Raw genomic sequence first — 57,671 nt, forward strand, 5'->3', positions numbered from 1 at the left:
GCAGTCAGGGTGACTTCAATGTCGATCAGCACTTGACCAGCGAAGGCATAGTGCACCTGCGCATTCAAGGAATCGGCCAAGCCTCGCTCACGTAAGTGCGCCCCCAGTGCGCCGGGGCGGGCGTTGTTGATCCAGGTGCAAAGAAATTCCGCGGCCCGCTCGTGACCTTTTGGCAATCGGTCGGCCGCTAACATCACATGCAGCCGGCGTCGCTCGACGTGCGTGAGGCAGTCTGCGAGACCTGACGCTATCAACACGGGGGCTTCACTCGGCTCAACCTTTGCGCCCCTGGCGAAATATTCGCCACAACCCGTCGCCAGTGCCTGCAGGTCGTCCAGCGGCTGCGGCCCGCTAAGGCTCAAGGTCATCTGGCCCGCCTGATAGTACGTCCGGAAAAACCCTTGCAAAGCCTGCTGAAAGCCCTGGCGCAAAACGGGCAGGCTGAACCGGTTGCCGGCGTGAAAGCCACGCAGTGGGTGGGCCGCTGACAATGACTGGAGGCGTTTGATCAGGCTGCGGGAGGCCTCGTCACGCGACCAGGCGATGAATTCGGCATGCAGCACCTCGCGCTCTCGAAGCTGATCGTCCAGCGACAGGCGTGGGTTTGCGAGCATCTCGCACAAGCGTTCGAGCCCTCCCGCAAATGCAGGGGGTGGGAGTTCGAAGAAGAAATCGGTCGTGCGCTCGCGCGTGCTGGCATTCACCTGGCCGCCATGCCGTTGGACGTAGGCCATCAGATGTTCGCCTGCAGGAAAACGCTCGGTTCCTAGAAAGAAAAGGTGTTCAAGGAAGTGGGCAAGCCCTGGCCATTGTGAAGGCACATCGTGGCTGCCCGCTGCCACGCGCAATGCTGCAGCGCAGCGTTTCAAACGCGGCGCCGAACACAGCACGACGCGCAGCCCGTTGGGCAAAGTCAATGTGCGAAGACGGGATGAAGCTGACGCAGACATGACGGGTTTCCGCAGCGACACAAGCAAGTGACTGCTCATGCTAGCGGATTAGCTCCTACGACGCGTAGCGCCTTGTGAGGTCAGCCGTTGTGCTCTTCCGCCAAAGGCAATCAGGGCTCGCCCAGCCCCGAATAGAATGCCGGGCGACGATCCTTGAAATAGGTATTGATCGCCTGTGACTCACTCATCGACGCCCGATCCAGCTCCGCGATCAGCAGCACGTCGTCCCTTCCGGCCAGACCGATTTGCTGGCCATCCGGCGCGCAAATGCTGCTCTGTCCGCAGTAGTGAATGCTGCCTTCGCTGCCGCAGTAGTTGGCGTACACCAGATAGCACTGGTTTTCGAAGGCGCGTGCGCGGACGGTGACCTGCGCTACAAAATCATAAGGCGCCATGTTGGCCGTCGGAACCAGCATGAGGTCGACGCCCGCCAGGCCCAGCCGGCGGGCGTTTTCGGGAAACTCCACGTCATAACAGATGAGAAATCCCAGTTTCCAGCCATCCATCTCCACCACTGGGAAATGCGCATCACCTGCGCTGAACATCGATTTGTCTAGCTCGCCATACAGATGGGTCTTGCGGTAATTGCAACGTCGCGCGCCTTGCGCATCGATCATCTGCACCGCGTTGTACACCTGACCGTCATCGCTCAGCTCAGGGTATCCATACACGATGGCAATGCCGCTGCTCCGAGCGATGTCACGGATCGTCTGTGCCGCCGGACCATCGCTGGGTTGCGCCAGTTCACGCGCGGCCCGAGCCCCGATGTTGTATCCACTCAGAAACATTTCGGGAAAGACCACCAGCGCCGCGCCTTGGCTGGCCGCTTCTGCTGCCTGAACGCGCAGACGCTCCAAGTTGTCGGCAACCTCCAATGGGTGAGGCGAGCATTGGTACAGGGCTACGCGCATGGAGTTCTCCTCATTCCGGCAGCTTGATCGGGCCGATTGCCTCGAACACATCACCCGGTCCGGGGTTTTCCGCGTGGGTCTTGCCGCCGAAGTGGTTCATGATCCCCCACACCGCATTGAGCGACGTTTGCACGGCGCCTTCCACCCAGGCCGGTGTCCAGGACACGTCGTCCCCAGCGATGAAAATGCCCCGTTGTTCTGCAGGCATGTCCTTCTGCATGAAGTGGGCGTACATCCGCTGGTTGTACCGGTAGTGCCCTGGCAGGGCACCTTTGAAGGCGCCCAGGAAATGCGGGTCCGCTTCCCACGACACAGTGATCGGATCTCCGATGATGCGCGCAGCGATGTCCACTTTCGGATAGATCTTCTTCAGTGCACCAAGGGCCAGACTCACGCGCTTTTCCACCGGGTGCGGCAGCATTTTCAGCGCATCGCTCATCCATGAGTACGACAGGCAGATCACCCCCGGTTTTTCTGTGCCATCCGCGTAGGTGCCGTTATCGAACAGGTAGGTCCCACGCGTCAGTCGGTCGGTGAGGGTCATGCTCATCAGGTCACGACCGGTCTCAGGATCTTTGTCTTTCCAGAACGGCCGATCGACCATGACAAAGGTCTTGGACGACTGCATGTAGCGGGTGCGATCCAACGCCATCCACATCTTTTGCGAAAATAGCGACTCTTCGCATTCGATCTGGGTGGTCAGCAGCCAGCTTTGGCAGGTCGCGAGGACGGCGTCGTAATAGCGGGTATCGCCCCAGTTATCGGTCAACGCGAACTTGCCATCTTCGGCACGGGCGATGCGTTTGACGCCCGCGCGCGGCGCGCCATGATGCAAGGTGGACAGACTGGTGCCTTCCGGCCAATGTGCGCAGCGTTCGGGAACGTGGCGCCAGATGCCCAACGGCACCTGCTCGACACCGCCGACGATCAGGTGCTGATGATCGTCGCAGTTGGTCATGACCACTCGGAAGATTTCCAGCATCGAGTTAGGGAAGTCCGAGTCCCAGCCTCCGGTGCCGAACCCGACCTGGCCAAACACTTCGCGGTGGTAAAACGACAGCTTTGCAAACGCCTTGGAAGTGGCGACGAAGTCGTAAAAGGTACGGTCATCCCACAGGGGAACGAGGGTGTTCCACAGTGCTTTCAAACGCGTCACGTCACGGTCGCGAATGGCCTGTTGGATGTCGGCGAACTGAGCACCGTCTTCCAGTGCATCCGCCCAGGCGTCAGCCACTTCCTGAAACAGGGCAGGCAGATCCGACAGCTTCTGTGCGTAGTAGGTCGTGCCTTCCAGATCGATGACCGTGCTGCTCGACGCGGCGGTCAGAGGGTTCGGAAAGGGTTTCGACTCCAGGCCCAGCTTGTCAACGTAGTGATAGAACGCGGTGGAGGAAACCGGGAAACGCATCCCGCCGAGTTCGGCAATGATGCCCTCAGCGCCTTCGAACTGCTGCGAGCGCAACCGGCCACCCATCTTGGACGCCTCATAGACGACGGGTTTGAGGCCAAGCTTCATCAATTCATAGGCCGCCACCAGCCCGGCGATGCCAGCCCCGACAATCGCCACTTCCTTGCCCAGGTTTTCGCTCGGAATGCTGCCCAGGCCCGCAGGGTGCTCGATCCATTCATCGAACGCGAACGGGAAGTCCGGGCCGAACATCGTGATGGGTTTCTTGCCGTCGGCGGGGTGGCGGTTGTTTTTCATGACTGACCTTGTTCGGCGTTAGCGCGGGAAGAGGAAAGTCTAGATAACAGTTCAAACATTAATAAGACGCAGAATGTCGTCGTTATGCAGAGAGTCTGAGCAATATGACGAGTCCACTATGCATTCTGCCGGTTCGCATTCACTTGTGAGCACACAGGTGGGCAAGACAGAGCTTGTGACTTAAACGGGCTGACCCCGATCGATCTTGCTGCTGAGAATGATCGACGTGGTGGTTTTTTCGACGCCATCGACGCTGCCGATCAGATCGAGCAACTGGTCCAATTGTTCGGGCGAATCTGTCCGTAGCCAAGCCACGTAATCGAACTCGCCGCTTACCGCGCACAGCTGTTGCACTTGCGCCAACGCACTCAGTCGCCGGAGCACTTCCTTGCCAGAGCGGGGCTGAACGGTGATTCCCACATAGGCCTGCAGGCCGCCATCGACCACTCGCTGACTCAACCGCACACCGTAACCCGTGATGATTTTGCTCTTTTCCAAGCGCGCCAAGCGCGAGGTCACCGTTGTACGGGCGATCCCCAACTGTCGAGCGAGGTTGGCCACGGGTTCACGTGCGTTGATCTGCAGAGCTGCGATCAATTGGCGATCGAGTTCATCGAGGACAGTGGGACGGGGTTCAGACAAGGGCGGCTCTCCTTCTTAAAGCGGTGATGGTAACCGTTACCCTCGAAGCGGTCAGGACTCTCCACTTGTCTGATTGAAATGATCATTTATTTGCTCGAATTGCGCATAACTATCCTGTGCGTTAGGCTGATGTGAGTGGTTTGATCATTTGCGTGATCATTTCGCGCAAGACTTCTCAGCGTTTGTCGCGTCACCCATCTGCCGTACCTATAAAAACAAGGAGAGCTCTCATGGCCCAGATTCCAATTAAACGCAGTATCGAACGCGTACCCGGCGGCATGATGATCGTGCCGCTGCTGATCGGTTCGCTCGTCGCGACCTTCCTGCCCGACATGCCGAAATTTTTCGGCTCGTTCACCAACGCGCTGTTCACCGGGTCGCTGCCGATCCTGGCGGTGTTCTATGTGTGCATGGGCGCCAGCATCGATATCAAGGCCACACCTTACCTGTTGAAGAAAGGTGGCGTGCTCTTCGGAACCAAGGTTGGGACTGCGATCGTCATCGGCGTCATCATGGGGCAATTCCTGGGCGAGCAACCGATCACGTCGGGTATCTTTGCCGGGCTTTCGACCCTGGCTGTCGTGGCGGCCATGAACGACACCAACGGCGGTCTTTACATGGCGCTGATGGGCCAATACGGGCGGTCCGAGGATGTTGGCGCCTACTCGGTGATGTCGCTGGAGTCCGGGCCATTCCTGACCATGGTGACACTGGGCGTCGCTGGATTGGCGGCTTTTCCATGGCCGACGCTGGTGGGCGCGATCCTGCCGCTGCTGCTGGGCATGTTGCTGGGCAATCTGGATCGCGAAATGCGCGAATTCCTGGCCAAGGCGGTGCCGGTGATGATTCCTTTCTTCGCCTTGGCGTTGGGGGCCAGTCTGGACCTGCATAAGGTCTGGCAGGCAGGTTTGCTCGGTATCGGTCTGGGCCTGGCCGTGGTGGTGTTGACCGGCATTCCGCTGTATTTCGCCGATCGCGTATCGGGCGGTACCGGCGTGGCGGGCGTCGCAGCAGCCAACACGGCAGGCAACGCAGCGGCCGTGCCTGCGCTAGTCGCTGCAGCGAATCCGGTGTACGCCGAAGCGGCCAGCTCCGCGACGTTGCTGGTCGCCGCGTGCGTAGTTGTCACCGCCGTGCTGTCACCGATTCTCACCGCGTCTGTCGCCAAGCGCTACAAAGAGCGTCATGCCGAGAAGAGCGCCGAGGTAGGCGTGGAGCGGGAGGTCGCTCGATGACATTGCTGATCATCGCCGACGACCTGTCGGGCGCGGCAGATTGCGCAATCGCCTTCGCAGGCGCCGGTCTGGATACCGTCGTTACTCTGGACGCCGCCCATGACACCGGCGATGCCAGTGTCATTGCCGTCGACACCGACACCCGTCGCTTGCCAGGGGCCGACGCGGGCAAGCGCACGCTGACGGCTTATCAGGCCCTCATCAAGCCAGGACGGCGCTTGTACAAGAAAATCGACTCGACCCTGCGCGGCAATTGGGCGGCGGAAGTCGCCGCGCTTCAACCCCATGCCGGGCTGGCGATCATCGCCCCGGCGTTTCCGGCTACAGGGCGCACCACGCTGTACGGTCAGGTCTGGGTCAACGGTCAGCCGCTGGACAGTACCGACACTTGGCAGCTCGAACACGCAGGTCGCTCTGCCGACATCGCTTCCATGCTGGACGAAGCCGGTTTGCATTCTGCTCGTTTGCCTTTGGCGGAATTGAGAGGGGATCGCGCTGCGCTGGCGGGGCATCTTGCCGAAATCGGTCGCAGTGGAGCGCACGCCTTGATCGTCGACGCCGAAACCACAGAGGACCTGCAAACCCTCGCCGAGGTGACGGCTGCGCTGTCCGAGCCCATGTTCTGGGTCGGGTCCGGCGGCCTGGCGCGTGAAATGGCACGGTTACCCGGCCTTGCCCAGACCGCTGCTGCGCGTCGTGTGGCCAAGCCCGAAAAGTTTGCGCCGACGCTGGTGCTGGTCGGCAGCCTGTCCAGCGTGTCGGAACGGCAGTGCGCAATGCTCAAGGAGCGTGCCGCCATCAGTGAGCTGGTCGTGCCCCCTGCCGTCTTGCGCGAAGGGATGGCCCACCCCGATTGGGCGGGGTGGGGGATTCGTATCGGGCAATGCTTGCGTCGCGGCGAAGATCTGCTGCTGCGTATCGGCCGTGACGAGGCGTTCGATCCTGCCGAAGGGGCGCGTTTATCGACGCTGCTCGCGGCACTGGTCCGCCCGCATTTCGCCCATGTCGGTGGCCTGATCGCCACCGGAGGGGAGACCGCCCGCGCCATGCTGGCCGCGGTGGGCATCGGCAGCTTGCAACTGCAGTGCGAAATCGAAGCGGGCGTCGCGTTCGGGCGCCCGGTCTCCAGCCAGGAAGGCCATCGGCCCGGCGTGGTCACCAAAGCCGGTGCCTTCGGCACAGACCACGCGCTTTACGCAGCCTGGCTGCACATGAACAACGTTGTAGAGTCCGCGCAATCCGTTGCGGACACTGTCTCGAATCCCGCGATCCAAGGTAATCAATCATGAGCACTTATCTGCCCGTCATCGGCATCACCATGGGCGACGCTACTGGCGTGGGCCCGGAAATCATCGTCAAGAGCCTTACTCACGACGTGGTGTATCAGCAATGCCGTCCGCTGGTCATCGGCGATGCGGCGCGCCTGGAACTGGCCAATAGCATCGTCAAAGGCAGCTTGAAAGTGCGTCGCATCAACGAGGCATCCGAAGCCCGGTATGAGCCCGGGACCATCGACTGCATCGACCTCAACCTGATCCCTCACGACCTGCCGTTCGGCAAGCTGTCACCGATTGCCGGTGATGGTGCGTATCAGTACATCGCACGGGCCGTGCAGCTGGCAGAAGCGGGCCAGATCGACGCCATTTGCACCGCGCCGCTCAATAAAGAGGCCCTGCACGCAGGGGGGCACAAGTACCCTGGCCATACGGAAATGCTCGCGCACCTGACCCACGTCGAAGAGGTGTCGATGATGCTGGTCGCGCCGCAACTGCGCGTCATCCATGTCACGACCCACATCGGCATCATCGACGCGATTCGCAAGATCGAACCGGGGCTGGTTCAACGCACCATCGAGCGTGGTCATGCAACGCTGGTTAAGGCGGGTATCGCCCGGCCGCGCATCGGCGTGTGTGGCATCAACCCGCACGCAGGTGAAAACGGCCTGTTCGGGTATGGCGAGGAAGAGGAGAAGATCATCCCAGCCGTGAAAGTGCTGCAAGAGCAGGGGTTGGACGTGACGGGCCCGCTGCCCGCCGACACCCTGTTTTTCCGCGCCGGGCGTGGGGACTTCGATCTGGTGGTGGCGATGTATCACGATCAGGGCCATGGCCCCGTGAAGGTGCTGGGCCTGGAGGCGGGCGTGAACGTCACGGTGGGTCTTGAGGTGATCCGTACCTCGGTCGACCACGGCACCGCGTTCGACATCGCGGGCAAGGGCATCGCCGACGAGCGCAGCCTGCTGGAGGCATTGCGTCAGGGGGCCGAGCTGGCTACACGTCGAGGGTGAGGGCGTGCACCCTGGTCGTGTAAGATCATCGACCTTTCGCCAACGAGGCCGTACATGAAAGCCACCGACCGTCATCGCGCCATTCTCGAACTGGTGCGCGCGCGCGACACCAACGTCGAGCAACTGAGCGCCGCACTCGGTGTGTCGGAAGCCACGGTGCGCCGGGATTTGACGGCGCTCGCCAAGCAGCGTCATCTGGTGCGCACCCACGGCGGCGCGACGGCGCTGATCGGCGTCCATGAGCCTGAGGCATCCCTCGAGGAGCGCAAGGCCACTCAACGGGACCAAAAAGAAGCCATCGCCAAGGCCGCTGCCCTCCACGTGCAAGAGGGTGACACGGTGCTGCTGGACGGCGGCACCACCTGCGCGGCGCTGGCGCTGCATCTGTGCTCGCGGCAGAACCTGCACGTCGTCACCAACAACCTCATGGCCGTCATGACGCTGGCGAACGCACCGGGTGTACGCCTGACGCTCATTGGTGGAGACCTTCGCGGCTCGAGCATGAGTACGCTAGGGCCGCTGGCGGAGCTGACCCTCAGCCGTTTGAGCGTCGACAAGGCGTTTCTCGGCGCTGACGGCGTGGTGGCGGAGTTCGGTCTCTGTGAGGCCAGCGACCAGCAGGCTTACCTCAAGGAATGCATCATCAAACGCGCCGCTCAGGTCTTCGTGCTGGCGGACACCGACAAATTGGGGCGCGCCCGGCAACAGCATTGGACGCCCATCGAGCGTGAGTGGACTTTGATCACCTCTTCCGAGGCAGACGAAAGCCTCCTGACACCCTTCAAAGCGGTGACGCAAATCGTGGTCGAGACGGTAGGCCCCTGAGTGGTTGCGCCAGCGCTTTGAAGGGTTGACCTGTAGGACTTTTCTGCGCGACTGGCTTTTTGTCATTCATCTGTCACCCCCGGCGTGCCTAAATTCCGGCCTGATCCTCTGAAGCCAGCCCGGGAGCCTGTCATGACACTGGACCTTTCCGAAACCGCCCGCTACATCCAGGCCGATCTACTCGACAGCTTCGACGAAGAGTTGGAGATGGAATACGACGACGCTCGCCTCGACGGCTTGCTTTCCGATCTGGGGGAGGACGTCCCAAAGGGCATGGACCGACGGCTGTACTTCCGCGAGCTGCTGCGCCTGCAAGGGGAGTTGGTCAAGCTGCAGGACTGGGTCGTCAGCCAGAAGCTCAAAGTGGTCGTGCTCTTTGAAGGGCGCGACGCAGCAGGCAAGGGCGGCGCCATCAAACGCATCACTCAGCGCCTCAACCCGCGGGTCTGTCGGGTGGCTGCGCTGACTGCGCCTAGCGAGCGCGAACGAACGCAGTGGTACTTTCAGCGCTACGTCGCGCATCTACCGGCCGCCGGGGAAATGGTGCTGTTCGACCGCAGCTGGTACAACCGCGCGGGCGTCGAGCGTGTGATGGGCTTCTGTGATGAGGGCGAGTACGAAGAGTTCTTTCGCACGGTCCCAGAGTTCGAAAAGATGTTGGTCCGTTCCGGCATCATCCTCATCAAGTACTGGTTTTCCATCACGGATGACGAACAGTACCGTCGCTTCCTGATGCGCATCCATGATCCGCTGAAACAGTGGAAACTGTCGCCAATGGACCTGGAATCCCGCCGCCGTTGGGAAGACTACACACGGGCCAAAGAGGAAATGCTCACCCGGTCTCACACCGATGTGGCGCCGTGGTGGATAGTGGAAGCCGATGACAAGAAACGCGCACGGCTCAACTGCATCCATCATCTGCTGCAACAGATCCCTCGCGGGGACGTTGAGGCGCCGCATGTGATCCTTCCGGAGCGCGAATACAACGCCAATTACCTGCGGGCGCCTGTGCCTCGGGAAATGGTGGTTCCTGCGGTTTACTGACCGAGGGTGAAGAAGAAGGAGGAGACGTTCAGATCTTCCACTTTGTGGCGGTCTTCGCCAGCCGCTGCTGCAGCCCTTCAAGGTTCAGCGCCAATTGGCGGTTCATCAATTGATAACCGAGCACTTCCGCCGAAACGGCAGGTGCCTCCGGCCCAACCGCCAAGGATTCGCTGGGCTTCTCCAGGCGCTCGGTCGCACCACTTTGCAGCGCCCGCGCCATGCCTACGAATAGCCGCCGGATTCTGCGCTGCTCGGCATTCATCCCGGCGCTGCCCAAGTCGGCAGGACGCAGGTTCGACAGGATCTCGAGGGTGCTGAGGCACATTCGAAAATGCCCCTGAATCGCGTCCAGTTCGACCAGCGAAATCTTCACCTCCTTCGACACCGACGGCATCAGCGAGCGCAGTTGCAACATCGTCGCGTTCAATTTGCCGGTCAGCTTCAGATGTTCGTCGGCGCTGATCGATTGCCCGCTGCTGATCCGCTCGTACACCTTCGCGCAGTCGCGCAACCCACTCGCCAGGTTATAGCGCCAGGAGTACACCGCATACAGTGGTAACGCGAAGGAAAACGCCAGGGCCAGCGCGATACCAATCAAGATGTCCACCGTGCGCCACAGCCCATCGGTGATCGGGTTGTCGCCGTGACCCGCCACGATAAACAGCGTAATCGCCGACAACAGCGCGGTGTAACCGCCTTTACCGATGGCGTGATAGGCGAAGAAACCGCAAATCAGCGACATGATCACGTACGTCAGCAGCGGCAGCCCGAGGTAACTCTGCTGCGCCACTACCGCCAGCCCCAACGCCGCGCCAATCAGCGTCCCGTAGGCCCGCTCCACCGACTTCTTGCCGATGTTGCCGTGGTGCTGCAAACCGCCGATCACGATCAACATCGTCACCGACGCCCATTCCCCATGGGGAAGGTGCATTCCTGTGGTCAACAGGATAGAAACCAGCAACCCCACAACAATCCGCCCCGCATGGATGTAGCGGGCATGGCGATAGCGACGGTAAGGGTCAAGAAGCGGCCGCAGAACGCGGCGCAGGAGCAGGGGGAGCGGAAATGTATTCATGGGCTTACTGACAACGGCTGACGACAAAGTATCCCACGGGGCAGTCGGTGGATTCACCTATGTCAGCGTTACGGTCTGCCGAGGAGATGTGTCGAAATGGCGCTGATGAAATCTCAGAGCCAGCGGAGCATTTTTCAGCACGCGGATCGGGGTTTTCGGACGCGAAAAAGCCGCGCATTGCGCGGCTTTGAAGGTGGTGGGCCCACACGGACTCGAACCGTGGACCAAAGGATTATGAGTCCTCTGCTCTAACCAACTGAGCTATAGGCCCTCAGTCTGGCCGCGGATTATAACGACGGTTTCCCTGCTGTGCTATCCGAAAAGTCTGAAACGGTGATACGAAGGAACGTCGCGCAGAATTCGTCCGGCCGCAGGGGTAGGCTGACGATGTAGCCCTGGATCTGTTCGCAGCCTTCATCGGCGAGGAATTGCTGTTGTTCGAGGTTCTCCACACCTTCTGCGATGACGGTCAGTTGCATGCTGCGGCCCAGGGCGATGATGGCGCGTACGATGGCGGCGTCGTGGGGGTCGTCGGGGAGCCCGCGGACGAAGGACTGGTCGATTTTGAGGATGTCCAACGGCAGCCGCTTGAGGTAGCTGAGCGATGAGTAGCCGGTGCCGAAGTCGTCGATGGCCAGTTGCACGCCCAGTTTTTTCAGGCGGTGCAGCACTGACAGCGCTTCTTCGGTCTGGGACATGATGAAGTTTTCGGTGATTTCCAGTTGCAGGCAGCCGGGTTGTAGCGCGTAGCGCTTGAGCAGTTGTTCGATGCGGTTGACCAGATTGGGCTGGCGCAGTTGGGCACCGGCCAGGTTGACCGAGAGCGGTCCGAAGACGTCGTAGGCCTGATTCCACTCGTGGAGTTGTTGGCATGCCTGATCGAGCACCCATTCACCGATTTGCAGGATCATGCCGTTTTCTTCGGCCAGCGGAATGAACCGCTCGGGTGGGACTTCGCCGAACGTGGGGTGGGTCCAGCGAATCAATGCCTCGGCGCCGACCAGGCGCTGTGTCAGCAGGCTGACCTTGGGCTGGTAGGAGAGGGTGAATTCGTTGCGTTCGATGGCCCGTCGCAGCTCGTGCTCCAGCGCGATGCGTTCACTGGCTTGGGCCGTGAGGTCGCGGGTGTAGCTCTCCACCCGGTTACGCCCTTTGGCTTTGGAGCGGTACATCGCGGCGTCGGCATTTTTGATGAGCGTGGCCACGTCTGCGCCGTCGGTGGGAAACAATGCGGAGCCGATGCTGGTGCTGATGAAAAACTCGTGCTCTCCCGCTTGGAAGGGCGCGGAGAAGCTGTTCAGCAGTTTGGTGGCGATGACTTCGGCATCGTGACCGGTTTGTAAGCCGGGCAGCAGGATGATGAATTCGTCTCCGCCCAGTCGCGCGACGGTGTCGATGTCACGCAGGTTTTCTTTCAGGCGTTGGGCGATGCCTTTGAGCAGCAAGTCGCCTACGGGATGGCCGAGGCTGTCATTGATGTGTTTGAAGCGATCGAGGTCGAGAAACAAGACGGCGCCCAGGCTCTGCGCTTCTTTGCTGTGCACCAGCGCGGCGTGCAGGCGACTCTCGAAAAGCGTCCGGTTGGGCAGGCCCGTGAGCGGGTCGTGATGGGCCTGATAGTCAAGCCGGGCCTGGGCCTGTTTGAGGCTGGAGATATCAGCAAACACGGCAACGAAATGGGTGATGAATTTGTCACGGTTGCGCACTGCGCTGATGGTCAGCCAACTGGGATACACCTCGCCATTCTTGCGCCGGTTGCTGATTTCCCCCTGCCAGTGACCTTCAGCGGTCAACTGGTACCACATCGCGGCATAGAACGCGCTGTCGTGAAGGCCGGACGCCAACAGGCGAGGCGTTTCTCCGATCGCCTCGCCTTCGCTGTACCCCGTGATCTCACTGAACGCCCGGTTCACCGCGTTGATGCGTTGACGTGTGTCGGTGATCAGGACGCCCTCAGCGGTGCTTTCGAAAACGGTGGCCGCCAACTGCAGCTTTTCCTGCATTTGGTAGCGCTCTGTGATGTCTCGAGCGATGGTCAGCATGCAGTCCTCGCCACCAATGGGCAGCGGTCGCGATGAGATTTCACACAGGCGGACCTGACCATCCCTACGTCGAATGTGGCTGGTGAAGTCTTTGACGAAGCCGTCGCGGCTCAACTGTTCCAGAAGCTGCTGCCGTTCGTTGAGGTCCACCCAGATGCCCAGGTCAAGCGTGGTGCGTTCCAGCGACAGCGCGCTGTGATAACCGGTGATGCGGCTGAAGCCGTCGTTGATCTCCACAAGCATGCCGTCGCTTTGCCGGGTGATGAGCATGCCGTCGGGCGAGGAGTGGAAGGCTTTGGCGAATTTCTCTTCGGACAGTTGCAGTTGTTGCTGCGCTTCTTTGAGGGGGGTGATGTCCCGCACGACCACGACGACGGCAGGTGTGGAATCCAGATCGAACGGCTCGGCGGAGAGCAGGCCGGTGAATGTCTGGCCGTTGCTGCGTCGAAAAGGCATTTCAAGGTTGCGAATGCTGCCCTTTTGCAAGCGCTGCAGCAGGCTCGGGCCGATGTCCGGGATGCCCCATATGTTGAGTTCGCTCGGCGTTCGGCCAACGACGCTGTCGGCATCGAGGCCAATTTGCTCGACAAATGCCCTGTTCGCCTCGAGGAAGCAGCCATCGGAGAGTCTCGCGATCACCAGGATGTCGGGGCATTGAGCGAAGACCGACGCGAATTTGCCTTCTGAGCGACGCAGGGCCTCTTCGGTCTGCTTGGCTTCGCTGATGTCGATCATCAGCCCGCGCATGATCGGCTGATGGCCGTAGCTGATCAAGGTGACGAGGTCGCGCACCCACAGGACTTTGCCCTCGGCATCGATGACGCGGTAATCGAGACTGTGGTCGTTGCCTTGGGCCGTCTGCTCGTCGCAGTACGTCTGAGCCCATTTAAGGTCTTCGGGATGAACGATGCTGCGCCAGAAGCCTGGTTTGCGCCATTGATGAAGGGGGTAACCCAGCAGGTCTTCGGCGTGGGGAGAAACATAGCTGTAGGAATAATCCTGGACGTCAGCTTCCCAGGCGATGGCCGACAGGCTCTCGATCATGCCGCGATAATGGTACTCGCTGCTGCGCAGTTCCTGCTCCAGCGCGACCCGGCGTGAAATTTCAGAACTGAGCCGGCGGTTGATGCGCACGACGACGGCCAGGATCGACGACAGCAGGAGAAGGCCGGGCAGCCCATAGAGCACGAAGTCTTTCCAGAACCTCGTCGAATCGGCAGGGCGTTGTGGCGCGGCAGAGGTATCGGCTGGACGCTGCTCGACCGCTTCGGTGGGAGTGATGGCCCCCTGCGTGGGGCTGCCGACGTCTGTAGGACGGGCGCTCTCGGCTACGGGGAGCGATGCTGTCTTGCTGATGCTCATGGTTTCAGGCGACGCAGCGTCCTGACTCTGCATTGAATCCCGTTGTGGACTTTGCCAAGTCAGCGCTCCCTGCGCAGGCGCCGATGTTCCAGCGTACGCTGACCCCGTCAAACACAGGAAAACAATGGCCGGCATCCAAAACATGGCAGCCCCAATCGCTTCGGTGGTGAGATGGAGTCGAGTGTAGCCGGGCTGAGGCTCGGTGGCACAGTGCGAAAATCTTATTCCTGAAAATGCAAAACCCCCGGTGCGGCCGGGGGTTTTGTTTTAACGTGGATCGCTTACTCGTCCAGGAACGAACGCAGGTGTTCGCTTCGGGTCGGGTGGCGCAGTTTGCGCAGGGCCTTGGCTTCGATCTGCCGAATACGTTCACGGGTTACATCGAACTGCTTACCGACTTCCTCAAGGGTGTGGTCAGTATTCATGTCGATGCCAAAACGCATGCGCAGCACCTTGGCTTCTCTGGCAGTCAGGCCCGACAGCACTTCGCGCGTCGCTTCTTTCAGGCTTTCCACAGTGGCGACATCGATAGGCGACTGCATGGTCGAGTCTTCGATGAAGTCACCCAGATGCGAATCTTCGTCATCGCCGATCGGGGTTTCCATGGAGATCGGTTCTTTGGCGATCTTCAATACCTTGCGGATCTTGTCCTCTGGCATTTCCATGCGCTCACCCAGCTCTTCCGGGGTCGGTTCGCGGCCCATCTCCTGCAGCATCTGGCGGGAGATACGGTTGAGCTTGTTGATCGTCTCGATCATGTGCACCGGGATACGGATGGTGCGGGCCTGGTCGGCGATCGAGCGCGTGATGGCCTGACGGATCCACCAGGTGGCATAGGTCGAGAACTTGTAACCACGACGGTATTCGAACTTGTCCACCGCCTTCATCAGGCCGATATTGCCTTCCTGAATCAGGTCGAGGAACTGCAGGCCGCGGTTGGTGTACTTCTTGGCGATCGAGATCACCAGACGCAGGTTCGCTTCAACCATCTCTTTCTTCGCACGGCGGGCCTTGGCCTCACCGATCGACATGCGACGGTTGATGTCCTTGATTTCCACGACGCTCAAGCCGGTTTCTTCTTCCAGAGCGCTCAGCTTCTGCTGGCAACGCTGGATGTCTTCCTGCAAGCGGCTGATGGCCTCGGCATATTTGGTCTTGCCCTTCGCCAGTGCTTCGGTCCAGCCTTGATCGACTTCGTTGCCCGGGAACTGGCGCAGGAAATCGGCGCGAGGCATACGGGCATCACGGACGCACAATTGCATGATCGCGCGTTCCTGGGCACGCAGGCGCTCCAGCGCACCGCGAACGGTCTCGACCAGGTTCTCGAACTGCTTCGGAACCAGTTTGATCGGCATGAACAGCTCGGCCAGGGCCAACAGTTCGTCGTTGGCCGGCTTGCTGCCACGGCCATGCTTTTTCAACGCCTTGACGGTGACAGCCAACTGGTCGGAGACGGCACCGAAACGTTGCGCAGCGACGACCGGATCCGGACCGCTTTCGGTCTCTTCCTCGTCATCGCTGTCGCTTTCTTCTTCCTCGTCGTCGTCCGCGTCATCGGCCTTGCCGGCTTTCTGATCCATCGGCAACGGCGCTTCGGCAGGTGGCGCAATGCCGTCGTCCGGGTCGATGTAACCGCTCAGAACGTCGGACAGCCGACCGCCCTCGGTGGTCACGCGATCGTATTCGGACAGAATGTGCTCGACGGTACCCGGGAAGTGAGCGATGGCGCTCATCACCTCGCGGATACCTTCCTCGATGCGTTTGGCGATTTCGATTTCGCCTTCACGAGTCAGCAGCTCAACCGTACCCATTTCACGCATGTACATGCGCACGGGGTCGGTGGTGCGACCGATGTCGGTCTCTACCGCTGCCAACGCGGCGGCTGCTTCTTCCGCAGCGGCCTCGTCGGTATCGGCGTCGGCCAGCATAAGGGCGTCCGCATCCGGAGCACTCTCGTGTACGGGGATCCCCATGTCGTTAATCATGCGGATGATGTCTTCCACCTGCTCAGGATCTGAAATATCCTCAGGCAGGTGGTCGTTGACCTCGGCGTAAGTCAGATACTTCTGCTCACGGCCCAGTTTGATCAACTCAATAATACGAGACTGCTGTTGCGCTTTTCCGGACATAACACCCTATCCACTGAAGGTCTTGGCGGGCAAAAAACAAGCCGGGGATTATACCCGAGCTAGGACCTCACGCGCCAGTTGAGGTCGGGGTTTGTGCAGGAAGATTGCGATTCAACAGGTTGAGCAGCCGAACTTTTTCCTCGGCGCTCAGCCCTGTCTGCCTTTCCTTCCTGATCAATTCATCCAGGTGGCGCTCGCGTTGGCGAGCGGACAACCTAGTTATAGTGTCGAAAAACTGTTGTTCAAGGTTATCGGCCGCGATCAGCCATTCCTTTTCCGCCAGTTGTCTTAATAATTTCCCTTGTTCTGTCCCATGCCATCGCGCGATGAGTTGCATGGATTTGAGCTTCGGGTTTTTCTGCATGGCTTCGATCAAAGCGACTAAAAGCTGCGAAGTGCTGTGCTCTTCATCGGCGAACGTGCTGGCATTGGCTACCTTCGCCGACAGGTCGGGGTGATGCAGCAATGTTCTCAATGCGGTCAGGATCGGCGCTTCCACGCCAATCGGAACCCGACGTGGTTCGAAGTCGGGCCGCTTGCCGTTCTTGTCCCACTTCTTGCCCTTGTCCCAGGGTTTGTTTTCCCATTTCTTTTTCTGGCCGCTGCCCGAACTCTGAGTTGTCCATTCCTTGGCCGACTCATACGGGTCCTGCGGCTGATAATCGCCATAATCCGGTATCGAATCGTAGTCGAGGCCCGGGTCAAACGGTGGCGGCGCTTCGGTCGGGGCCGACTGCGCCAGTTGGTTCACCGTGGCCGCATCCAGGCCGGTGATTTCCTTGAGTCGTCGGCGCATCAGTTCGCGCAGGTTCGCACCGGGTACTTTTTCGATCAGCGGTGCGGCCAGCGTGACCATGTGCGCCTTGCCTTCCAGGGAGCGTGGGTCCGCCTCCTTGGTCAGTTGCTCGAAAAAGTAGTCCGCCAAAGGCTGCGCATGCTGGTTGATCCTGGCTCTGAACGCGTCAGTGCCCTCGGCGCGAATCAGGGTGTCCGGGTCTTCGCCCTCCGGCAGGAAAAGAAACCGTGCCCGGCGCCCGTCCTGCAAGCTGGAAAGCGTTGCTTCCAATGCCCGCCATGCTGCGTTTCGCCCCGCCTGGTCGCCATCGAAACAGAACAGCACGTTCGGGACGACACGAAACAGTCGCTTCAAATGCTCTTCGCTAGTGGCGGTGCCCAGCGTGGCGACGGCATTGCGCAGGCCTTGTTGAGCCAGCGCAATGACGTCCATGTAGCCTTCGACCACAATGATTTCATCGAGGTTGCGATTATGTTTGCGTGCCTCGAACAGGCCATACAATTCCTGGCCTTTATGAAATACCGGTGTCTCCGGAGAGTTCAGGTATTTCGGTTTGTCGTCGCCCAGTACCCGCCCACCAAAGGCGATGACCCGGCCGCGTGTGTCGCGGATTGGGAACATCACGCGGTCGCGGAAGCGGTCGTAGCGCTTGCCGGTCTCGGCGTTTTCGATCAGCAGGCCAGCATCAATCATGGCTTTCTGCTGAAGGGTATCGCTGCTCAGGTGCTTGTAGAGGTTATCCCAGCCGGGCGGGGCAAACCCCAGCCCGAAATCCCGAGCGATCTCGCCTGACAGGCCGCGGCCTTTCAGGTAATCCACGGCTGCTTTGCGCGTGGGATGGTTTTTCAGTGCGGCGCGGTAAAACTCGGCGGCAGCGGCCAGCAGTGGATAGAGCGGCGAATCCGTGGGTTGCCGGGCCTTTTGGCCTCTGACGCCCTGCTCCCGCGGTACTTCCATACCTGCGGCCTTGGCCAGTTCCTCGACAGCCTGGGGGAAGTCCAGGTTGTCGTGGTCCATGATGAACCCGAGGGCGTTGCCGCCTGCGCCGCAACCGAAGCAGTAATAGAACTGTTTGTCAGGGCTGACGCTGAACGATGGCGTCTTTTCCTTGTGAAAAGGACAGCATGCGCTGAAATTCTTCCCGGTTTTCTTGAGTTGTACGCGTGAACTGACAACATCGACGATGTCGGTGCGGTTCAGAAGGTCGTCAATAAAACCTTGGGGAATCAATCCGGCCATGGCGTTCTCATCATCAGGCGCCGCGCCAGCAAGATCGTGGCGAATCCAAAGCGTAACGACGGTTGCTTGGTCAGTGTAGACGGGTCAACGTAGCCTGGCTCAGGCTGGAAGAATATGACGAGGCTTGTCGTGAAGGCGTTGATAACGCTGAAAGCCACGTCGGTGCAGCGTGGAGCAAGATCTGTAACTGCCGACAGCCCGGCTTTAGGGCCGGGCGGGGCAGAAACTTGCGACGAACGTCTGTATTAGTACAGACGAACGGCGCGGCGCTGTTCGCGCTGAACTTTCTTGGCGTGACGCTTAACAGCAGCAGCTGCCTTGCGCTTACGCTCGGAAGTTGGTTTCTCGTAAAATTCGCGGCTACGAACTTCGGCCAGAGTGCCGGCTTTCTCGCAGGAGCGCTTGAAACGACGCAGAGCTACGTCGAAGGGTTCATTCTCTTTAACTTTGACGGCTGGCATCCAGAGCTACCTTCATTCATTACCGGGGTCGACGCCTCGCACAACGCTTGTACAGAGTACGCCGGTTTTAAGGGTTGCGGATGTTAACTCCTCGGCGCGAGGAATGCAAAGCCTCTGATCGAAAAGCACTGGTCGCAGGCATGAGTGGCGACTATCATGCGCGCCTTCGAAATCAGCCTCCACAAGGCGTACCCCATGCTAGTACTGGGTTTGGAAACTTCCTGCGACGAAACAGGCGTTGCGCTGTATGACAGCGAACGCGGTTTGCTCGCCGATGCATTGTTCAGCCAGATCGACCTGCACCGGGTCTACGGTGGCGTGGTGCCGGAGCTGGCCTCCCGCGATCACGTCAAGCGCATGCTGCCCCTGATCCGACAGGTGCTGGCCGAAGCGGACTGTGCCGTGACCGAGATCGACGGCATTGCCTACACCGCCGGCCCCGGCCTGGTGGGCGCTTTGCTGGTCGGTGCCTCCTGCGCTCAGGCGTTGGCCTTTGCCTGGGATATCCCGGCGCTCGGGGTTCACCACATGGAAGGCCATCTTCTGGCGCCGATGCTGGAGGCGCAACCCCCCGAGTTTCCGTTCGTCGCTTTGCTGGTGTCCGGTGGCCACACCCAACTGGTCAGGGTCGACGGTATCGGCCTTTATGAGCTGCTGGGCGAAACGCTGGATGATGCCGCCGGCGAGGCGTTCGACAAAACCGCGAAGATGATGGGGCTCAATTACCCAGGTGGCCCGGAAATTTCGCGTCTGGCGCTCAACGGTAAGCCGGGGCGTTTCGCGTTCCCGCGGCCCATGACCGACCGTCCGGGCCTGACCTTCAGTTTCAGCGGTCTGAAAACCTCCGCCCTGAACACCTGGCAGCAGTGCCAGAACGCTGGGGACGACGGCGAGCAAACCCGTTGCGACATCGCGCTGGCCTTCCAGGACGCGGTAGTGGAGACTCTGACCATCAAGTGCCAACGCGCGCTCAGGCAGACTCAGCTACAGCGGCTGGTCATCGCCGGCGGCGTGAGCGCAAACAAGGCGCTGCGACGTTCGCTGGAGCAGATGCTGCACGGCTTGGGTGGCAGCGTCTACTACGCGCGCCCCGAGTTTTGCACCGACAACGGAGCAATGATCGCGTTTGCAGGATGCCAGCGGTTGCTGGCCGGCCAGAAGGACGACCTGAGCATCAGCGTCCAGGCCCGTTGGCCGATGGAGCAGTTGCCCGGGTTATGACGTCTGGGCAGGCAGAGAAAAGGCTCGTATGAGCCTTTTTTCTATTATGGATTCAGAAATGTCGTTCGCGCCCGGCGTAGAGGTCGCGTAGATTGCCGCGGTGGCGCCAGACGATCAACAGTGTCAGGACGGTCATCGGTAGCAGGGCCTGGGGCAACTGCCAGGCGAGCAGCGGCAGGGTCAGCGGCGTAGCGATCAATGAAGCGAGCGAGCTGGTGCGGGTCAGGTAAAACGTCAGCAACCAGGCGCCGACCGCGAGAAGCGCGGCGGGTGCGTACAGCCCCAGTAACATACCGGCTGCCGTGGCGACGCCCTTGCCGCCACGAAAGCGGAAGTACAACGGAAACAGGTGACCGAGCACTGCGCAGAGTCCGATCCAGGCTTGATCCCTGGCGTTGAGCCCGGCCCAGCCTGCGATCAGCACCGGGATCGACCCTTTGCAGACGTCGCCGATCAGGGTCAGGATAGCGAGCTTCTTGCCCGCCAGGCGCAACATATTGGTGGCGCCCGCATTGCCCGAACCGCTGTCGCGCGGGTCCGGGCTGCCATTGAGGCGGCTGAGCAGGATGGCGAAGGACAGCGAGCCGAGCAGGTAGGCGAGGATCGCCAGTGACCAAAACATGCTAACCATTCCGGGCGGGGATGGCCTGATTCTAACGGCGCATCGCGCCCTTGTCGTGCAGCGGAGTAAAAGGCTTGGACAGAGTTTTCATTGAGGGTCTGGAGGTCGACACGGTGATTGGCGCCTACGACTGGGAGCGTGGCATTCGCCAGGTTCTGCGTCTGGACCTGAGTTTTGCCTGGGACAACCGTCCGGCCGCTGCGGGCGATGATTTGAGCAAGGCCTTGGATTACGCCAGCGTGAGCGCACGCATCCAGGCGTTCGCCGACGCTTCGCAATTCCAGCTGGTGGAAACCTTCGCCGAGCGACTGGCCGAGGTGTTGATGAGCGAGTTCAACATACCCTGGCTGCATCTGAAATTGACCAAGCCGGGCGCCGTTGCGGCTGCCAAGGGCGTGGGTGTGGAGATCGAGCGCGGATGCCGCTGACACGCGTTTTCCTCGGGCTGGGCAGTAACATTGACCGGCACCGTCACCTGAATGCCGGGCTTGATGCGCTTTCAGGGTTTCTGCAAGACATGTCCTGCTCGCCGGTGTTCGAGAGTCATCCGGTGGGAATCAAGAGCGGGCCGTTCTTCAATCTGGTGGTTTCAGCGCTGACCGATCTGCCGTTGATGGCGCTGGATCGTCGGCTGAAATTCATCGAAGCCGACAATGGCCGCTATGCCCCGGATCGCAAAGGTTTGCCGCTGGACATCGACGTGCTGCTGTACGACGAGCACGTGGGCAACTTCGATGGGCTGGTCTTGCCGCGAGCCGAAATCTTGAAAAATGCCTTTGTCTTGTGGCCGCTCTCGCTGATTGCGCCGGAGAAGGTTCATCCCGAAGTCGGGCAGACGTTCGCGCAACTGTGGGAAAACGCCCGAATTGACCAACAATTGTGGCCGGTGGCGTTCGACTGGCGAGGCCAGGCGCTGACACCGGACACGCTTCTTTCTGCAAGCTAGCGGGCACGACTGCTACGGGGGAGGGCATGCCTGTCGTCGGCATGCTCGCCGAGATCGAAGGTTCGTCCGTCAGCCAGCGTCAGGCCTGGTATGACGCTTTGTAAAACGTCAATGTGTCCAGCCGCTCCCGCTTGAGCGCTTCCCCCAGCGCCTGCCCCTGATACCCCTTGTCCAGCAATGGTTGAACCGCTACCTGCCGCGCCGCTTGAGCCGCGCCTCGCAGGTATTGGGCCTGCGGATAGCTGCGTTCTTCGAAGCCCTTGCGCCCGCGAGCATCCATTTCGCAGGCGACGATGAACTCCTCGAAGCGCTGCGGCCTGCGATAGACGTCGAAGCTTTGCAGCAAATCGAGGAGGGTGGAGGGCTTGAGCTCCAGCGCGCGATGGCCATGGGTATGGTACTGGCCGACCAGCAGCGCCAGTTCCTGACAGTCCTTCGGCACCTTGAAGCGCGTGTTCACGGCGTTGATCGCCTTCAGTCCCTTTTGCTCATGAGCGATGTGGCGAGGCCATTCTTCTTCCGGCGTCAGCCCTTTGCCCAGATCGTGAAGCAGGCATGCCCAACGGACGCTGAGTGGCTGGCGATGTTGCGCCGATTGATGCAGGACGCTCAAGACGTGCACGCCCGTGTCGATTTCCGGGTGATGGGCCTCAGGCTGGGGAATGCCGAACAGTTTATCGACTTCGGGCATGAGCACGCTGAGCGCGCCACAATCCCTTAATACCTGAATGAAGACTTGGGGCTCTGGCTCCATCAGGGCGCGGGAAATTTCCTTCCAGCTGCGTTCGGGCGTCAGGGCTTCCAATTCGCCCGATGCGCTGATTTCACGCATCAAATCCATGGTTTCGGGTGCAACGGTGAAACCGTCGGCTGCGTAGCGAGCCGCAAACCTCGCCACACGCAATACGCGCAATGGGTCTTCTGCGAAGGCCGGGGAAACGTGACGTAGCAGGCGTGCTTCCAGATCGCGCTGGCCGTGATAGGGATCGGTCAGGTGACCTTCTCTGTCTTCGGCCATTGCGTTGATGGTCAGGTCACGACGAATCAAGTCTTCCTCGAGCGTGACGTCGGGATCGGTGTGAAAAACGAAGCCGCCGTAGCCACGCCCGCTCTTGCGTTCCGTGCGCGCCAGCGCGTACTCCTCGCCCGTGAGCGGATGGAGAAAAACCGGGAAGTCCGTACCCACTGGGCGGTAGCCCTTGATGAGCATGTCGTCGGCCGTCGCGCCCACCACCACCCAGTCGGTGTCCGACACGGGTTTGCCAAGCAGGCGATCGCGAACGGCACCGCCAACTTTATAGATCTGCATAAAAAACCTCCGTGAGCGCGACAGGATAAACCTAACGTCGCGCTTGCGGAGGTGCAAACCGCTTTATCTTCGTTCGCTGGTCAACTCACTGGCCAGCGACCCTCAGGTCAAATCGCCCTCAAAGGTGAACGATGGCCAGGTCGAGCCGGGGATATTCACTGTCTGCGTGCTCGCCTCTCGGCGGGACATGGTGGGTCTTCATGACCTGATCGCCTTGCAGTGTTTCCAGGTGAATGTCGAACCCCCACAGCCGATGCAGGTGCTTGAGCACCTCCTCGGTCGAGTCGCCCAGGGGCTTGCGGTCATGTTGTTGATGGCGCAGGGTCAGCGAACGGTCACCACGGCGGTCAATGCTGTAGATCTGCACATTAGGTTCGCGGTTGCCGAGGTTGTATTGAGCGGCAAGCGTCTCTCTGATGGTTCGGTAGCCTGCCTCGTCGTGAATGGCTGGCACCAGAAGTTCGTCCTTCTGGTCATCATCCAGAATGCTGAACAGTTTCAGGTCACGAATCACCTTGGGCGACAGGTACTGCAGGATGAAGCTTTCGTCCTTGAAGCTGCTCATCGCGAATTTCACGGCGGTCAGCCAGTCGGTCCCGGCGAGCTCGGGGAACCAGCGGCGGTCCTCGTCGGTGGGGTGCTCGCACATCCGCCGAATGTCCTGAAACATAGCGAACCCCAAGGTGTAGGGGTTGATGCCACTGTAGTAAGGGCTGTCGAAGCCGGGTTGAAAAACCACGCTGGTATGGGACTGCAGGAACTCCATCATGAAGCCATCCGTGACCAGGCCTTCGTCGTACAGATCGTTCATGAGGGTGTAGTGCCAGAAGGTCGCCCACCCTTCGTTCATGACCTGGGTCTGACGCTGTGGGTAGAAATACTGCGCAATCTTGCGCACGATGCGCACCACTTCACGCTGCCAGGGCTCCAGCAACGGGGCGTGCTTCTCGATGAAATAAAGGATGTTTTCCTGAGGCTCGGCGGGGAAGCGCGCGTTGTCTTCCTTATCGTTCTTGCTGGCGCTTTTCGGGATGGTGCGCCACAGATCGTTGATCTGTTTCTGCAAGTGCTCCTCACGGTCTTTCTGGCGGCGTCGCTCTTCCTCGGCGGAGATAGGGTAAGGCCGCTTGTAGCGGTCGACGCCGTAATTCATCAGCGCGTGACAGGAATCGAGCAGGTCTTCGACGGCGTCGATGCCGTGGCGCTCCTCGCATTGCATGATGTACTGCTTGGCAAACACCAGGTAATCGATGATCGAGCTGGCGTCCGTCCAGGTGCGGAACAGGTAGTTGCCTTTGAAGAAGCTGTTGTGACCGTAACAGGCGTGGGCGACAACCAGCGCCTGCATGCAGATGGTGTTTTCTTCCATCAAATAGGCAATGCACGGATCGGAGTTGATGACGATCTCGTACGCCAAGCCCATCTGACCACGGGAGTAGGATTTTTCAGTGCTGAGGAAGTGCTTGCCGTAGGACCAGTGGTGATAACCCAGCGGCATGCCGACCGATGCATAGGCATCCATCATCTGCTCGGCAGTGATCACTTCGATCTGGTTAGGGTAGGTGTCCAGAGCGTAACGTTCGGCGATGCGGCTGATCTCCCGGTCATAGGCCTGGATCAGTTCGAACGTCCACTCGGAGCCCGTGGAAAGCGGTTGGCGTTTCTGTTCTCTACCGGTCATGTCACTAACCTGCGCTGGAAGAGTTCACGGAATACCGGGTAGATATCACCGGCGGATACCAACTGTTGCTGGGCGAACGTGTCAGCGAAAGCCTCCCCGATGCGCTCATATTCGAACCACAGCGCCTGATGTTCGCGCGGGGTGATTTCGACGTAAGTGTAGTACTGCACGAAGGGCATGATTTGCTTGATCAGGATGTCGCGGCAGATTGGCGAATCGTCGTTCCAATTGTCCCCGTCCGAGGCTTGGGCGGCGTAGATGTTCCATTCGTTGGTGGGATAGCGCTCGGCCATGATTTCCTGCATGAGCTTCAACGCGCTGGATACGATGGTGCCCCCGGTTTCGCGAGAGTAGAAAAACTCCTCTTCGTCGACTTCTCGCGCGCTGGTGTGGTGGCGAATGAACACCACTTCGATCTTGTCGTAATTACGCTTCAGGAACAGGTACAGGAGGATGAAAAAGCGCTTCGCGATGTCTTTGGTCGCTTGAGTCATCGAGCCCGATACGTCCATCAGGCAGAACATGACCGCTTTGGAGCTGGGGTTGGGTTGCTTGACCAGCAGGTTATATTTGAGGTCGAAGGTGTCCAGGTAAGGGACGCGCTTGATGCGCGCGCGAAGCCGGTCTGCCTCGGTTTCCAGTTCCTGGATGTCGCCAAAATTGTCGGGCTCTTCGCGTTTCAGGCGCTCCAGTTCGGCCTGGACTTCCTTGAGTTTGGCGCGGCTGCTGCCGGAAAGCGCTATGCGTCGGGCATGGGCCGAGCGCAGCGTGCGAATGATGTTGATGCGCGAAGGGTTACCTTCGTTGCTGATCCCCGCACGAACGGTCTTGAAGGTATCGGTCCCGGTCAGGTTGCGTTTGACGAGGTTGGGCAGTTCGAGGTCTTCGAACATGAACTCCAGAAATTCTTCCTGGGTGATCTGGAACACGAACTCATCCATGCCTTCGCCGGAGTTGCTCGCCTTGCCAGCCCCCTTGCCACCGCCCCCGCCTTGAGGTCGGGCAATGCGTTCGCCAGTGGTGAATTCTTTATTCCCGGGGTGGACCACGGTTTGTTTGCCACCCCGCCCATGGTGGAGCACCGGCTCGTCGATATCGCGGCCGGGGATGCTGATCTGTTCGCCATGTTCCATGTCGGTGATGGAGCGGCGGCTGACCGCTTCCTCCACCGCTTTCTTGATGTGGTCACGGTAACGCCGGAGAAAGCGCTGACGGTTCACCGTGCTCTTGTTCTTGCCGTTGAGACGTCGGTCGATCACATAACTCATACGAGGGCCCCTTGGGGGAGCTGCAAGCCATAAGCCGCAAGCTGCAAGTTTTGACCGCAAACACCACCTCAAGCTACAAGCCTCAAGCCAGACGGTGGGCTATCAAACCTACCGAATGGCTTTGAGCTTGCCGCTAGAAGCTCACAACTTGTCGCTGCGTTACTGGGATTTGCGGACGCGCAGGTACCACTCGGAGAGCAGACGCACCTGTTTGTCGGTATAGCCCCGCTCGACCATCCGGGTCACGAAGTCGTTGTGTTTCTGTTGATCCTCTTTACTGGCTTTTGCGTTGAAACTGATGACCGGCAACAGGTCTTCGGTGTTGGAGAACATTTTCTTCTCGATCACCACCCGCAGCTTCTCGTAGCCGAGCCAGGTCGGGTTTTTGCCGTTATTGTTCGCGCGGGCACGCAGCACGAAGTTGACGATCTCGTTACGGAAGTCCTTTGGATTGCTGATGCCAGCGGGTTTCTCGATTTTCTCCAGTTCTTCGTTGAGCGCTACACGATTGAGGATCTCGCCGGTTTCCGGGTCGCGGTATTCCTGATCCTGAATCCAGAAATCCGCGTAGAGCACGTAGCGGTCGAAGATGTTCTGGCCGTACTCGCTGTAGGATTCCAGATAGGCCGTCTGGATTTCCTTGCCGATGAATTCGATGTAGCGCGGCGCGAGGTACTCTTTGATGAAGCGCAGGTAGCGTTCTCGGGTTTCGGCCTGGAACTGCTCCTGTTCGATCTGCTGCTCGAGCACATACAGCAGATGCACAGGGTTGGCCGCGACTTCATGCGGATCGAAGTTGAAGACCTTCGACAGAATCTTGAACGCGAAGCGGGTGGATAGGCCGTTCATCCCTTCGTCGACACCGGCCGAATCACGGTATTCCTGAATCGACTTGGCCTTCGGATCGGTGTCCTTGAGGTTCTCGCCGTCGTACACGCGCATCTTGGAATAGATGTTCGAGTTTTCCGGTTCTTTCAAACGCGACAACACGGTGAATTGCGCCAGCATTTTCAAGGTGTCCGGTGCGCAATGCGCTCTGGCCAGCGAGCTGTTGACCAGCAACTTGTCGTAGATCTTGATCTCATCGCTGACGCGCAAGCAGTACGGCACCTTCACGATGTAGATACGGTCGATGAAGGCTTCGTTGTTCTTGTTGTTGCGGAAGCTGTGCCATTCCGATTCGTTGGAGTGCGCCAGCAAAATACCAGTAAAGGGGATCGCGCCCAGGCCTTCGGTACTGTTGTAGTTGCCTTCCTGAGTCGCGGTGAGCAGTGGGTGCAGCACCTTGATCGGTGCCTTGAACATCTCCACAAATTCCATCAGGCCCTGGTTGGCCCGGCACAGCGCGCCCGAATAGCTGTAGGCGTCGGCGTCGTTCTGTGGGTATTCCTCAAGCTTGCGAATGTCGACCTTGCCGACCAGCGCCGAGATGTCCTGGTTGTTTTCGTCGCCCGGTTCGGTCTTGGCCACGGCGATCTGATTGAGGATCGACGGGTACAGTTTCACCACTTTGAACTGGCTGATGTCGCCCCCGAACTCGGCCAGGCGTTTGGTCGCCCATGGCGACATGATCGTGTTCAGGTAGCGCCGCGGGATGCCGTAATCCTCTTCGAGGATCGCGCCGTCTTCGGAAGGTTTGAACAGGCCCAGCGGCGACTCGAAAACCGGGGAGCCCTTGATGGCGTAGAAGGGGATTTTTTCAACGAGCTGTTTGAGCTTTTCAGCCAGAGACGACTTGCCACCGCCTACCGGGCCGAGCAGGTAAAGGATCTGTTTCTTCTCTTCCAGGCCTTGGGCGGCGTGGCGGAAGTACGAGACGATTTGCTCGATGCAGTCCTCCATGCCATGGAAGTCCTCGAACGCCGGATAGCGCCTGATGACCTTGTTGGAGAAGATTCTGGACAGCCTGGAATTGGTCGACGTATCGAACAGTTCAGGCTCGCCGATGGCCATCAGAAGGCGTTCTGCGGCTGAGGCGTATGCGCTGCGGTCGGTTTTGCAGAGCTCCAAGTACTCCTGTAGCGAGAGCTCTTCCTGGCGTGTCGATTCAAAGCGTTGTTGGAAGTGGCTAAAAATACTCATGACGTCACCTCGCTCGATACGTGGAGCCGGCGGCGGATCGTCAGTCGATGCTGGATGACGGCCGATCACTCAGCTGTCATTTACCCCCCAAACACCATAAAAGTAGCTACCGATGACCCACGCGCCGGTGTACCGGCTCTCCCCTGATTCGGATGGCCTGAGCACAAGGATAGTTCGGATTCGCACACAGAAAGAAGGAAGGCGTGTGAATGTGAGGCAACCGTTCGTCAGTTAGACGCGCGAAGCCGCGTAGGACGCGGGCTTGCGCGCAGAAAAATATTTTTCGATCAGGCTTGCGTGGTTTCGCTTGGAAAAGTGTTTTTCCACAGCTCGAATCCGCCGTCCATGCTGTAGACCTCGGAGAAGCCCTGCCCTACAAGATAGGCCGCTGCGCTCTGGCTTGAATTGCCGTGATAGCAGAGGACGACGAGCGGCTTGTCCAGGTCGGCATCGCGGATGAAGTCGGCGATGGAATGGTTGTCCAGATGGTGCGAGTCAGGAATGTGGTTGTTGGCGAAAGTCTGTGCATCGCGTACGTCGACGAGTACGGCGCCTTGCTCGCGCAGCGCCTGGGCCTGCTCCGGCGGGATGCGTTTGAAGTCGGTCATCGCATGGGCTCCTTGGCCTGGGTTCTCGAACGGCCGAGAACGAAAAAAGGATTTTAACGCCGGTCCGATGCCTGGGGCACGGCTACCGAATCAGGTTTTTTCAACGTTGCGGGATGCCCCTGCTCATCGCAGTCGCAACGGAGCATCTCCCGGGTGTCGACATTGAGCATGGACATCGCACCACCCCAGACGCAACCCGTGTCGAGCGCATAGACCCCCGGCTCGTTGCAGCGTCCCTCCAGGGCAGCCCAGTGGCCGAAGATGATATTCAGGCCTTTGGTCTTGCGGTCCTTGTGGCTGAACCAGGGGGCGTAGCCGGCGGGGGCGCTGTCCAACCCTTCCTTGCTTTTGAGGTCGAGCTTGCCATCGCCGGTGCAGAAACGCATGCGGGTGAAATAGTTGGTGATGACGCGCAGCCGCGTGACGCCCTGCAGGTCCTTGTCCCATTTCGCCGGCTCATTGCCGTACATGCCGTCAAGGAAAAGCTCGAACAGGTTATCGTCGCGCAGGGCTTCCTCGACCTCCTCTGCGCAGCGCAACGCTTTTTTCAGGCTCCACTGTGGAGGGATGCCAGCATGGACCATCGCAATATCCCGCTCGGCATCGTAGTGCATGAGCTTCTGCTGGCGCAGCCAGTCGAGCAGGTCGTTGGCGTCTGGCGCTTCAAGGATTTCTCGAAGGGTATCGCCTTTTTTGAGCCGCTCGATGTTGCGCCCCGCTGCAAGCAGATGCAGGTCATGGTTGCCGAGAACGCAGACGATGGCGTTGCGCATGCCATAGAGAAAGCGCAGGGTTTCCAGCGATTGAGGCCCCCTGTTGACCAGGTCCCCCACCAGCCACAGCTTGTCGCGGTTGGGGTCGAAGGAGACGCGGTCGAGCAGGCATTTCAATGGCTCAAGGCAACCTTGCAGATCACCGACTGCGTAAACCGTCATCAGTGAAGCGCTCCTGGGACGGCCAGACGAAACGGCGCGATGATGGCATCGAACCGTGTCCCGTCTTCAGCGAGCATCTGATAACTGCCTTGCATGTTGCCGACCTGAGTGGTCATGACGGTCCCGCTGCTGTACGTGTAACTCTGCCCTGCCTGAATCAACGGCTGCTGGCCGACGACACCCTCGCCGCGAACTTCCTCGACGTTGCCGTCGCCATCGGTGATGACCCAGTGTCGCGACAGCAGTTGGGCGGGCAGCTCGCCGTTGTTGTGCACCGTGATGGTGTAAGCGAAGGCGAAGCGGTTCTGCTCAGGCTGCGATTGTTCTGCGAGAAAACGGGTCACGACGCTGACGTCGACCTGGTAGCGAGGATCAGACATGCAAAAGGCCTTGAAAGCTGGGCGGAAAAAGCCGGAAGAGCCCGGAGATGAAGAGTCTAGGACATGTCGCGGGTAAAAAACCAATGGGGTTCGGACCGGACATGCCCTTGAATGGATCAGCCCGCGACGGATTTGTCGGCAAACTTGTCGGCCAAGCGCACGAATGCCGCCAGATCCAGTTGTTCTGGACGTAGGCTGCCGTCCACTCCCGCGTCGGCGATTTCTTCGCTGGTCAGGAGCGCCTTGAGCGTATTGCGTAGGGTCTTGCGCCGCTGATTGAAGGCCTCGCGCACGATGCGCTCCAGCACGCGATGATCCTTCGCCGGGTGCGGGAGGCTCTCGTGAGGGACGAGACGAACGATCGCCGAGTCGACTTTCGGCGGCGGATTGAACGCACCGGGGCCGACGTTGAACAGGTGTTCGACCCGGCAGTGGTACTGCACCATGATCGACAGACGGCCCCAATCGCCGCCGCCAGGGCCAGCGGCAAGACGCTCGACCACTTCTTTCTGCAGCATGAAATGCATGTCACGGATCAGATGAGCGCTGTCCAGCAGATGGAAGATCAGCGGCGTGGAAATGTTGTAAGGCAAGTTGCCGACCACGCGCAGCGAGTGGGGAGCGGCGTGCAGCGTGCCGAAGTCGAACTTCAGCGCATCGCCCTGATGCAGGCTGAAGTTCGGCAGATGGCTAAAGTGGCCCATCAGGATCGGCACCAAATCCTTGTCGAGCTCGACGACATCCAGTGTCGCGCCGCTGCCCAGCAGGCCTTCGGTCAATGCACCTTGGCCAGGGCCAATCTCCAGCATGCGGTCATCGGGCTTGGCGCGAATGGAGCGCAGGATCTTGTCGATCACCCCCGCGTCATGCAGGAAGTTCTGGCCGAATCGCTTACGGGCCTTGTGTTGGTATTGCTCAGTCATTTAGTTACGGGTCTCGGCCATCTGATAGGCGGTTTGCAGAGCGACCTGGAGGCTGCCGGTGTCGATTTTGCCGGTGCCTGCCAGGTCCAGCGCCGTGCCGTGGTCCACGGAGGTGCGGATGATGGGCAGGCCCAGCGTGATGTTGACGGCAGCGCCGAAGCCTTTGTACTTCAGCACCGGCAGGCCCTGATCGTGGTACATCGCCAGCACCGCGTCGCAGTGCTCCAGATACTTGGGGGTAAACAGCGTGTCGGCGGGCAGCGGGCCCCGCAGGTCCAGGCCCTCGCTGCGCAGACGCTCCAGAACGGGTTCGATCGTGTCGATTTCTTCGCGGCCCAAATGCCCCCCTTCACCGGCGTGAGGATTCAGCCCGCACACCAGAATACGGGGTTGGGCAATGCCGAACTTACCGACGAGATCAGCGTGGAGAATGCGTGTCACGCGCTCCAGCCGTTCGGCAGTGATGGCGTCTGCGACGTCACGCAGTGGCAAGTGGGTAGTTACCAACGCGACTCTCAGGTCACCCGTGGCGAGCATCATCACGACTTGTTCGGTCCGGGTCAGCTCGGCAAGAAACTCGGTGTGGCCTGAAAAGGGAAGCCCGCTGTCGTTAATCACGCCTTTGTGCACAGGGGCCGTGATCATCCCGGCGAAGAGGCCGTCGATGCAGCCTTGGCCCGCACGGGTCAGGGTTTCGATCACGAATGCGCCGTTAGCCGTATTCAGCTGCCCGGCCACGACAGGGCCCTGCAGCGGCGTGTCCCAGACATACAGGCTGCCAGGCTGCGCCGGCGTATCCGGCCAGGCGTCGGGGGAAACGGCAATCAGGTTGACCGACACACCGAGTTGCGCGGCCCGCTCGTGGAGCAGGTCGCGACTGGTAATGGCAATCAGGGGGTAGGGCTGGGACTGCGCGGCGAGCAGCAGGCAAAGGTCAGGACCGATGCCGGCGGGCTCGCCGGGTGTCAGCGCGAAGCGCCGGGGCTTCACTTGGCGGCCTGGTCAGCGCCAGGCAGCTTGATTTCAACGTAGGCTTCGTCGCGGATCTGGCGCAGCCAGGTCTGCAGCTCTTCGTCGTATTTGCGGTTGCGCAGCACGGTCATCGCCTGTTGCTCTCGGGCCTGGTTGGTGCTGTCGGTGGCGCGACGGCCCAGGACTTCCAGCACGTGCCAGCCAAACTGCGTCTGGAACGGTTTGGAGACCACGCCTTGCGGCGTTTCATTCATCACATCGCGGAACTCAGGCACCAGGTTGCGCGGGTCCACCCAGTTCATGTCACCGCCATTGAGCGCAGAGCCCGGATCTTCCGAGAAGCTCTTCGCCAGTTCGGCGAAGTCTTCACCGTTCTGGATACGGTCGTAGATACGCTGGGCCAGCATCTTGGTTTCAGCTTCGCTGCGAATCTCGCTCGGCTTGATCAGAATGTGGCGCACATGAACTTCGTCGCGCATCTGGGTCTGGTTGTCACCGCCGCGCTTGCCCAGCAATTTCAGGATGATGAAGCCGCCTGGCGTACGGGCCGGTGGGGTGACCTCGCCAGGGCTCATCGAATTCAGCATGTCACCGAAGGGCGGCGGCAATTGGGCGGCTTTACGCCAGCCCATGTCACCGCCGTCCAGCGCGCTTTCGCTTGCCGATGACGAGATGGCCAGTTGCTCGAAGTTGGCACCCTGCTGCAGCTTGCCGTAGATGTCCTTGGCTTTGGCGGCTGCCTCCTGAATCTGCGCGGACGTGGCGCTGTCCGGCGTCGGAATCAGGATGTTGGCCAGGTGGTACTCTTCGGAGAACTGCGCCTTGCCCAGATCGGATGCCAGGAAGTTCTTCACTTCCTGATCCGAGACCTGAATGCGTTCGGCGACACGACGCTGACGCACGCGGCTGATGATCATTTCGCGGCGGATCTGCTCACGGGCGTTCTGGAACGACAGGCCGTCGTGCGCCAGTGCGGCCTTGAACTGCTCGATGCTCATGTTATTGCGCTGAGCGATGGTGCCCACCGCCTGGTTCAGCTCTTCGTCGGTGATACGAATGCCCGAACGTTCGCCGATCTGCAGCTGCAGGTTTTCCAGGATCAGACGATCCAGGACCTGAGATTCCAGCGCGCTGGCAGGCGGAACGCCCTGTCCACGCTTGGCGATGGTCTGTTGAACTTCGCGGGTCCGCTGGTCGAGCTGGCTTTGCATGACCACGTCGTTGTCGACGATGGCTACCACCTTGTCGATGGGGCGCACTTCAGCGTGCGCCACGGTACCGATGAGTAGAGCGCCCAGCATCAGCGGGCGCAGACAATCAGAAAGCTTGGTCTTCACGTTCACGATAACCTTGGATGCCTTTGTCGAGGAAGCTTTCAACTTTCTGGCCAACAACGCCACCAAGTCCCTTCAACACGATTTGCAGGAAGATGCCGCGGTCGCCTTTCTCGTTCTGCGCCACTTCTTGAGTGGACTCGTCGTAGTCGACCCAGTAACGGTTGATCAGACGCAGCTTCCAGCAGCAGTTGTCATATTCGAAACCACCGAACGCTTCGAGCGTGCGGCTGCGGTTGTAGTCGTATTGCCAGCGGGCAATCGCGCTCCATTGAGGAATGACCGGCCAGATGACCGAGAAGTCATGCTGCTCGATCTTGTAGTAGTCCTTGATGACCGACCCATCCGGCAGGACGGCATCGCCACCGCCCACAGTCCAGCGACCTGTCGTCTGGTCGTAGCGGACCTGGTCGTTGCGGTAGCGGTAACCGGCGTTGAACACCTTGCCCGGCTCGTCTTCAGGCTGGTAGTGGAACATCGCGCTGCCCGAGCGGGTGCTGCGGCTGTCCGGGTCCCAGTTGAACGTCGAGTTAAGGCGCCAGTCGCGGTTGAAGCGGTAGTCGTACTCAAGCGCATACGGCGAAACGTCGGACTGGGCGTCCTTGCGGTCTTCGTAAGCGATACCCGGCAACTGGACCTTGCGGTCCTTGAAGTACAGCGCCTGGCCGACACTCAAACGTTGACGCTCGAAGCCGTTGTCTTCGATCCAGCGGTTGGTCACACCCAGGGACAGCTTGTTCTCGTCGCCGATGCGGTCACTGCCGACGAAACGGTTGTCGCGGAACAGCGACGCGTAGTCGAAGGTGGTTTCACCCGAGTCGAAGATCGGGATGTCGGTCTGATCCTTGTAAGGCACGTACAGGTAGTACAGACGCGGCTCCAGCGTCTGACGGTAGTCCTTGCCGAACCAGTTGGTGTTGCGATCGAAGAACAGGCCGCTGTCGACGCTGAATACAGGGATGGAACGGTCGACGCCACTGTCGAACTGCTCTTCGGGCAGCAGGGTCGCTTTGCCTTTGCCATCCAGGTCCAGGTCGTACTTGGTATAGACGTATTTCAGTTTCGGCGTCACGTAGCCATAGGACGCGCTCAGCGGCAAGCTGATCGACGGGGCAAGGTTCAGACGGTTGCCGTTGGCGCGCGCCAGACCGGCAATGTTTTCGTCCAGTCGAACCTCGGGGATGTCGTCTTCGTTGACGTAATTACCCGTCCGCAGATCCCGATCGAAGCGAACCAGCTCGGTGTCGTAGCCGAACTTCAGACCGCCCGGATTGTAGGGCAGCGTACCGTTGAGCGTGAGTTGCGGCAGACGTCCGTACGGGGTGATCTGGGTCACCGTCGTCAGTTGATATTGCTGCACGTTCAGGCCGGCGGTGTAGGTGTCGCCACGGTACGTCAACAGGCCCTGCTGGTTCAGGAAGTCATGGGTGCTGACGCCTTCCTGACCGCTCTTGAGGTCCTTGAAGTAATAAGGATCGCTGACCTTGGTGTAGTCGACCTTGCTCGACAGGCGAGAGTCCAGGCCGCTGCGATCCTGCCAGTTGATCATCCAGCGCGTGTCTTTGTAGTCGGACTGATCCTTGCGGTCGTCGTTGTCGTCGTTCAGGTAAGCCGCACCGAACTGACCTTCGCTGGTCTTGGTGAGGTAACGGAACTCGCCTTCGAGCAACAGGCCGCGTTTGGCCATGTACGTCGGGTACAACGTGGCGTCATAGTTCGGCGCCAGGTTGAAGTAGTAAGGCGTGAGCAACGAGAAACCGGTGTCGCTGCTGGCACCGATGGTCGGCGGCAGGAAGCCGGACTGACGACGGTCGTCGATCGGGAAATAGATGTATGGCGTGTAGAGGATCGGAATGTCCTTCACGCGCAGGGTCGCGTTGGTCGCGGTACCGAAACCGGTGGCCGGGTTCAGGGTGATGTTGTTGCCCTTCACCGTCCAGGCGTTGCTGCTTGGCTCACAGGTGGTGTACGTACCGTCCTTCAACCGAATGATGGCGTTTTCTGCACGGCGGGCGTACAGCGCGTTACCCCGCACGTTGGATTTGTGCAGCACGTACTCGGCGTTGTCGACCTTGGCTTCGCCGGTGTCCAGCTGGACCTCGGCGTGGTCGCCCACGATCAGGGCGCCGTTGTCGCGCAGACGAACGTTGCCGTTCAGCTCGCCACGGTTTTCGGCCTGATGCAGGCTGGCTTCGTCGGATTCGACCTGCATCGACCCCTGGCGCATGACGACGTCACCGGCCAGCGATGCGATCTGTTCTTCCTGCTGATAACGGGAAGCCTTGGCGCCAATGAAGGTCGGCGCGTCGCTCTTGGCGGTCTTGTCGTCCATGCCAGGACGAATCGGCTCGATGTAGGCGCCGGAGCAATAAGGGCCGGTCTCGGCCAATTGAGCAGCGGTCAGCTTTTCACGAGGCACCCAGTCCAAGTGGCTGTAGTCGGCGCTGCGGGATTTCAGGCCACGGCCCTTGGCCTCGGTGACCAGCATCGTTTTGGGCACGACCTCACCGCTTTCGGTGACGGTCGACTCGGTTGCCGTGCTGCTGTTGGACGACACGCTGTTGGCGTCATGCACAGGGCGCGGAGGCAACTGGGCTGCATTGGTTTTCGGGGAGCAATCCCAGGAACCGGTTGCCGACGCCGCACAGTCGAACTGTTCAGCAGCAAACACGAACTGGGTGGCCAGAGGTTGCATCGCCAGCAGACTGCCAGTTACCAGCAACGGAAATTTTTTACGAAACGCGGGGGATTTCAATGCCATCTTATTAGTCCGGGCTTCCTGCGCGCCATCTGCCCGCGGGGGGCCGCACGCCTCTCGATGGGCTGAAAAAGATGTCGGATAATAAAGCATGACCCGCTTGACGGCTAGCGCCGTCGGAGACCCTTGTAATGCCAGATCAAGATGTACGCCTGCAACACCTGAAAGTTTGGCTCGATGAGCAGTTGCCAGAAGTGTTCGCAGCCCAAGGCTGGGGCGCGATACCCCCGGCCACGTTGACTGCGGCCAGCAGCGACGCCAGTTTCCGCCGTTACTTCCGCTGGGAAGGCGAAGGTCGCACTTTTATTGTGATGGATGCGCCGCCGCCGCAGGAAAACTGTAAACCGTTCGTGGATATTGCTCATTTATTGAGCAGCTCCGGAATTAATGTTCCGAAAATTTATGCCGAAGACCTGAATCAGGGCTTTCTTCTGCTCAACGATTTGGGTCGGCAAACCTACCTCGACGTGATCGACGAACAGAATGCGGATCGGTTGTTCGCCGATGCCATCGAGGCGCTGCTGGCGTATCAGCGGTTGCCCATGGAAGCGACGCTCCCTGTCTATGACGTGGCGCTGTTGCGCCGGGAACTGGAACTCTTTCCCGAGTGGTATGTGAAGCGTCATCTGGGCATCGAGTTCGACGCGTCGCAGCAAGCCAGCTGGAACCGAGTGAGCGATCTGTTGATCGACAGTGCCTTGGCGCAACCCAAGGTGTTGGTGCATCGCGACTTCATGCCGCGCAACCTGATGATCAGTGACCCTAACCCAGGGGTGCTGGATTTCCAGGATGCGGTGTACGGCCCGGTCACCTACGACATCACCTGTTTGTTCAAGGATGCGTTTCTCAGTTGGCCGGAAGCGCGTGTCGAAGGTTGGTTGAGGACCTATTGGGAAAAAGCCCTTGCGGCCGGGATTCCAGTGCAGGACGAGTTCGGCGAGTTTCATCGCGCCAGCGATCTGATGGGGGTGCAACGGCATCTGAAGGTGATCGGCATTTTTGCGCGCATCTGCCACCGCGATGGCAAGCCGCGCTATGTCGCCGATGTCTCGCGCTTCTTCTCTTATATAGAAGCGGTGCTGGCCCGCCGCCCTGAGTTGGTGGAGTTGAACAATTTGCTGACCAGCCTCGGGCAGCCCAAATGAAAGCCATCGTGAAGGAATGGATGTGAGCACAGTGTTCAAGAGGGCTGCATGAAAGCGATGATTCTGGCGGCAGGCAAGGGCGAGCGCATGCGGCCCCTGACCTTGCACACGCCCAAGCCCTTGGTCCGGGCAGCGGGCGTTCCATTGATCGAATACCATCTGCTTGCTCTCAAGGCAGCAGGTTTCACCGAGGTGGTGATCAACCATGCCTGGCTGGGACAGCAGATCGAGGACTACCTGGGAGACGGTCACCGTCTAGGGCTGAGCATTCGCTATTCCCCGGAGGGCGAGCCGCTTGAGACCGGCGGCGGCATTTTCCGGGCGTTGCCCTTGCTCGGTGATGAACCGTTTCTGGTGATCAATGGCGACATCTGGACCAACTGCGACTACACGGCACTGAATGCGCCGATCCGGGGGCTGGCGCATCTGGTGCTGGTGGACAACCCCGTGCACCACCCGACCGGCGATTTCGCGCTGGTGGGCGGTGAAGTCCGTGACGACGCGAGCCTGCCGCGTCTGACCTACAGCGGCATTGCCGTGCTCCATCCCCGGCTGTTCAGCGGCTGCACCGAGGGTGCGTTCAAACTGGCGCCCCTGTTTCGCGCCGCCATGGCGAGCGGCCAGGTGACCGGGGAGCATTTCACCGGGCGCTGGGTCGATGTCGGCACCCCCGAGCGGCTGGCGGAAGTCGAGAAAATCCTCGCGGTGAAGCCCTAGATGCTCTGGCCATTCACGGTGATCGGTGGCGGAGCTGGGTACGCGATTGCCAGCATTCCTGGCGCAATGCTTGGCGCGCTATTGGGCCAGGCGCTCGACCGCCGCCTGCACGTGCAAAGCCTGGCTGAGCTGCGCGAGCGGGCCAGCGGCCGAAAAGTGCCTCGGGATGACGAGTTGATCTTCATCCTGCTCGGCCGTCTCGCGAAGAGCGAGGGGCGCGTCGTCGATGGTCATATTCAGCAGGCGCGTGTCGAAATGCGTCGGTTGGACCTGAGCGAGCCCGCCACACGCCGCGCCATCGCGGCCTTCAACCGCGGCAAGGACGGTCGTGACAACCTGCGTGTTCACCTGACCCGCATGAAGCCTCAACCCAACGCGGCTGAAGGGTTGCTGCGTGCCTGCTGGCGCATGGCATGGGCGGACGGCAGGGCGTCTCGCACCGAGCGCGAGTTGATCCTCCTGTGGGGCAAATGGCTGGGCTGGACCGCAGACCGCGTCGAAGCGCTGTCGGCCACCGAAGATGATCACAGGGCGCGGGCGCCTGCCAGCAGTGGGGGTGAGTATCAGGAAGCGCTGCGTTTGTTGGGGGTCAAGGCCGATTCGGAGCCCGCGCACATCAAACGCGCGTATCGGCGCTTGTTGAGCCGCCATCATCCGGACAAGATCGCGGGCTCGGGCGCAAGCCATGTCCAAGTGCGCGATGCCACCGAGAAAACCCGCGAGCTGCATAACGCCTATGCGGTGATTCGCGACAAACGCGGGTTTTGAAGGGGGCGGGCAGGGGGATGGCAGTCAGTCAGCCTACTCTGCCTCCAGCCACCCACGCACTCGACGGAACAGTTGATCCTGCTCCATCGCCGTGTTCCCGGGAATGGCATTCAGGGTAATTTGAGTGAAGCGCGCGTTCTTCACTCGCTTGCTCGCGTCCAGACGGTCCTGTGCCTGTTGCCGAGGCACTGGCCTGTCTTTGTTGACGAAGTCTGCCGTGGCGACCTTGAGGCTGGGCAGCACATCGGCCAGCGATGGCGTGTCGCGAACGGTCTCCACAGCGGTCACCATGACCAACTTCTGAACGGCAGGCGCCGGACGTTCGCTCAAATAACGCGCCGCCCAGTAAGCGCCCGTGCCATGCCCCAGCAGGACGATGCTGCGGGCTTTGTTCTGTTGGGCGAACGCCACCGCGCTGTCGATGCGCGCGAAGATTTTTTCCGCATTTGCCTTGGCCAGTTCAGCCTGTGCAGTGGCCTGCTCGGCGGCCGCGCTGGCCTCGGCTTCGGCGGCGATGGTCGGATCGGGCGCTTTGGTTTTTTCCTTGTCGGTGGCAGCCTTGTCCTCGGTTGCAGGTGCATCCGCTGCGCGAGCGAAAATGCCGTCGTTGTACGCATCTGGCAGGCTCAGACTCAGGCTGGCCCATCCCACATCCGGAAACTTGCGGCGTAAAGGGCCTACGGCGTTCGGCCAGTCAGCCGACTCATCGGCGCCGGGAACAATGATGACCGCCCCTTTGGGGTCGTCGGTATTGGCCGGTTTCCACAGCGCCAGGAACGTCTGGTCACCGGCTTGCAGTTGCTCCTGCTCGGCCTTCGGCACCTGACGTTCCAGCGCAATGGCGTCTTCCTGGCTGCGCGAGGGCAAGGTGGCGCGTTCCACTGGCGCTTCGGCCGGTTGGGCGTCCTTGGCCGGAGCGGGATCTGCTGCCCGTACAAGAGACGAGAAAGGTAGTATCAGAGTCAGGCAAATCGCGGGAAACATTGCGCGGACGGTGTAGGACATCGAATATTCCAAAGGCCAGAAACGATTCTGGCAGCCTAATGGGTTCCGGAGGGTTTGTCAGGCAAGTGAGTGGGCCTGCCAGGCGCACCCTGCACCGACGTATTGATCAGCATTCAGAGAAGTGGAGAAGACAGGTTGAGAATCCCTGTGCGGTGCCCTTGGGTTATCGGCCGTTCAGTCGCGCTCTTGATGGCAATGGTCTTGAGCGTGATGTTTTCCTCCGCATCGGCGGGTGCACCCGCCGCATCGCCCGATCCGTTGAACGTCGCTCAACGCGAGTGGCTTACCCATCGGGGCCAGTTGCGGGTCGGGCTGGTGCTGCAAGCGCCTTACGCACAGTTCGACCGACGGGCCCAAGTCTTGTCAGGTGCCAATGTCGACTTGGTCAATCTGCTGGCCAGAACCCTGCAGGTCGAGTTGTTGTGGCGCAATTTCAATGACCAGGCAGAGCTCGAGAAGGCCTTGGCTGAGGGGCAGATCGATTTCGCGCCGGGGCTCACGCAAACTCCAGCCGGATTGCGCATGTGGCTGTATTCCGATCCCTATATGCGGGTGCCGCAGTTGGTCGTCGGCGAGCGGGACGGCTCAGGCGCTGTGGATCTGGAAAAGCTCGATAGCCAAGTGCGAATCGCGGTTCGAATGCCCAGCACCACTGCCGACTACCTACGCGCCAACTACAGCCATCTGAATCTGCAGGGCGTGCCGCTTGAACGTCAGGCGCTGCAGCTATTGCTGAGCCAGCAGGCGCGCTATGCGGTAGTCGATGAAGCGCAGCTCAGCCGCCTTTCCCGTGAGAGCGAGTTCGCCGGGCTCGCCGTGGTCGGAGACATTGGCTTTCCCCAGTTGCTGCGTGTCGCCTCCCGCCGTGACATGCCCATTCTCGCCGACATCATCAGTCAGGCGCTGAGTGCAGTGGCGCCGAAGGATCTGGACCAGCTTCATGCGCAATGGCTGCAGCCAAAGTACCCGCAGGTCAGCGAAATGCCCGGCCTCTGGAAGAACATTTCGCTGTTGCTGCTGGTGCTTCTGATCGCCAGCGCCGCTATCGTGTTCTGGCAACGCAAGGAACAGCAGACCCTGGAACGCGACTTGCTGGCTGCCCGGGAGAACATTGCCAAACGTCAGGCCAGCGAAGAAGCCCTTCGCCTGGCGCAGTTTTCAATCGATCAAAGCACCGTGGGCATTCTGTGGGTGAATTGGGACAGCCATGTGCGCTATGCCAATAAGGCGGCCGAGACCATGCTCGGGTATGAACGGGGTGGGGTTGTGGATCGCCCCCTGATCGACTTCGAGCCCAGCCTCACGATGGATCGCTGGCTGAACCTCTGGAAGAACGCCCGCTCCAGCGACGACGCGCCGCAGAACTTCGAGAGTAATTGCGTACGCGCCGATGGCAGTGTTCTCCCTGCGGATGTATCGCTGAGCTTTCTGCGCTTTCGCGACGCCGAATACCTGGTGGTCTTCATCACCGACGTGACCGAGCGTCGGCGCTCCCTGGCTGCCCTGCAGGAGAGCGAGGGGCGCCTGCAAGTGCTGGCCGAGCAACTGCGAGAGTTGTCGGCGCACTTGGAAACCGTCCGAGAAGAGGAAAAAGCGCGCATCGCCCGGGAAGTGCATGATGAGTTGGGTCAGATGTTGACGGTGCTGAAGCTGGAAACTTCCATGTGCGAACTGGCTTACGCCGATCTCGACCCTGGCCTGCGTGAGCGGTTGAACAGCATGAAGCGCCTGATTGCTCAACTGTTTCAACTGGTGCGGGATGTGGCGACAGCGTTGCGTCCGCCCATTCTCGACGCAGGCATCGCCTCGGCCATCGAATGGCAGGCTCGCCGTTTCGAAGCCCGTACGCAGCTCCCATGCCTCGTCCAGGTGCCGGACAACCTGCCTGCCTTACCGGACGCGACGGCCATCGGCCTGTTCCGCATTCTTCAAGAGTCATTGACCAATGTAATGCGACACGCCGAAGCCCATACGGTCGAACTGGAGCTGAGCCTGAGCGACGGTGTGCTGTGCATGAGCATCGCCGACGACGGGCAGGGCTTCGACCCACTCGAAGAGCGTCCGGCATCCTTCGGCCTGGTGGGGATACGCGAGCGGGTATTGATCATGGGCGGACGATTGCATCTGGACAGCACGCTGGGAGAAGGCACAACCTTGCGTATCTACATTCCGCTGGAACCGGTCGCTCAGGAGCAAGTGCAGTGATTCGTGTATTGGTCGCCGAAGACCACACCATCGTTCGTGAAGGCATCAAGCAGTTGATCGGCCTGGCCAAGGACCTGCAAGTGGCAGGGGAGGCCAGCAACGGTGAGCAATTGCTGGAAGCCTTGCGTGTGACGCCATGCGAAGTTGTGCTGCTGGATATTTCCATGCCCGGGGTCAACGGCCTGGAAGCCATTCCCAGGATTCGCGCCTTGAGCAATCCTCCCGCCATCCTGGTGCTCTCGATGCATGACGAAGCCCAGATGGCGGCCCGTGCGTTGAAGATCGGCGCGGCCGGGTACGCGACCAAGGACAGCGATCCGGCATTGCTGTTGACGGCGATCCGAAGAGTGGCTTCGGGTGGACGCTACATCGACCCGGATCTGGCAGACCGCATGGTGTTCGAAGTGGGCTTGACCGACAGCCGGCCATTGCATTCGTTGCTGTCCGAGCGCGAATTCTCGGTATTCGAACGTCTTGCGCAGGGCGCCAACGTCAACGACATCGCCCAGCAGTTGGCCTTGAGCAGCAAGACCATCAGCACCCATAAGGCGCGCTTGATGCAGAAGCTGAACATCACGTCACTGGCCGAGCTGGTGAAGTACGCGATGGAGCACAAGCTGGTCTGAGGGCGTGTCTAAAAACGACCTTTGTCATTGCCTGTGATGACCTCATCGCGAGCGGACATACGCCCACCTGTCACCGCGATCCCCATTACGATTGAGCGTGCTCGCGATGGGGCGGAAGAGCGGAAAATTGTCTTTTTTGAATACATATCTGTTTCCGTCATCTGTGTAGGGGAATTCCTACACGGAAGCTTCCAGCTCACCTAGGGGAATCTCTCCTGCGCCCCGATTTGCGGGGGGTGTAGCCTCATCTAGGCTTGTTCCCACGGTTGATTAAACAAAGGTGTGGGTAATGAGCAACGTCGATTCAAGCGCTGGGGCGAATGATGTTCTGGTCAGCTTTCGTGGTGTGCAAAAGAGCTACGACGGCGAAGCCCTGATTGTCAAAGACCTCAACCTGGATATTCGCAAAGGCGAATTTCTCACCCTGCTGGGCCCGTCCGGCTCCGGCAAGACAACCAGCCTGATGATGCTCGCCGGTTTCGAAACCCCGACGGCCGGTGAAATCCTGTTGGCAGGCCGCTCGATCAACAACGTGCCCCCACACAAGCGGGACATCGGCATGGTGTTTCAGAACTACGCGCTGTTCCCGCACATGACGGTGGCGGAGAACCTGGCATTTCCCTTGTCGGTTCGGGGTCTGAGCAAGACTGATATCACCGAAAAGGTCAAACGCGCGCTGGACATGGTTCAGCTTGGCACCTTGTCTCACCGCTATCCGGCCCAAATGTCCGGCGGGCAGCAACAGCGCGTGGCGCTGGCTCGTGCGTTGGTGTTCGAACCCCAATTGGTCCTCATGGACGAGCCGCTCGGTGCGCTCGACAAACAGCTGCGCGAGCACATGCAGATGGAAATCAAGCACCTGCACCAGCGTCTGGGCGTGACCGTCGTCTATGTGACCCACGACCAGGGCGAGGCGCTGACCATGTCTGATCGCGTGGCCGTTTTCCATCAAGGGGAAATTCAGCAGATCGCCCCGCCGCGCACGCTCTACGAAGAGCCCAGGAACACCTTTGTGGCCAACTTCATCGGCGAAAACAACCGCATCAACGGCACCTTGCTCAGCCAGACCGGCGACCGTTGCCTGGTGGCGCTGGGACGCGGAGAAAAGGTCGAAGCATTGGCCGTCAACGTCGGCGCCGCGGGCAGCCCTGTCACCCTGTCGATTCGCCCGGAACGGGTGAACCTCAACGGTCGCAGCGAAAGTTGCGTGAACCGTTTCTCCGGCCGCGTCGCGGAATTCATCTATTTGGGTGACCACGTCCGGGTGCGCCTGGAAGTCGCCGGCAAAACCGATTTCTTCGTCAAACAACCGATTGCCGAGCTGGACCCGGCGTTGAGCGTTGGCGACGTTGTGCCCATTGGATGGCAGGTCGAGCACGCTCGTGCCCTGGACCCTTTGCAGGAAGCGCATTGATTCACCCGCGGTATGCGTAACCCGATGCACTTAGAGGCGAACCCATCGCCCATCGCTTAACCAACATTGTTCGTGGAGAGAGAAACAAATGCTCAAGACATTGAAGCTCACCGCTTTATCGGTCGGCATGATGTGCGCGGCGCAAGCCATGGCCGCCGATCTGACGGTCATTTCCTTCGGCGGTGCGAACAAGGCAGCTCAGGAAAAGGCCTTCTACGCCCCGTGGGAAAAAGCAGGCAACGGCAAGATCGTGGCTGGCGAATACAACGGCGAGATGGCCAAGGTCAAAGCCATGGTCGACACCAAAAGCGTGAACTGGGACCTGGTTGAAGTCGAGTCCCCCGAGCTGTCCCGTGGTTGTGACGAAGACATGTTCGAAGAGATCGATCCCGCCATTCTGGGCAAGAAAGAAGACTATGTTCCCGGCGCCATTCAGACATGCGGCGTCGGCTTCTTCGTGTGGTCGACCGTACTGGCCTACAACGCCGACAAACTCAAGACAGCACCCACCAGTTGGGCTGATTTCTGGGACACCGATAAATTCCCGGGCAAGCGCGGCCTGCGTAAGGGCGCCAAATACACCCTTGAATTCGCCCTCATGGCCGACGGCGTCGCTCCAAAGGACGTCTACAAGGTACTGGCCAGCAAAGACGGCCAGGATCGTGCCTTCAAGATGCTCGACAAGTTAAAGCCAAACATCCAGTGGTGGGAAGCCGGCGCCCAGCCGCCGCAGTTCCTGCAGTCGGGTGACGTGGTGATGAGCTCGGCCTACAACGGCCGTATCGCGGCGGTGCAGAAAGAAAGCAACTTGAAAATCGTCTGGAACGGTGGCGTCTACGATTTCGACTCTTGGGCCATTCCCAAAGGCGCGAAGAACGTAGAAGAGGCCAAGAAATTCCTGGCCTACACCCTCAAACCCGAGCAGCAAAAGACCTACTCCGAGAACATCGCCTACGGTCCGGCCAACAGTCAGGCTGTCAGCCTGCTGACGGCGGACAACCAGAAAAACATGCCGACCACGCCTGAGAACATCAAGGATCAGGTGCAGTTGAGCGTGGGCTTCTGGACCGACAACGGCGAGTCGCTGGAGCAGCGTTTCAACGCCTGGGCCGCCAAGTAAGACCGGGGGCTTGACCGGGGGCGCTGCATTGGTCGGCGTCGCCCGCATGCCATAGCCGCTGGCTAGAGGCCAACCCTTGGCGGTTGTTGCACCACGTTTGAAGTGAGTTAACCGGGCGCTTCGCCTGCCTCTTCCTCCAGAAACAGGGCAGGCGAAGCACCCCTCGTTCGAAAGATTTCGGAGTTCGCTATGGCCACCGCCGTGCCCCTGACTGAAGGCGCCAGCCCGACCTTGAAGCAACGCCTGGCCCGTGCCGAGCGCGTCAACCGCTGGAAGGCTCAGGCGTTGATCGCGCCATTGGCGATTTTCCTCTTGCTGGTCTTCCTCGTGCCCATTGCGGCGCTGCTGTACAAAAGTGTGAACAACCCGGAAGTGGTCGCTGGCATGCCGCTCACGGTGGCACAAGTGAGCCAATGGGACGGCAAGGGCTTACCCCCTGAAGCCGTCTACAAAGCGGCGAGCCAAGACTTGGCCGACGCCCGCAAAAACCAGACATTGGGCGATCTGTCCAAGCGCCTGAACCAGGAACTGGCAGGTTACCGCAGCCTGTTGGCGAAAACGGCCCGCGCCTTGCCTTTCAAGGAGGAGCCGGTCTCGTACAAAGAAGGCCTTGAAACCATCGACGAGCGCTGGGGCGATCCGGCCTACTGGCAGGCCATTCGTCGCAATACCTCCAGCTTCACTCCGTATTATTTGCTGGCGTCGCTCGACCACCGCATCGATGACCTGGGCGAACTGGCCCCCGCGACGCCTGATCAGGCGATCTATCTCGACATCTTCGCCCGCACGTTCTGGATGGGGCTGGTGATCACCCTGTTCTGCCTGGTGCTCGCCTACCCATTGGCGTACCTGCTGGCGAATCTGCCAGCGCGTCAGAGCAACCTGCTGATGATTCTTGTGCTGCTGCCGTTCTGGACCTCCATTCTGGTGCGAGTCGCCGCATGGATCGTGTTGCTGCAATCCGGCGGCCTGATCAACGGCGCGCTCATGGCCATGGGCATCATCGACAAACCCCTGGAGCTGGTCTTCAACAGGGTCGGCGTGTACATCTCCATGGTCCACATCATGCTGCCGTTCATGATCCTTCCGATCTACAGCGTCATGAAGGGCATCTCACCGACGTATATGCGTGCCGCGATATCCTTGGGCTGTAACCCTTTCGCCAGCTTCTGGCGGGTTTATTTCCCACAAACCTATGCGGGTGTGGGGGCCGGTTGCCTGCTGGTGTTCATCCTCTCGATTGGCTACTACATCACCCCGGCGCTGCTCGGCAGCCCCAACGATCAGATGGTCAGTTATTTCGTGGCCTTCTACACAAACACCAGCATCAACTGGGGCATGGCAACCGCTTTGGGTGGTCTGCTGCTGCTGGCCACAGTCGTGCTGTACTTGATCTATAGCTGGCTGGTCGGCGCCAGCCGCCTGCGTCTGAGCTGAGGAGAACGATTCATGTTGAGCCCTTATTCCTCACCCATCGAGCGGGTCTGGCATTACACGCTGCGTATTCTCTGCGCGCTGATTCTGTTGTTTCTGGTGTTGCCGGTGCTGGTCATCGTGCCACTGTCGTTCAACTCCGGCAGCTTTCTGGTCTATCCACTGCAAGGCTTCTCGTTGCATTGGTATCAGGATTTCTTCAGCTCCGCGGAGTGGATGCGCTCGCTGAAGAACAGCCTGATCGTCGCCCCGGCCGCGACCCTTTTGGCCATGGGCTTTGGCACGTTGGCCGCCATCGGCCTGACCCGCAGCAACTTTCCCGGCAAATCGCTGGTGATGGCCCTGGTCATTTCCCCCATGGTGGTTCCGGTGGTCATCGTCGGCGTGGCGAGCTACCTGTTTTTCGCGCCCTTGGGCCTGGGCAATAGCTACACCTCGCTGATTCTGGTGCATGCCGTGCTTGGGGTGCCGTTCGTGATCATCACGGTGTCGGCCACGTTGCAAGGCTTCAACTACAACCTGGTACGCGCTGCCGCGAGCCTCGGCGCATCGCCCATCACGGCCTTCCGCCGGGTAACCCTGCCGCTGATCGCACCCGGCGTCATTTCGGGGGCGCTGTTCGCCTTTGCGACCTCGTTCGACGAGGTGGTGGTGACGCTGTTCCTCGCCGGCCCTGAACAGGCGACCCTGCCACGGCAGATGTTCAGCGGCATCCGCGAGAACCTCAGCCCGACCATCGCCGCAGCAGCCACACTGTTGATCGGCTTCTCGGTGGTGTTGCTGTTGGCACTGGAGTGGCTGCGCGGACGCAGTGAGAAGCTGCGCACCTCGGCGGTGTGATCGACACGTCTTTGCGATCGCTCGTGCCCACCCTGCGTGGGCACGACCAGTAATCCGTTAAACTCCACCGCTCCTCACCCCGCCACGGAGACCGCGGTGAACGTCAATGACGCCAGTTTCGAAGAACTGCTCAACGCTTTGCACGACGGTGTCTACATCACCGACGGCCAAGGTACGACGCTTAAGGTCAACCATGCCTACGAACGGTTGACCGGCCTGAACGGTGCCGACTTGATCGGCCGTCCGATGCAGGAACTGGTGAAAGAAGGGGTCATCTCGCAGTCGGCTTCACTGCGCGTCTTGCAGGAGGGGCGTCCGGTGTCGGTGATGCAGAGCCTTAGCCAAGGCAAGAAGCTGCTGGTCAGTGCCACGCCTATTCTCGATGCCGATCACCGTATTTCCTACGTCGTCAGCACCGTGCGCGACATGACCGAACTGCTGCGCATGAAGCATGAGCGCGATGAGCTGCAACAGCTCAAGCAGTTGCGCAGCAGCACGGCCAGGCTGCACGCCGGCCAGCGGGACAATCTGCTGGATTCGCAGCTGATGGCCGATCAGGAAGTGTCAGGAAGGGTGTTCGCGCTGGCCCGGCAAGTCGCGGGCAGCTCGGTCAAAGTGCTGCTGCAAGGTGAAACCGGCGTCGGTAAGACCCTCGTCGCGCAGTTTATCCACAATGCCAGCCCTCGCGCCAAAGAGCCTTTCCTGGCGCTCAACTGCGGTGCGCTGCCGGAGAATCTGATCGAGGCGGAACTGTTCGGCTACGCGCCCGGTGCCTTTACCGGCGCAGGGCCGAAGGGCAAGCGTGGGCTGCTGGAGTTGGCCCATCACGGGACGTTGTTTCTCGACGAAATCGGTGATTTGCCGTTGGCGGTGCAGGTCAAGCTGCTCAAAGTCATCGAAGAGAATCGCTTCATTCCCGTGGGCGGGCTGGAGCTCAAGGAAGTGGACGTGCGCATCATCAGCGCCACTCACCATGACCTCAAGCAAAGGGTGGCAGAAGGGACGTTTCGTGCGGATCTGTTCTACCGACTGAACGTCGTCCCCATTCACATCCCGGCCCTGCGTGAGCGCAGCGAAGAAATTCCTCCTTTGTTGCAGTACTACCTCGACCGGTTCAATGCCCATTATGAGCGGCAGGTGCAGTGGGGTCTGGAAGCCCTGGACTTGATGTGCGAGTACGCCTGGCCAGGCAACATCCGCGAGTTGATCAACATCGTCGAGCGACTGGTGGTGACCAACCTCAGTGGGACCATCGAAGCGTTGGACCTGCCCGAGGACATTCTCAATTTCAACCCGTCTCTCGCCCATGACAGTCGACTGCCGCTGCGCAAGGTGCTGGAAAACGCCGAGCGCGCTGCGATCAGGGCTGCATTGCAGACCCACAAAACCACGCGCCTGGCGGCCAAGGCCTTGGGAGTCAGCCAGGCCACCGTGGTGCAAAAAATGAAGCGCTGGGAGCGCTCCGATTAGCGGCCCGCTGATCAGTTTTTCAATCACGCCCCGCTTCACCGATCAAAAAGCTGATCAGGACCGCCCGGTCTCTTTTGCTTCGACTGCCCGTGATTCGCCTTGAAGCCTTCTGCCGCGGGGCCTTCGGCGAATTGGCACAGCTTTGGCTATCCCCTCTGGCACGTCTTCACTAAAACAACGCACACAGGACGAGCCCGATGACCCTTTCCGCCTCGCGCATCAGCGCCTTCAAAATCGCGAACAAACTGATCACAGGTCAGGCTGCCATCGAGCAGTTGGCCACAGAGCTGACCCGCCTCAACGTCAATAACCCCTTGGTCGTCACGGACGCGGTTCTGGTCAAGTCCGGCACAGTGGACCTGGCGCTGGCGCAATTGGGCGGGCGGCGTTACGGCATCTTCGATCAGGTCAAGCCCGAACCTGAAATTGCCATTGTCGAGGACTGCACTCGCGCCTTTCGCGAGGGCGGTCATGATGGGTTGATCGGCCTGGGCGGCGGCAGCGCGATCGACATTGCCAAGGGCGTCGCGGCCTTCGCTCATCACGACGGGCCACTGGCCGAGCTGTTCGGCGTCGATCTGGTCAAGCACAAGGGCCCCGCGCTGATCGCGATCCCGACCACCGCAGGGACGGGGTCGGAGGTGACAAACGTCGCGATCTTCTCCGATAAGCAAGCCCAGCTGAAAAAGGGCATCGTCAGCGACTTTCTGTTGCCGGACGTCGCGCTTGTCAGCCCGGTCATGACACTGACCTGCCCGCGGAGCGTGACAGCGGCCAGCGGTGTCGATGCATTGGTGCACGCCATCGAGTCGTACCTTTCGGTCAACGCTTCGCCCATTACCGACGCCATCGCTCTGGGCGCGATCAAGCTGATCGTCAAAGCCTTGCCTAAAGCGTATGCCAACCCTGCCAACGTTCAGGCGCGCGAAGACATGGCCACCGCCAGCCTGATGGCCGGAATGGCCTTTGGTAATGCAGGCGTCGGAGCCGTGCACGCGCTCGCCTATCCACTGGGCGGCCGTTTCAACATTGCCCATGGGGTCAGCAATGCCTTGCTGCTGCCCTACGTGATGGAGTGGAACAAGATGGCCTGCGTCGAGCGCTTTCGCGACATCGCCGACGCCATGGGCTTGCAGGTGTCCGGATTGAGCGACAAGGACGCCGCCGATGAAGCCGTCAAGGCGATGGCCGATTTGTGTGCGGCCGTGGACATCCCGAGAGGCATGCGCAGCTTCGATGTCCCGGAAGATGCCCTTCCTGCGATGGCCGAGGAAGCCAGCAAAATCGATCGCCTCATGCGCAACAACCCTCGCAAGCTGACCGCCGCCGATATCGAAAAGATCTACCGGGCGGCTTACTGATCCGCACCACGCAATACGCCCGATCCAACGGTCGGGCAACGACCGATACAAGACCAATAAAACGGGTACACGACATGTCAAACACTCCCCCGCTTAGGAGCGAAAGCCCCTACATCCCTTTCGGCCCTTTCAAAGTGCGGTTGCCGTTTATTCATTACAAATTCGAGATGCCGGACTACTTGCAGGGCTTGCTGATGTGCGCTGTGGATCTGGCCGCCATCCCGCTGATGACCGAATTGCTCGGCATGCCGTTCGAAGTGGCGCTGGCCGTTGTGATGCTCAACGGCCTGTTGTATCTGACTCACCACTTGCTCGGCGATCCGACCGTTCCGGGCTGGATCACCCCGGCGGTGCCCCTGCTGATGGCCTACTGTGCGCAATTCCCGATGGGGCCGGAGCGCGTGCATGCTTTGATCGCCTTTCAGTTGATGCTTGGGGTGTTCTCGATAGCGCTGGGCATGACGGGGATGGCCAGAAAAGTGGTCGAGTATGTGCCCCCTGCCATCAAGTCCGGCATCATCGTGGGCGCCGGGTTGAGTGCAGTGATCGCCGTCTTCCAGGTAGGCGGCAAATTCAACGTCCTGCCATGGACCATCTCCATCGCCGTAGGCATCGCGTTCTATTTGATCTTCTCCCAACACTTCAATGAGTTGAAGCAGCGCAATCGCTTTTGGTGGAACTTCGCCAAGCTGGGCATCTTGCCAATCATTCTGCTGGCGGTGGTGATCGCTCCGCTGTTCGGCGAGGCACCCTGGCCGACCATTCAGTGGGGCATCAGCAAGCCCGACTTCGCTGGCCTGTGGCACGACTACACCGTCTTCGGGCTGGGCATGCCGCCGCTCTCAATGTTCATTTCGGCGCTGCCGACCATGCTCGCCGTGTACATCATCGTGTTCGGTGACGTGCTGAGCGCGAAGTCGCTGCTCGACGAGGCGGAGACTGTCCGCACCGATGAGGTCGTCGATTACAACCCGGACCGCGCGCACTGGATTTTCGGTGCACGCAACGCGTTCATGAGTATTTTCGGCCCGGACGTCGCCATGTGCGGCCCTAAATGGGCGGCGATGCTGGTGGTGGTCATCGAGCGTTTCAAAGGCGGACCCAAAGCGATGCAGTCGATCATCGGCGGTGTCGGCTCGTTCCGCTGGGGCACTAACACCGGGCTGTTGCTGCTTCCGGTCGTGACGCTGGTGCAGCCAATTCTTGGGGTTGCGCTGTCGCTGACCCTGCTGATCCAAGGCTATGTCAGCGTCCGCCTCGGCATTCTAGAAGCGCGCAGCCAACGCGACCTGGGCATCGCGGGCGTGATCGGCGCGGTGCTGGCGATCAAAGGCGCCAGTTGGGCGTTCGGCGTCGGCGTGGTGTTGTGTCTGTTGATCTACGGCAAGAACTTTTTCAAAGGCGAAGTGGACGGCACTTTCAGCAAAGATGTGAAAGCGCCGGATGCGAAGCCGGTCATCAAGGCCGAGCGCATCGAGGAAGAAGCGTTGGCTGATTGAGCCCGACTGTGGGGTAGGGTCGCTCCCGCGCAGCGCGTGGGGGTGATCCGAAGTCGCCGCCAGGGGGTGGCCCCGCAAGTGAAGTCTGGGCATCTGCCGTGCGTAGGAACCTGCATTCATCCGCCGCACGACCCATGTTCGAAACTCTGGAGTACAATGCGCGCCACCGTGATTTCGCTCAAAAAAGGTGCGTCATGCAGCCCTTCGCTATTGCTCCTTCGATTCTGTCCGCCGATTTCGCCCGCCTGGGGCAGGAAGTCGACAATGTTCTGGCCGCCGGCGCCGACATCGTTCACTTCGACGTCATGGATAACCACTACGTCCCCAACCTCACCATCGGCCCGATGGTCTGCGCGGCGTTGCGCAAATACGGCATCACCGCGCCCATCGACGTGCACCTGATGGTCAGCCCGGTGGACCGCATCATCGGCGACTTCGTCGAAGCCGGTGCGACCTACATCACCTTTCACCCGGAAGCGACCCAGCACATCGACCGCTCGCTGCAACTGGTGCGCGAAGCGGGCTGCAAATCCGGCCTGGTGTTCAACCCGGCGACACCGCTGAATCTGCTCGAGTACGTGATGGACAAGGTCGACATGATCCTGCTCATGAGCGTGAACCCAGGCTTCGGTGGCCAGAAATTCATCCCCGGGACGCTCAACAAGCTGCGTGAGGCGCGAGCACTGATCGATGCCTCCGGGCGCGACATCCGCCTGGAGATCGACGGCGGCGTCAACGTCAACAATATCCGTGAGATCGCTGCGGCCGGGGCCGACACCTTCGTCGCAGGCTCGGCCATTTTCAATGCCCCCGATTACAAAGAGGTCATTGAAAAAATGCGTGCAGAACTGGCGCTGGCTCGCTGATGAGCGGCTTTGAACAGCTCTTTCCCGGCCGCCTGCCTCGGCTGATCATGTTCGACCTGGATGGCACCCTCGTCGACTCGGTGCCAGACCTGGCCGCCGCTGTGGACAAGACGCTGACTCAGCTCGGTCGCGCCCCTGCCGGCATCGAACGGGTCCGTGACTGGATCGGCAATGGTGTTCGCGTGCTGGTGCGGCGCGCGCTGGCCAATGGGATGGACCACTCGGCTGTCGATGAGGCCGCGACCGAAGAAGCGCTGGCGATCTTCATGGAGGTCTACGGCGACAATCATTCCCTCACGCGCGTTTACCCCGGCGTGCGCGAAACGCTGAAATGGCTGCAGAAGCAAGGGGTGGAGATGGCCCTGATCACCAACAAGCCGGAGCGTTTCGTGGCGCCGCTGCTGGACGACATGAAGCTGGGGCGTTTCTTCCGCTGGATCGTCGGCGGTGACACGCTGCCTCAGCAGAAGCCGGATCCGGCAGCGTTGTTTTTCGTCATGAAAATGGCCGGGGTGCCCGGCTCGCAGTCCCTGTTCGTGGGCGACTCCCGCAACGACGTGCTGGCGGCGAAGGCGGCCGGTGTCGCCTGCGTCGCATTGAGTTATGGCTATAACCACGGGCGTCCGATTGCCGAAGAGTCCCCGGCGCTGGTCATCGACGATCTGCGCAAACTGATTCCCGGTTGCTTAGAAGCGGGGGCTGGGATAACGTTGCCCGACGTTCCACACCCTTCCTTTAGAGAATCCATCGTGGTGGTCACTCGCAAACTCTGGATGAAAGTCATCAAGGCCCTGGCCCGTTGGCGTTGGCGCGCCTGATTTGAATCTGGCCGGGCTTCCGGCGCGTTTGCATACCTGACCGTTTTACCTCTTGCCACGAGGCTGATCATGATCCGCGAAGAATTCCTGCGTTTGGCCGCTGAAGGCTACAACCGTATCCCGCTTGCTCTTGAAACCATCGCCGACTTCGACACGCCGCTGTCGATTTACCTGAAACTCGCCGACGAGCCGAATTCTTACTTGCTCGAATCGGTTCAGGGCGGGGAGAAGTGGGGGCGTTACTCGATGATCGGTCTGCCATGCCGCACGGTGCTGCGTGTGCATGATCACACCGTGAGCGTGACCCATGACGGCGTTGAAACCGAACGCTTGGAGGCAGAAGACCCTCTGGCGTTCGTCGAGACCTTCAAGGCGCGTTACAACGTCCCGACCATCCCCGGCCTGCCGCGCTTCAATGGCGGGCTGGTGGGTTATTTCGGCTATGACTGCGTCCGATATGTCGAGCCGCGATTGGGCAAATGTCCGAATCCAGATCCAGTCGGTGTGCCGGACATTCTGTTGATGGTGTCCGACGCCGTGGTCGTCTTCGACAACCTCGCCGGCAAGATGCACGCGATCGTGCTGGTTGACCCCGCCCAGCCTGAGGCCTACGAGGCGGGCCATGCTCGCCTGCAAGCACTGATGGAAAAGCTGCGCCAACCGATCACGCCACGTCGCGGGCTGGACTTGACCCGTCCGCAAGCGGCTGAGCCGGTGTTTCGCTCCAGTTTCACCCAGGGCGATTACGAAAACGCGGTCGATACGATCAAGGAATACATTCTGGCAGGGGACTGCATGCAAGTGGTCCCGTCGCAGCGCATGTCCATCGACTTCAAGGCCGCGCCTATCGACCTGTACCGCGCGCTGCGTTGCTTCAACCCGACGCCTTACATGTACTTCTTCAATTTCGGCGACTTCCATATTGTTGGCAGTTCGCCCGAAGTGCTGGTACGTGTCGAAGACAACCTGATCACCGTACGGCCGATCGCCGGTACACGTCCGCGCGGTGCGACCGAAGAAGCGGATCATGCGCTGGAAGTCGATCTGCTCTCCGACGACAAGGAAATCGCCGAGCATTTGATGCTCATCGACCTGGGCCGCAACGACACCGGTCGCGTCTCGGAGATCGGCTCGGTGAAGCTGACCGAAAAGATGGTCATCGAGCGCTATTCCAACGTGATGCACATCGTTTCCAATGTCACCGGCCAATTGAAGCAGGGCTTGACGGCGATGGACGCCCTGCGGGCGATTCTGCCGGCCGGCACCCTGTCCGGTGCACCGAAGATTCGTGCGATGGAAATCATCGATGAGCTGGAGCCGGTGAAGCGTGGCGTGTATGGCGGAGCGGTGGGCTACTTGGCGTGGAACGGCAACATGGACACCGCGATTGCCATTCGCACCGCAGTGATCAAGAACGGTGAACTTCACGTTCAGGCGGGCGGCGGGATCGTGGCCGACTCGGTGCCTGCGCTCGAGTGGGAAGAAACGCTGAACAAGCGCCGCGCCATGTTTCGCGCCGTGGCGCTGGCCGAGCAGACCCCCGAGGGGTAATGCGCCGCTGATGGGGTCGAACGTGGGGGTCTCTGGCCCCGCGTTTCCGTTTAGTTGCCGGGGGCCGTTCCGCAGAGCTCAACGTGTTTCGGTGCGCGCAACCTACCCAAACAGAGTGGCTGATCCGCCTCTTGAGCGCCGTTCTGACTCCTTTCAGTGGTTTTTTTCTGGCGTAGAATCATATTGCGCCGGGTGACCCGGTACGCTAATGTCCCGAAACGTTTAGATGAGACTCCTTCCGTGACGACTGTCAGCAAACTCTTGATGCGCGTTATCAAGGCCCACGCCCGTTGGCGTTGGCGCGCCTGACTTTTCCCCTGCCGGATTCCGGCTCTGCTACACCCTGCCTTCGAACAACGCCTTGCGCGACAGTTGACCCTTCCCTTGGCGGGACATGCCAGGCGATGAGTCAGGCAACGTTTCGAAGGTTCGCACAAGGTCAGATTTCAAGAGGTTAAGCACGCCATGCTGCTGATGATCGATAACTACGACTCTTTTACCTATAACGTCGTGCAATACCTGGGCGAACTGGGCGCCGACGTTAGAGTCATCCGCAACGATGAAATGACCGTGGCCGAAATCGAAGCGCTCAATCCGGAGCGCATCGTGGTTTCGCCAGGCCCCTGCACGCCTAATGAGGCGGGTGTCTCCATCGACGTCATCAAGCACTTTGCAGGCAAGCTGCCCGTGCTAGGCGTTTGCCTCGGCCATCAAGCGATCGGCCAGGCGTTTGGTGGCGAAGTGGTCCGCGCGCGTCAGGTGATGCACGGCAAGACCAGCGACCTGATCCATAAAGACCAAGGCGTGTTCGCAGGTCTCAAGCACCCACTGACGGTCACCCGTTATCACTCGTTGGTGGTCAAGCGTGACACCTTGCCCGACTGCCTGGAGATGACCGCCTGGACTCAGTTGGAGGACGGCTCGGTCGACGAGATCATGGGCGTACGTCACAAAACGCTGAACGTCGAGGGCGTCCAGTTCCATCCTGAGTCGATTCTCTCCGAACAAGGCCATGAGCTGTTCGCCAACTTCCTCAAGCAGACCGGCGGCGTGCGTCAGGGTTAAGGACACTTCGATATGGCGATGGATATCAAAACGGCGCTGGGCCGGGTTGTAAATCAACTGGACCTGACCACCGACGAAATGCGCGATGTCATGCGCGAAATCATGACCGGGCAATGCACGCAGGCACAGATCGGCGCCTTTCTGATGGGCATGCGGATGAAGAGCGAAACCATCGACGAAATCGTCGGTGCCGTTTCGGTGATGCGCGAACTGGCCGATCAGGTTCAGTTGCAGTCGTTGGATCGTGTGGTCGATATCGTCGGCACCGGCGGCGACGGCGCGAATATCTTCAACGTTTCCACGGCCGCATCGCTCGTCATCTCGGCAGCGGGCTGTACCGTCGCCAAGCATGGCAATCGCGCGGTGTCGGGCAAGAGCGGCAGTGCCGACTTGCTGGAGGCGGCGGGTGTGTACCTGAACCTGACCCCGGTTCAGGTAGCGCGCTGCATCGACAGCGTGGGGATCGGTTTCATGTTCGCTCAGACCCATCATCAAGCGATGAAGCATGCCGCGGGTCCGCGCAAGGAAATGGGGCTGCGCACGCTTTTCAACATGCTCGGTCCACTGACTAACCCGGCAGGGGTCAAGCATCAGGTGGTCGGTGTATTCAATCAGGCGCTGTGTCGCCCGCTTGCCGAGGTACTCCGGCGCCTGGGCAGCAAACATGTGCTGGTGGTGCATTCGCAGGATGGCCTGGACGAGTTCAGCCTCGCCGCACCCACGTTCGTGGCGGAACTCAAGAACGATCAAGTGACCGAATATTCGGTACAACCCGAAGACTTGGGTATCAAGAGTCAGAGTCTGTTTGGTCTGGTTGTGGAAAGCCCTCAGCAGTCGCTGGAGTTGATTCGTGACGCATTGGGGCGCCGCAAGACCGAAAATGGCCAGAAGGCGGCGGAAATGATTGTGCTCAATGCGGGTGCGGCGCTCTACGCGGCGGATCACGCGTCGACGCTGAAAGAGGGTGTGGAACTGGCCCATGACGCGCTGCATACCGGCCTGGCCCGTGAAAAACTGGAAGAGCTGGGTGCCTTCACTGCGGTATTCAAACAGGAGAATGAAGGATGAGCGTGCCAACGGTACTGGAAAAGATTCTCGCCCGTAAGGCCGAAGAGGTGGCGGCACGTCGCGCCAGCGTCAGCTTGTCCGAGCTGGAGACCCTGGCTGCCACAGCCGATGCCACGCGCGGGTTCGCCAAGGCACTGATCGATCAGGCCAAGCGCAAACAGCCGGCGGTCATCGCGGAAATCAAGAAGGCCTCGCCCAGCAAAGGGGTTATCCGCGAGAACTTTCAGCCTGGTGAGATAGCCAAGAGCTACGAAGCGGGTGGCGCAACCTGCCTGTCAGTGCTCACCGACATTGATTTCTTCCTGGGTGCCGATGCTTATCTGAAGGAAGCACGCAGTGCGTGCAAGTTGCCGGTCATTCGCAAGGATTTCATGATCGACCCCTATCAGGTGGTCGAAGCGCGCGCATTGGGTGCCGATTGCATATTGCTGATCGTATCGGCCCTCGAGGATGGACAAATGGCGGAACTGGCCTCCGTCGCCAAATCCAACCAGCTCGATGTGCTGGTTGAAGTGCATGATGGTGACGAGTTGGAGCGCGCGCTGAAGACCCTCGATACTCCGTTGGTCGGCATCAACAACCGCAACCTGCACACCTTCGAGGTCAGCCTGGAAACCACCCTTGACTTGCTCCCGCGTATCCCGCGTGATCGCCTGGTGGTGACCGAAAGCGGGATCTTGAACCGCGCCGACGTCGAATTGATGGAAATCAACGACGTGTATACCTTCCTCGTGGGCGAAGCCTTCATGCGTGCCGAAAAACCGGGTGTGGAATTGCAGCGTCTGTTCTTCCCGGAGAAGGGTGCGGCGATCAAGTCCAGTACGCTGGATTGATTGGGCAGGCATACCTGTTCCATAGGTGAGAGCAAGCTCACGCCCAGTGACCGTCGGCAGGCTATCGAATGAGTAGATACCTCGAGATCTGCGTAGAGGCTGGCCTGCAGGCCGAACAGGACCT

The 57,671-nt window shown here is 60.2% G+C and carries 48 protein-coding genes, 1 tRNA gene and 1 pseudogene (1 of these 50 running past the window's edge); 27 read left to right on the forward strand and 23 right to left on the reverse strand.

The features are described 5' to 3' along the window. From pqqF to DBP26_RS23605, 4 genes are all read right to left on the reverse strand, one after another. Positions 1–950: pyrroloquinoline quinone biosynthesis protein PqqF (gene pqqF / locus DBP26_RS23590; protein WP_108239991.1), on the reverse strand; the 950-nt coding region annotated here is incomplete at its 3' end. Between the two features lie 110 nt (positions 951–1,060). Next, the gene (locus DBP26_RS23595; RefSeq protein WP_108239934.1) at positions 1,061–1,861 is read right to left on the reverse strand and encodes a carbon-nitrogen hydrolase family protein; all 801 of its coding nucleotides are present in this window, start codon (positions 1,859–1,861) and stop codon (positions 1,061–1,063) included. 10 nt (positions 1,862–1,871) lie between these two features. Next, positions 1,872–3,566, reverse strand: a complete 1,695-nt coding sequence (locus DBP26_RS23600) for an NAD(P)/FAD-dependent oxidoreductase (protein ID WP_108239935.1) — start codon at positions 3,564–3,566, stop codon at positions 1,872–1,874. A 180-nt stretch (positions 3,567–3,746) separates the two neighbouring features. Next, positions 3,747–4,208: an Lrp/AsnC family transcriptional regulator gene (locus tag DBP26_RS23605; RefSeq protein ID WP_108239936.1), complete on the reverse strand. Its 462-nt coding sequence runs from the start codon at positions 4,206–4,208 to the stop codon at positions 3,747–3,749. A gap of 230 nt (positions 4,209–4,438) precedes the next feature. Between DBP26_RS23605 and DBP26_RS23610 the strand changes: the two genes are divergently transcribed. The 5 genes from DBP26_RS23610 (at position 4,439) to ppk2 (ending at position 9,599) form a co-directional block, all read left to right on the forward strand. Beyond that, entirely contained in the window at positions 4,439–5,443 is a 1,005-nt protein-coding gene (locus tag DBP26_RS23610) for a 2-keto-3-deoxygluconate permease (protein ID WP_108239937.1), read from the forward strand. Then, positions 5,440–6,732: a four-carbon acid sugar kinase family protein gene (locus DBP26_RS23615; RefSeq protein WP_108239938.1), complete on the forward strand. Its 1,293-nt coding sequence runs from the start codon at positions 5,440–5,442 to the stop codon at positions 6,730–6,732. The genes DBP26_RS23610 and DBP26_RS23615 overlap by 4 nt, the downstream gene beginning before the upstream one ends. Next, on the forward strand, positions 6,729–7,730 hold the full coding sequence (gene pdxA, locus DBP26_RS23620) for a 4-hydroxythreonine-4-phosphate dehydrogenase PdxA (RefSeq protein WP_108239939.1): 1,002 nt from the start codon (positions 6,729–6,731) through the stop codon (positions 7,728–7,730). The genes DBP26_RS23615 and pdxA (DBP26_RS23620) overlap by 4 nt, the downstream gene beginning before the upstream one ends. A gap of 54 nt (positions 7,731–7,784) precedes the next feature. Continuing rightward, complete coding sequence (locus tag DBP26_RS23625; protein ID WP_108239940.1) at positions 7,785–8,555, forward strand: DeoR/GlpR family DNA-binding transcription regulator; 771 nt, start codon at positions 7,785–7,787, stop codon at positions 8,553–8,555. Positions 8,556–8,687: 132 nt separating this feature from the next. Further along, complete coding sequence (ppk2, locus tag DBP26_RS23630; RefSeq protein WP_108239941.1) at positions 8,688–9,599, forward strand: polyphosphate kinase 2; 912 nt, start codon at positions 8,688–8,690, stop codon at positions 9,597–9,599. Between the two features lie 28 nt (positions 9,600–9,627). On the opposite strand, the gene DBP26_RS23635 is transcribed toward ppk2, so the two are convergent. From DBP26_RS23635 to rpsU, 6 genes and pseudogenes are all read right to left on the reverse strand, one after another. After that, the gene (locus DBP26_RS23635; RefSeq protein WP_108239942.1) at positions 9,628–10,674 is read right to left on the reverse strand and encodes an FUSC family protein; all 1,047 of its coding nucleotides are present in this window, start codon (positions 10,672–10,674) and stop codon (positions 9,628–9,630) included. 194 nt (positions 10,675–10,868) lie between these two features. Beyond that, positions 10,869–10,945, reverse strand: a tRNA-Ile gene (locus DBP26_RS23640). A 16-nt stretch (positions 10,946–10,961) separates the two neighbouring features. Further along, positions 10,962–13,919, reverse strand: a pseudogene (locus tag DBP26_RS23645) (EAL domain-containing protein); the annotation flags it as partial. A 440-nt stretch (positions 13,920–14,359) separates the two neighbouring features. Beyond that, positions 14,360–16,207: an RNA polymerase sigma factor RpoD gene (gene rpoD / locus DBP26_RS23650; protein WP_108239943.1), complete on the reverse strand. Its 1,848-nt coding sequence runs from the start codon at positions 16,205–16,207 to the stop codon at positions 14,360–14,362. Positions 16,208–16,274: 67 nt separating this feature from the next. Then, a complete protein-coding gene (gene dnaG, locus DBP26_RS23655; protein WP_108239944.1) occupies positions 16,275–18,242 on the reverse strand; it encodes a DNA primase in 1,968 nt (655 codons plus the stop codon). 245 nt (positions 18,243–18,487) lie between these two features. After that, a complete protein-coding gene (gene rpsU, locus DBP26_RS23660; protein ID WP_108239945.1) occupies positions 18,488–18,703 on the reverse strand; it encodes a 30S ribosomal protein S21 in 216 nt (71 codons plus the stop codon). Positions 18,704–18,898: 195 nt separating this feature from the next. Between rpsU and tsaD the strand changes: the two genes are divergently transcribed. Next, positions 18,899–19,924, forward strand: a complete 1,026-nt coding sequence (gene tsaD / locus DBP26_RS23665; RefSeq protein ID WP_108239992.1) for a tRNA (adenosine(37)-N6)-threonylcarbamoyltransferase complex transferase subunit TsaD — start codon at positions 18,899–18,901, stop codon at positions 19,922–19,924. A gap of 52 nt (positions 19,925–19,976) precedes the next feature. Here tsaD and plsY read toward each other — a convergent pair whose 3' ends face one another. After that, on the reverse strand, positions 19,977–20,546 hold the full coding sequence (plsY, locus tag DBP26_RS23670) for a glycerol-3-phosphate 1-O-acyltransferase PlsY (RefSeq protein WP_177411126.1): 570 nt from the start codon (positions 20,544–20,546) through the stop codon (positions 19,977–19,979). Positions 20,547–20,620: 74 nt separating this feature from the next. Between plsY and folB the strand changes: the two genes are divergently transcribed. After that, the gene (gene folB, locus DBP26_RS23675) at positions 20,621–20,974 is read left to right on the forward strand and encodes a dihydroneopterin aldolase (protein ID WP_108239947.1); all 354 of its coding nucleotides are present in this window, start codon (positions 20,621–20,623) and stop codon (positions 20,972–20,974) included. Then, the gene (gene folK / locus DBP26_RS23680) at positions 20,965–21,492 is read left to right on the forward strand and encodes a 2-amino-4-hydroxy-6-hydroxymethyldihydropteridine diphosphokinase (RefSeq protein WP_108239948.1); all 528 of its coding nucleotides are present in this window, start codon (positions 20,965–20,967) and stop codon (positions 21,490–21,492) included. The genes folB and folK overlap by 10 nt, the downstream gene beginning before the upstream one ends. A 79-nt stretch (positions 21,493–21,571) precedes the next feature. On the opposite strand, the gene DBP26_RS23685 is transcribed toward folK, so the two are convergent. The 11 genes from DBP26_RS23685 to DBP26_RS23735 all read right to left on the reverse strand — a co-directional run bounded on the left by DBP26_RS23685 (position 21,572) and on the right by DBP26_RS23735 (position 35,745). Next, entirely contained in the window at positions 21,572–22,801 is a 1,230-nt protein-coding gene (locus DBP26_RS23685; RefSeq protein ID WP_108239949.1) for a multifunctional CCA addition/repair protein, read from the reverse strand. A gap of 118 nt (positions 22,802–22,919) precedes the next feature. Beyond that, on the reverse strand, positions 22,920–24,482 hold the full coding sequence (locus DBP26_RS23690) for a SpoVR family protein (RefSeq protein ID WP_108239950.1): 1,563 nt from the start codon (positions 24,480–24,482) through the stop codon (positions 22,920–22,922). Next, positions 24,479–25,750, reverse strand: coding sequence for a YeaH/YhbH family protein (locus tag DBP26_RS23695; RefSeq protein WP_108239951.1), 1,272 nt, complete (start codon positions 25,748–25,750; stop codon positions 24,479–24,481). The genes DBP26_RS23690 and DBP26_RS23695 overlap by 4 nt, the downstream gene beginning before the upstream one ends. Positions 25,751–25,909: 159 nt before the next feature. Further along, positions 25,910–27,832 (reverse strand): PrkA family serine protein kinase, encoded by a 1,923-nt coding sequence (locus DBP26_RS23700; protein ID WP_108239952.1) that lies wholly within the window; start codon positions 27,830–27,832, stop codon positions 25,910–25,912. 287 nt (positions 27,833–28,119) lie between these two features. Next, positions 28,120–28,440: a thiosulfate sulfurtransferase GlpE gene (gene glpE, locus DBP26_RS23705; RefSeq protein ID WP_108239953.1), complete on the reverse strand. Its 321-nt coding sequence runs from the start codon at positions 28,438–28,440 to the stop codon at positions 28,120–28,122. A gap of 53 nt (positions 28,441–28,493) precedes the next feature. Continuing rightward, a complete protein-coding gene (locus tag DBP26_RS23710; protein ID WP_108239954.1) occupies positions 28,494–29,375 on the reverse strand; it encodes a symmetrical bis(5'-nucleosyl)-tetraphosphatase in 882 nt (293 codons plus the stop codon). After that, a complete protein-coding gene (gene apaG / locus DBP26_RS23715) occupies positions 29,375–29,755 on the reverse strand; it encodes a Co2+/Mg2+ efflux protein ApaG (RefSeq protein WP_108239955.1) in 381 nt (126 codons plus the stop codon). Before apaG ends, DBP26_RS23710 begins: the two co-directional genes overlap by 1 nt. Positions 29,756–29,871: 116 nt before the next feature. After that, entirely contained in the window at positions 29,872–30,678 is an 807-nt protein-coding gene (rsmA, locus tag DBP26_RS23720) for a 16S rRNA (adenine(1518)-N(6)/adenine(1519)-N(6))-dimethyltransferase RsmA (protein WP_108239956.1), read from the reverse strand. Continuing rightward, the gene (gene pdxA / locus DBP26_RS23725) at positions 30,679–31,668 is read right to left on the reverse strand and encodes a 4-hydroxythreonine-4-phosphate dehydrogenase PdxA (RefSeq protein ID WP_108239957.1); all 990 of its coding nucleotides are present in this window, start codon (positions 31,666–31,668) and stop codon (positions 30,679–30,681) included. Beyond that, entirely contained in the window at positions 31,665–32,987 is a 1,323-nt protein-coding gene (locus tag DBP26_RS23730; RefSeq protein ID WP_177411127.1) for a peptidylprolyl isomerase, read from the reverse strand. The genes pdxA (DBP26_RS23725) and DBP26_RS23730 overlap by 4 nt, the downstream gene beginning before the upstream one ends. Continuing rightward, positions 32,968–35,745: an LPS-assembly protein LptD gene (locus tag DBP26_RS23735; RefSeq protein WP_108239959.1), complete on the reverse strand. Its 2,778-nt coding sequence runs from the start codon at positions 35,743–35,745 to the stop codon at positions 32,968–32,970. Before DBP26_RS23735 ends, DBP26_RS23730 begins: the two co-directional genes overlap by 20 nt. Before the next feature lie 128 nt (positions 35,746–35,873). On the opposite strand from DBP26_RS23735, the gene DBP26_RS23740 reads away from it, so the two are divergent. The 3 genes from DBP26_RS23740 to DBP26_RS23750 are packed head-to-tail and all read left to right on the forward strand — an operon-like array spanning position 35,874 to position 38,372. Continuing rightward, positions 35,874–36,887, forward strand: coding sequence for a phosphotransferase (locus tag DBP26_RS23740; protein WP_108239960.1), 1,014 nt, complete (start codon positions 35,874–35,876; stop codon positions 36,885–36,887). A gap of 48 nt (positions 36,888–36,935) precedes the next feature. Next, the gene (murU, locus tag DBP26_RS23745) at positions 36,936–37,604 is read left to right on the forward strand and encodes an N-acetylmuramate alpha-1-phosphate uridylyltransferase MurU (protein WP_108239961.1); all 669 of its coding nucleotides are present in this window, start codon (positions 36,936–36,938) and stop codon (positions 37,602–37,604) included. Beyond that, positions 37,605–38,372 carry a DnaJ domain-containing protein gene (locus DBP26_RS23750; protein ID WP_108239962.1) on the forward strand — a complete coding sequence of 256 codons (768 nt, stop codon included), beginning with the start codon at positions 37,605–37,607 and terminating at the stop codon, positions 38,370–38,372. Between the two features lie 33 nt (positions 38,373–38,405). On the opposite strand, the gene DBP26_RS23755 is transcribed toward DBP26_RS23750, so the two are convergent. Next, a complete protein-coding gene (locus DBP26_RS23755) occupies positions 38,406–39,377 on the reverse strand; it encodes an alpha/beta hydrolase family protein (RefSeq protein ID WP_108239963.1) in 972 nt (323 codons plus the stop codon). Between the two features lie 210 nt (positions 39,378–39,587). Here DBP26_RS23755 and DBP26_RS23760 point away from each other — a divergent pair, with 210 nt between their 5' ends. From DBP26_RS23760 to DBP26_RS23835, 16 genes are all read left to right on the forward strand, one after another. Beyond that, positions 39,588–41,582 (forward strand): sensor histidine kinase, encoded by a 1,995-nt coding sequence (locus DBP26_RS23760; RefSeq protein ID WP_256601283.1) that lies wholly within the window; start codon positions 39,588–39,590, stop codon positions 41,580–41,582. Beyond that, positions 41,579–42,208 (forward strand): response regulator transcription factor, encoded by a 630-nt coding sequence (locus DBP26_RS23765; protein WP_108239965.1) that lies wholly within the window; start codon positions 41,579–41,581, stop codon positions 42,206–42,208. Before DBP26_RS23760 ends, DBP26_RS23765 begins: the two co-directional genes overlap by 4 nt. 289 nt (positions 42,209–42,497) lie before the next feature. Further along, complete coding sequence (locus DBP26_RS23770) at positions 42,498–43,622, forward strand: ABC transporter ATP-binding protein (protein ID WP_108239966.1); 1,125 nt, start codon at positions 42,498–42,500, stop codon at positions 43,620–43,622. Between the two features lie 88 nt (positions 43,623–43,710). Beyond that, positions 43,711–44,742 carry an ABC transporter substrate-binding protein gene (locus tag DBP26_RS23775; protein WP_108239967.1) on the forward strand — a complete coding sequence of 344 codons (1,032 nt, stop codon included), beginning with the start codon at positions 43,711–43,713 and terminating at the stop codon, positions 44,740–44,742. Positions 44,743–44,931: 189 nt separating this feature from the next. Continuing rightward, positions 44,932–46,179 carry an ABC transporter permease gene (locus DBP26_RS23780; protein ID WP_108239968.1) on the forward strand — a complete coding sequence of 416 codons (1,248 nt, stop codon included), beginning with the start codon at positions 44,932–44,934 and terminating at the stop codon, positions 46,177–46,179. Between the two features lie 12 nt (positions 46,180–46,191). Next, entirely contained in the window at positions 46,192–47,016 is an 825-nt protein-coding gene (locus DBP26_RS23785) for an ABC transporter permease (RefSeq protein ID WP_108239969.1), read from the forward strand. A gap of 96 nt (positions 47,017–47,112) precedes the next feature. After that, complete coding sequence (locus DBP26_RS23790; RefSeq protein ID WP_108239970.1) at positions 47,113–48,486, forward strand: sigma 54-interacting transcriptional regulator; 1,374 nt, start codon at positions 47,113–47,115, stop codon at positions 48,484–48,486. Positions 48,487–48,683: 197 nt separating this feature from the next. Beyond that, positions 48,684–49,847, forward strand: a complete 1,164-nt coding sequence (locus tag DBP26_RS23795; RefSeq protein ID WP_108239971.1) for an iron-containing alcohol dehydrogenase — start codon at positions 48,684–48,686, stop codon at positions 49,845–49,847. 74 nt (positions 49,848–49,921) lie between these two features. Further along, entirely contained in the window at positions 49,922–51,346 is a 1,425-nt protein-coding gene (locus DBP26_RS23800) for a hypothetical protein (RefSeq protein ID WP_108239972.1), read from the forward strand. A gap of 194 nt (positions 51,347–51,540) precedes the next feature. After that, positions 51,541–52,212: a ribulose-phosphate 3-epimerase gene (gene rpe, locus DBP26_RS23805; protein WP_108239993.1), complete on the forward strand. Its 672-nt coding sequence runs from the start codon at positions 51,541–51,543 to the stop codon at positions 52,210–52,212. Further along, the gene (locus DBP26_RS23810) at positions 52,212–53,030 is read left to right on the forward strand and encodes a phosphoglycolate phosphatase (RefSeq protein ID WP_108239973.1); all 819 of its coding nucleotides are present in this window, start codon (positions 52,212–52,214) and stop codon (positions 53,028–53,030) included. The genes rpe and DBP26_RS23810 overlap by 1 nt, the downstream gene beginning before the upstream one ends. Positions 53,031–53,099: 69 nt before the next feature. Further along, on the forward strand, positions 53,100–54,581 hold the full coding sequence (trpE, locus tag DBP26_RS23815; RefSeq protein WP_108239974.1) for an anthranilate synthase component I: 1,482 nt from the start codon (positions 53,100–53,102) through the stop codon (positions 54,579–54,581). 465 nt (positions 54,582–55,046) lie between these two features. After that, positions 55,047–55,646: an aminodeoxychorismate/anthranilate synthase component II gene (locus DBP26_RS23820; protein WP_108239975.1), complete on the forward strand. Its 600-nt coding sequence runs from the start codon at positions 55,047–55,049 to the stop codon at positions 55,644–55,646. A gap of 18 nt (positions 55,647–55,664) precedes the next feature. Next, complete coding sequence (trpD, locus tag DBP26_RS23825; protein WP_108239994.1) at positions 55,665–56,714, forward strand: anthranilate phosphoribosyltransferase; 1,050 nt, start codon at positions 55,665–55,667, stop codon at positions 56,712–56,714. Next, positions 56,711–57,547: an indole-3-glycerol phosphate synthase TrpC gene (gene trpC / locus DBP26_RS23830; protein WP_108239976.1), complete on the forward strand. Its 837-nt coding sequence runs from the start codon at positions 56,711–56,713 to the stop codon at positions 57,545–57,547. The genes trpD and trpC overlap by 4 nt, the downstream gene beginning before the upstream one ends. Before the next feature lie 68 nt (positions 57,548–57,615). Beyond that, on the forward strand, positions 57,616–57,671 hold the start of the coding sequence (locus DBP26_RS23835; RefSeq protein ID WP_108239977.1) for a lipoate--protein ligase family protein. 637 nt of this gene lie beyond the right edge of the window; the window shows 56 of its 693 coding nt (coding positions 1–56); it begins with the start codon at positions 57,616–57,618; the stop codon falls past the right edge of the window.

This window comes from Pseudomonas sp. RIT409 (assembly GCF_003052515.2).
In the GTDB taxonomy this organism is placed as follows: domain Bacteria; phylum Pseudomonadota; class Gammaproteobacteria; order Pseudomonadales; family Pseudomonadaceae; genus Aquipseudomonas.

Excerpts from the sequence above, each read along its gene's own strand:
- murU (WP_108239961.1), top strand. The coding sequence starts at position 36,936 with ATGAAAGCGATGATTCTGGCGGCAGGCAAGGGCGAGCGCATGCGGCCC.
- trpD (WP_108239994.1), top strand. The coding sequence starts at position 55,665 with ATGGATATCAAAACGGCGCTGGGCCGGGTTGTAAATCAACTGGACCTG.
- DBP26_RS23595 (WP_108239934.1), bottom strand. The coding sequence starts at position 1,861 with ATGCGCGTAGCCCTGTACCAATGCTCGCCTCACCCATTGGAGGTTGCC.
- DBP26_RS23615 (WP_108239938.1), top strand. The coding sequence starts at position 5,440 with ATGACATTGCTGATCATCGCCGACGACCTGTCGGGCGCGGCAGATTGC.
- DBP26_RS23690 (WP_108239950.1), bottom strand. The coding sequence starts at position 24,482 with ATGACCGGTAGAGAACAGAAACGCCAACCGCTTTCCACGGGCTCCGAG.
- trpC (WP_108239976.1), top strand. The coding sequence starts at position 56,711 with ATGAGCGTGCCAACGGTACTGGAAAAGATTCTCGCCCGTAAGGCCGAA.
- DBP26_RS23750 (WP_108239962.1), top strand. The coding sequence starts at position 37,605 with ATGCTCTGGCCATTCACGGTGATCGGTGGCGGAGCTGGGTACGCGATT.
- DBP26_RS23625 (WP_108239940.1), top strand. The coding sequence starts at position 7,785 with ATGAAAGCCACCGACCGTCATCGCGCCATTCTCGAACTGGTGCGCGCG.
- tsaD (WP_108239992.1), top strand. The coding sequence starts at position 18,899 with ATGCTAGTACTGGGTTTGGAAACTTCCTGCGACGAAACAGGCGTTGCG.
- DBP26_RS23700 (WP_108239952.1), bottom strand. The coding sequence starts at position 27,832 with ATGAGTATTTTTAGCCACTTCCAACAACGCTTTGAATCGACACGCCAG.
- DBP26_RS23600 (WP_108239935.1), bottom strand. The coding sequence starts at position 3,566 with ATGAAAAACAACCGCCACCCCGCCGACGGCAAGAAACCCATCACGATG.
- rsmA (WP_108239956.1), bottom strand. The coding sequence starts at position 30,678 with ATGACTGAGCAATACCAACACAAGGCCCGTAAGCGATTCGGCCAGAAC.
- DBP26_RS23710 (WP_108239954.1), bottom strand. The coding sequence starts at position 29,375 with ATGACGGTTTACGCAGTCGGTGATCTGCAAGGTTGCCTTGAGCCATTG.
- DBP26_RS23820 (WP_108239975.1), top strand. The coding sequence starts at position 55,047 with ATGCTGCTGATGATCGATAACTACGACTCTTTTACCTATAACGTCGTG.
- pdxA (WP_108239939.1), top strand. The coding sequence starts at position 6,729 with ATGAGCACTTATCTGCCCGTCATCGGCATCACCATGGGCGACGCTACT.
- ppk2 (WP_108239941.1), top strand. The coding sequence starts at position 8,688 with ATGACACTGGACCTTTCCGAAACCGCCCGCTACATCCAGGCCGATCTA.
- apaG (WP_108239955.1), bottom strand. The coding sequence starts at position 29,755 with ATGTCTGATCCTCGCTACCAGGTCGACGTCAGCGTCGTGACCCGTTTT.
- DBP26_RS23755 (WP_108239963.1), bottom strand. The coding sequence starts at position 39,377 with ATGTCCTACACCGTCCGCGCAATGTTTCCCGCGATTTGCCTGACTCTG.
- DBP26_RS23610 (WP_108239937.1), top strand. The coding sequence starts at position 4,439 with ATGGCCCAGATTCCAATTAAACGCAGTATCGAACGCGTACCCGGCGGC.
- DBP26_RS23810 (WP_108239973.1), top strand. The coding sequence starts at position 52,212 with ATGAGCGGCTTTGAACAGCTCTTTCCCGGCCGCCTGCCTCGGCTGATC.
- rpsU (WP_108239945.1), bottom strand. The coding sequence starts at position 18,703 with ATGCCAGCCGTCAAAGTTAAAGAGAATGAACCCTTCGACGTAGCTCTG.
- DBP26_RS23770 (WP_108239966.1), top strand. The coding sequence starts at position 42,498 with ATGAGCAACGTCGATTCAAGCGCTGGGGCGAATGATGTTCTGGTCAGC.
- DBP26_RS23785 (WP_108239969.1), top strand. The coding sequence starts at position 46,192 with ATGTTGAGCCCTTATTCCTCACCCATCGAGCGGGTCTGGCATTACACG.
- rpoD (WP_108239943.1), bottom strand. The coding sequence starts at position 16,207 with ATGTCCGGAAAAGCGCAACAGCAGTCTCGTATTATTGAGTTGATCAAA.
- folK (WP_108239948.1), top strand. The coding sequence starts at position 20,965 with ATGCCGCTGACACGCGTTTTCCTCGGGCTGGGCAGTAACATTGACCGG.
- DBP26_RS23780 (WP_108239968.1), top strand. The coding sequence starts at position 44,932 with ATGGCCACCGCCGTGCCCCTGACTGAAGGCGCCAGCCCGACCTTGAAG.
- DBP26_RS23735 (WP_108239959.1), bottom strand. The coding sequence starts at position 35,745 with ATGGCATTGAAATCCCCCGCGTTTCGTAAAAAATTTCCGTTGCTGGTA.
- DBP26_RS23740 (WP_108239960.1), top strand. The coding sequence starts at position 35,874 with ATGCCAGATCAAGATGTACGCCTGCAACACCTGAAAGTTTGGCTCGAT.
- dnaG (WP_108239944.1), bottom strand. The coding sequence starts at position 18,242 with ATGGCCGGATTGATTCCCCAAGGTTTTATTGACGACCTTCTGAACCGC.
- DBP26_RS23760 (WP_256601283.1), top strand. The coding sequence starts at position 39,588 with ATGTTTTCCTCCGCATCGGCGGGTGCACCCGCCGCATCGCCCGATCCG.
- DBP26_RS23800 (WP_108239972.1), top strand. The coding sequence starts at position 49,922 with ATGTCAAACACTCCCCCGCTTAGGAGCGAAAGCCCCTACATCCCTTTC.
- DBP26_RS23695 (WP_108239951.1), bottom strand. The coding sequence starts at position 25,750 with ATGAGTTATGTGATCGACCGACGTCTCAACGGCAAGAACAAGAGCACG.
- DBP26_RS23685 (WP_108239949.1), bottom strand. The coding sequence starts at position 22,801 with ATGCAGATCTATAAAGTTGGCGGTGCCGTTCGCGATCGCCTGCTTGGC.
- DBP26_RS23775 (WP_108239967.1), top strand. The coding sequence starts at position 43,711 with ATGCTCAAGACATTGAAGCTCACCGCTTTATCGGTCGGCATGATGTGC.
- DBP26_RS23795 (WP_108239971.1), top strand. The coding sequence starts at position 48,684 with ATGACCCTTTCCGCCTCGCGCATCAGCGCCTTCAAAATCGCGAACAAA.
- rpe (WP_108239993.1), top strand. The coding sequence starts at position 51,541 with ATGCAGCCCTTCGCTATTGCTCCTTCGATTCTGTCCGCCGATTTCGCC.
- trpE (WP_108239974.1), top strand. The coding sequence starts at position 53,100 with ATGATCCGCGAAGAATTCCTGCGTTTGGCCGCTGAAGGCTACAACCGT.
- plsY (WP_177411126.1), bottom strand. The coding sequence starts at position 20,546 with ATGTTTTGGTCACTGGCGATCCTCGCCTACCTGCTCGGCTCGCTGTCC.
- DBP26_RS23635 (WP_108239942.1), bottom strand. The coding sequence starts at position 10,674 with ATGAATACATTTCCGCTCCCCCTGCTCCTGCGCCGCGTTCTGCGGCCG.
- glpE (WP_108239953.1), bottom strand. The coding sequence starts at position 28,440 with ATGACCGACTTCAAACGCATCCCGCCGGAGCAGGCCCAGGCGCTGCGC.